Source organism: Asaia sp. Ae19-3 (assembly GCF_059801175.1).
On the sequence record NZ_JBCHWF010000001.1, the window covers coordinates 2935343 to 2982500 of the forward strand.

The 47158-nt window shown below is 60.6% G+C and carries 46 protein-coding genes and 1 other RNA gene (2 of these 47 cut by a window edge); 26 read left to right on the forward strand and 21 right to left on the reverse strand.

Annotated features, from left to right (window positions below):
* The 4 genes in view from AAID99_RS12910 to AAID99_RS12925 are tightly spaced (at most 33 nt apart) and all read left to right on the forward strand, a layout consistent with a single transcriptional unit that may run on beyond the window.
* On the forward strand, window positions 1-2072 hold the 3' portion of the coding sequence (locus AAID99_RS12910) for a glycosyltransferase family protein (protein ID WP_188427515.1). 916 nt of this gene lie to the left of the window's left edge; the window shows 2072 of its 2988 coding nt (coding positions 917-2988); its start codon lies beyond the left edge, outside the window; it ends in the stop codon at window positions 2070-2072.
* Window positions 2065-3456 carry a M20/M25/M40 family metallo-hydrolase gene (locus AAID99_RS12915; RefSeq protein WP_371869893.1) on the forward strand — a complete coding sequence of 464 codons (1392 nt, stop codon included), beginning with the start codon at window positions 2065-2067 and terminating at the stop codon, window positions 3454-3456. Before AAID99_RS12910 ends, AAID99_RS12915 begins: the two co-directional genes overlap by 8 nt.
* Before the next feature lie 33 nt (window positions 3457-3489).
* Window positions 3490-4473, forward strand: coding sequence for a 4-hydroxythreonine-4-phosphate dehydrogenase PdxA (pdxA, locus tag AAID99_RS12920; protein ID WP_498494302.1), 984 nt, complete (start codon window positions 3490-3492; stop codon window positions 4471-4473).
* Entirely contained in the window at window positions 4470-5201 is a 732-nt protein-coding gene (locus tag AAID99_RS12925; RefSeq protein ID WP_188427517.1) for a pyridoxine 5'-phosphate synthase, read from the forward strand. Before pdxA ends, AAID99_RS12925 begins: the two co-directional genes overlap by 4 nt.
* On the opposite strand, the gene AAID99_RS12930 is transcribed toward AAID99_RS12925, so the two are convergent.
* Together AAID99_RS12930 and AAID99_RS12935 are read right to left on the reverse strand one after the other, a co-directional pair.
* Entirely contained in the window at window positions 5182-5772 is a 591-nt protein-coding gene (locus AAID99_RS12930) for a hypothetical protein (protein WP_188427518.1), read from the reverse strand. The genes AAID99_RS12925 and AAID99_RS12930 overlap by 20 nt on opposite strands.
* Window positions 5773-5883: 111 nt before the next feature.
* Window positions 5884-6363, reverse strand: coding sequence for a hypothetical protein (locus tag AAID99_RS12935; RefSeq protein ID WP_188427519.1), 480 nt, complete (start codon window positions 6361-6363; stop codon window positions 5884-5886).
* Between the two features lie 162 nt (window positions 6364-6525).
* On the opposite strand from AAID99_RS12935, the gene AAID99_RS12940 reads away from it, so the two are divergent.
* Together AAID99_RS12940 and AAID99_RS12945 are read left to right on the forward strand one after the other, a co-directional pair.
* Entirely contained in the window at window positions 6526-6750 is a 225-nt protein-coding gene (locus AAID99_RS12940) for a DUF3126 family protein (RefSeq protein WP_188427520.1), read from the forward strand.
* 214 nt (window positions 6751-6964) lie between these two features.
* Entirely contained in the window at window positions 6965-8113 is a 1149-nt protein-coding gene (locus AAID99_RS12945) for a glycosyltransferase family 2 protein (RefSeq protein WP_188427521.1), read from the forward strand.
* Between the two features lie 28 nt (window positions 8114-8141).
* Here AAID99_RS12945 and AAID99_RS12950 read toward each other — a convergent pair whose 3' ends face one another.
* Complete coding sequence (locus tag AAID99_RS12950; RefSeq protein ID WP_498494078.1) at window positions 8142-8717, reverse strand: DUF2939 domain-containing protein; 576 nt, start codon at window positions 8715-8717, stop codon at window positions 8142-8144.
* A gap of 210 nt (window positions 8718-8927) precedes the next feature.
* Between AAID99_RS12950 and AAID99_RS12955 the strand changes: the two genes are divergently transcribed.
* The 4 genes from AAID99_RS12955 to pyk are packed head-to-tail and all read left to right on the forward strand — an operon-like array spanning window position 8928 to window position 12593.
* Window positions 8928-9704: a HesA/MoeB/ThiF family protein gene (locus AAID99_RS12955; RefSeq protein ID WP_188427523.1), complete on the forward strand. Its 777-nt coding sequence runs from the start codon at window positions 8928-8930 to the stop codon at window positions 9702-9704.
* Between the two features lie 2 nt (window positions 9705-9706).
* Complete coding sequence (locus tag AAID99_RS12960; protein WP_498494080.1) at window positions 9707-10081, forward strand: DsrE family protein; 375 nt, start codon at window positions 9707-9709, stop codon at window positions 10079-10081.
* Window positions 10082-10130: 49 nt separating this feature from the next.
* Window positions 10131-11078 carry an SH3 domain-containing protein gene (locus AAID99_RS12965; RefSeq protein WP_498494081.1) on the forward strand — a complete coding sequence of 316 codons (948 nt, stop codon included), beginning with the start codon at window positions 10131-10133 and terminating at the stop codon, window positions 11076-11078.
* 42 nt (window positions 11079-11120) lie between these two features.
* Window positions 11121-12593: a pyruvate kinase gene (gene pyk, locus AAID99_RS12970; protein ID WP_188427526.1), complete on the forward strand. Its 1473-nt coding sequence runs from the start codon at window positions 11121-11123 to the stop codon at window positions 12591-12593.
* A 167-nt stretch (window positions 12594-12760) separates the two neighbouring features.
* Here the strand turns inward: pyk and AAID99_RS12975 are convergent, their stop codons facing one another.
* Together AAID99_RS12975 and AAID99_RS12980 are read right to left on the reverse strand one after the other, a co-directional pair.
* Window positions 12761-13642 carry a prephenate dehydrogenase/arogenate dehydrogenase family protein gene (locus tag AAID99_RS12975; RefSeq protein WP_188427556.1) on the reverse strand — a complete coding sequence of 294 codons (882 nt, stop codon included), beginning with the start codon at window positions 13640-13642 and terminating at the stop codon, window positions 12761-12763.
* Window positions 13643-13644: 2 nt separating this feature from the next.
* Entirely contained in the window at window positions 13645-14703 is a 1059-nt protein-coding gene (locus tag AAID99_RS12980; protein ID WP_229719922.1) for a lysylphosphatidylglycerol synthase domain-containing protein, read from the reverse strand.
* A gap of 255 nt (window positions 14704-14958) precedes the next feature.
* Here AAID99_RS12980 and hpnA point away from each other — a divergent pair, with 255 nt between their 5' ends.
* The 3 genes from hpnA to hpnC are packed head-to-tail and all read left to right on the forward strand — an operon-like array spanning window position 14959 to window position 17986.
* Window positions 14959-15960, forward strand: coding sequence for a hopanoid-associated sugar epimerase (gene hpnA, locus AAID99_RS12985; protein WP_188427527.1), 1002 nt, complete (start codon window positions 14959-14961; stop codon window positions 15958-15960).
* A complete protein-coding gene (locus AAID99_RS12990) occupies window positions 15957-17111 on the forward strand; it encodes a glycosyltransferase (RefSeq protein ID WP_188427528.1) in 1155 nt (384 codons plus the stop codon). Before hpnA ends, AAID99_RS12990 begins: the two co-directional genes overlap by 4 nt.
* Window positions 17111-17986, forward strand: a complete 876-nt coding sequence (gene hpnC / locus AAID99_RS12995; protein ID WP_188427529.1) for a squalene synthase HpnC — start codon at window positions 17111-17113, stop codon at window positions 17984-17986. Before AAID99_RS12990 ends, hpnC begins: the two co-directional genes overlap by 1 nt.
* Window positions 17987-18123: 137 nt before the next feature.
* On the opposite strand, the gene AAID99_RS13000 is transcribed toward hpnC, so the two are convergent.
* Together AAID99_RS13000 and AAID99_RS13005 are read right to left on the reverse strand one after the other, a co-directional pair.
* On the reverse strand, window positions 18124-19305 hold the full coding sequence (locus AAID99_RS13000) for a pyridoxal phosphate-dependent aminotransferase (protein WP_498494082.1): 1182 nt from the start codon (window positions 19303-19305) through the stop codon (window positions 18124-18126).
* 92 nt (window positions 19306-19397) lie between these two features.
* Window positions 19398-19853 carry a cupin domain-containing protein gene (locus AAID99_RS13005; RefSeq protein WP_188427531.1) on the reverse strand — a complete coding sequence of 152 codons (456 nt, stop codon included), beginning with the start codon at window positions 19851-19853 and terminating at the stop codon, window positions 19398-19400.
* Window positions 19854-19990: 137 nt separating this feature from the next.
* On the opposite strand from AAID99_RS13005, the gene hpnD reads away from it, so the two are divergent.
* From hpnD to AAID99_RS13025, 4 genes are read left to right on the forward strand one after another with little or no spacing between them, the layout of a single operon-like run.
* A complete protein-coding gene (gene hpnD, locus AAID99_RS13010; RefSeq protein WP_229719923.1) occupies window positions 19991-20860 on the forward strand; it encodes a presqualene diphosphate synthase HpnD in 870 nt (289 codons plus the stop codon).
* Between the two features lie 3 nt (window positions 20861-20863).
* Window positions 20864-22150, forward strand: a complete 1287-nt coding sequence (hpnE, locus tag AAID99_RS13015; protein WP_498494083.1) for a hydroxysqualene dehydroxylase HpnE — start codon at window positions 20864-20866, stop codon at window positions 22148-22150.
* 37 nt (window positions 22151-22187) lie between these two features.
* Window positions 22188-24170, forward strand: coding sequence for a squalene--hopene cyclase (gene shc / locus AAID99_RS13020; RefSeq protein ID WP_188427533.1), 1983 nt, complete (start codon window positions 22188-22190; stop codon window positions 24168-24170).
* A 1-nt stretch (window position 24171) separates the two neighbouring features.
* Window positions 24172-24801, forward strand: a complete 630-nt coding sequence (locus AAID99_RS13025) for a phosphorylase family protein (RefSeq protein ID WP_498494085.1) — start codon at window positions 24172-24174, stop codon at window positions 24799-24801.
* Window positions 24802-25256: 455 nt separating this feature from the next.
* Here AAID99_RS13025 and AAID99_RS13030 read toward each other — a convergent pair whose 3' ends face one another.
* The 11 genes from AAID99_RS13030 to efp all read right to left on the reverse strand — a co-directional run bounded on the left by AAID99_RS13030 (window position 25257) and on the right by efp (window position 39721).
* Complete coding sequence (locus AAID99_RS13030) at window positions 25257-26435, reverse strand: M20 aminoacylase family protein (protein ID WP_498494087.1); 1179 nt, start codon at window positions 26433-26435, stop codon at window positions 25257-25259.
* A 135-nt stretch (window positions 26436-26570) separates the two neighbouring features.
* On the reverse strand, window positions 26571-27929 hold the full coding sequence (locus tag AAID99_RS13035; protein ID WP_188427536.1) for an NCS2 family permease: 1359 nt from the start codon (window positions 27927-27929) through the stop codon (window positions 26571-26573).
* 96 nt (window positions 27930-28025) lie between these two features.
* The gene (locus tag AAID99_RS13040) at window positions 28026-29267 is read right to left on the reverse strand and encodes an alkaline phosphatase family protein (RefSeq protein ID WP_498494088.1); all 1242 of its coding nucleotides are present in this window, start codon (window positions 29265-29267) and stop codon (window positions 28026-28028) included.
* 61 nt (window positions 29268-29328) lie between these two features.
* On the reverse strand, window positions 29329-31440 hold the full coding sequence (locus AAID99_RS13045; protein WP_498494089.1) for an AsmA family protein: 2112 nt from the start codon (window positions 31438-31440) through the stop codon (window positions 29329-29331).
* A 142-nt stretch (window positions 31441-31582) separates the two neighbouring features.
* On the reverse strand, window positions 31583-33088 hold the full coding sequence (locus AAID99_RS13050) for a glycosyltransferase family 2 protein (protein ID WP_188427538.1): 1506 nt from the start codon (window positions 33086-33088) through the stop codon (window positions 31583-31585).
* A 60-nt stretch (window positions 33089-33148) separates the two neighbouring features.
* Window positions 33149-34951 carry a translation elongation factor 4 gene (gene lepA, locus AAID99_RS13055; protein WP_188427560.1) on the reverse strand — a complete coding sequence of 601 codons (1803 nt, stop codon included), beginning with the start codon at window positions 34949-34951 and terminating at the stop codon, window positions 33149-33151.
* A 99-nt stretch (window positions 34952-35050) separates the two neighbouring features.
* Window positions 35051-36058: a peptidoglycan -binding protein gene (locus AAID99_RS13060; protein WP_498494090.1), complete on the reverse strand. Its 1008-nt coding sequence runs from the start codon at window positions 36056-36058 to the stop codon at window positions 35051-35053.
* A 15-nt stretch (window positions 36059-36073) separates the two neighbouring features.
* Complete coding sequence (locus AAID99_RS13065; RefSeq protein WP_188427540.1) at window positions 36074-37246, reverse strand: flagellar motor protein MotA; 1173 nt, start codon at window positions 37244-37246, stop codon at window positions 36074-36076.
* On the reverse strand, window positions 37243-38055 hold the full coding sequence (locus AAID99_RS13070; protein ID WP_498494091.1) for an OmpA family protein: 813 nt from the start codon (window positions 38053-38055) through the stop codon (window positions 37243-37245). Before AAID99_RS13070 ends, AAID99_RS13065 begins: the two co-directional genes overlap by 4 nt.
* A 152-nt stretch (window positions 38056-38207) precedes the next feature.
* Complete coding sequence (locus tag AAID99_RS13075; protein WP_498494092.1) at window positions 38208-39038, reverse strand: inositol monophosphatase family protein; 831 nt, start codon at window positions 39036-39038, stop codon at window positions 38208-38210.
* A gap of 119 nt (window positions 39039-39157) precedes the next feature.
* Window positions 39158-39721, reverse strand: coding sequence for an elongation factor P (gene efp / locus AAID99_RS13080; protein ID WP_188427543.1), 564 nt, complete (start codon window positions 39719-39721; stop codon window positions 39158-39160).
* A 248-nt stretch (window positions 39722-39969) separates the two neighbouring features.
* Between efp and AAID99_RS13085 the strand changes: the two genes are divergently transcribed.
* Window positions 39970-40821 (forward strand): DNA/RNA non-specific endonuclease, encoded by an 852-nt coding sequence (locus tag AAID99_RS13085; RefSeq protein WP_498494093.1) that lies wholly within the window; start codon window positions 39970-39972, stop codon window positions 40819-40821.
* Here the strand turns inward: AAID99_RS13085 and AAID99_RS13090 are convergent.
* Entirely contained in the window at window positions 40810-41880 is a 1071-nt protein-coding gene (locus tag AAID99_RS13090) for a lysine-2,3-aminomutase-like protein (RefSeq protein ID WP_498494303.1), read from the reverse strand. The genes AAID99_RS13085 and AAID99_RS13090 overlap by 12 nt on opposite strands.
* Window positions 41881-41932: 52 nt before the next feature.
* Here AAID99_RS13090 and epmA point away from each other — a divergent pair, with 52 nt between their 5' ends.
* From epmA to AAID99_RS13105, 3 genes are all read left to right on the forward strand, one after another.
* Window positions 41933-42916, forward strand: a complete 984-nt coding sequence (epmA, locus tag AAID99_RS13095) for an EF-P lysine aminoacylase EpmA (RefSeq protein ID WP_498494094.1) — start codon at window positions 41933-41935, stop codon at window positions 42914-42916.
* 113 nt (window positions 42917-43029) lie between these two features.
* Complete coding sequence (locus AAID99_RS13100) at window positions 43030-43443, forward strand: hypothetical protein (protein WP_188427547.1); 414 nt, start codon at window positions 43030-43032, stop codon at window positions 43441-43443.
* A 140-nt stretch (window positions 43444-43583) separates the two neighbouring features.
* Window positions 43584-44141, forward strand: coding sequence for a fasciclin domain-containing protein (locus AAID99_RS13105; RefSeq protein WP_498494095.1), 558 nt, complete (start codon window positions 43584-43586; stop codon window positions 44139-44141).
* Here the strand turns inward: AAID99_RS13105 and AAID99_RS13110 are convergent.
* Together AAID99_RS13110 and AAID99_RS13115 are read right to left on the reverse strand one after the other, a co-directional pair.
* The gene (locus tag AAID99_RS13110) at window positions 44110-44700 is read right to left on the reverse strand and encodes a thiamine phosphate synthase (protein ID WP_498494097.1); all 591 of its coding nucleotides are present in this window, start codon (window positions 44698-44700) and stop codon (window positions 44110-44112) included. The genes AAID99_RS13105 and AAID99_RS13110 overlap by 32 nt on opposite strands.
* A 25-nt stretch (window positions 44701-44725) precedes the next feature.
* On the reverse strand, window positions 44726-45007 hold the full coding sequence (locus AAID99_RS13115; protein WP_188427550.1) for a hypothetical protein: 282 nt from the start codon (window positions 45005-45007) through the stop codon (window positions 44726-44728).
* Between the two features lie 198 nt (window positions 45008-45205).
* Here AAID99_RS13115 and AAID99_RS13120 point away from each other — a divergent pair, with 198 nt between their 5' ends.
* The 5 genes from AAID99_RS13120 to AAID99_RS13140 all read left to right on the forward strand — a co-directional run.
* On the forward strand, window positions 45206-45415 hold the full coding sequence (locus AAID99_RS13120; protein ID WP_498494098.1) for a hypothetical protein: 210 nt from the start codon (window positions 45206-45208) through the stop codon (window positions 45413-45415).
* A 3-nt stretch (window positions 45416-45418) separates the two neighbouring features.
* Entirely contained in the window at window positions 45419-45760 is a 342-nt protein-coding gene (locus AAID99_RS13125) for a cell division protein ZapA (protein WP_188427551.1), read from the forward strand.
* 10 nt (window positions 45761-45770) lie between these two features.
* Window positions 45771-45927, forward strand: a non-coding RNA gene (gene ssrS / locus AAID99_RS13130) — 6S RNA.
* A gap of 1 nt (window position 45928) precedes the next feature.
* Entirely contained in the window at window positions 45929-46504 is a 576-nt protein-coding gene (locus tag AAID99_RS13135) for a 5-formyltetrahydrofolate cyclo-ligase (RefSeq protein ID WP_498494100.1), read from the forward strand.
* Window positions 46501-47158 carry the 5' portion of a TIGR00282 family metallophosphoesterase gene (locus AAID99_RS13140; protein WP_332350953.1) on the forward strand. It continues 158 nt past the right edge of the window, so 658 of the gene's 816 nt are visible here — the first part of the coding sequence; it begins with the start codon at window positions 46501-46503; its stop codon lies off the right edge, out of view. The genes AAID99_RS13135 and AAID99_RS13140 overlap by 4 nt, the downstream gene beginning before the upstream one ends.

Sequence of the window (47158 nt, forward strand, 5' to 3'; positions counted from 1 at the left end):
CCTTTATCGACCTCGTGAAAAACGGGATGGCGCCTGTTGAGGTGCCATCAGAGAGCGAGCCCGCGCTTCGACAGCTCGCCCATCTTCAGGCATTGCGCGCCGATACCCTCATCCCGCTTCTGTCACGCTCGCCGCTCGACTTCCGTTATGTCGGCACACCGGATCTGAGTGTCCTCATTTCGCCTGCGGCCAGCTTTCTCGCGGTGCTGCAGACTCTGGCGTCGCTGCATGAGGGTAATCGCGGAACGATGCAGGTCGTCCTGCTCGATCGGGGCGCGAGGGACGAAACCGCCGAGATCGGACGTTATGCCTATGGTGTCGAGCGCGTAACCTTTGCGTCTCACTCCCTGCAGGACGGATGGCAGCGTGCCGTGCCTCAGCTGGCTGCTGCGCGTGTGCTGCTGATCGAGGCCGGATGCCATCTTTTTTATGGCTCGCTGGATGCAGCATTGGCGCGCCTTGATCAGGACGGTGCAATTGCTGTTGCGCCGCAGGGCCTTGGTCTTGATCTGCGGGTTGCCGAGGCAGGGCTTTCTGTCGCGCGTGACGGCAGTTGTTCGGCCTATGGTGCCGGCAAGGATGCGTTTGCGCCTGAAGTCGATTTCGTTCGGCCCTGCGATACGGTCGGAGGGGGGGCGCTGCTCTGCTATACTGACGCGCTGCGCAACCTGCCGTCTCATCGCCCGGAATTGCAGACTCTGCGCCAGCGAGAGTCCATCTGGGCGGCACTCGGGTTGAGCCTGCGTCAGGCGGCACCGGCAGGGCGTCTCTATTACGACCCGTCTTTTGTCGTGCGCCTGCCTGATCGTGAAGGCGTCCTGTCTTCGGTCACGGCAAGAGAGGCTCTGGTTCTGCGCAGGTATTTTGCCGAGATTCTGCGCGGCAATCTGCCTCAGGCGCCGCAGAACGCCGAAATTCTGCATCGCTCGTCGCGTTGGGGCGATCGTATTCTGCTGCTGACCCGTGATGGTGCGCCAGAGAAGATGTCGCAAAGGCTACGGCTGAGGGCATTGAGCGAAAGCTTCGTTGACCTTGGTCTTCAGGTCACACTCTTTGTTCTGACGAAAGAGGGGGAGGCCCGGTCGTACCTGAGGCAGGAGATGCCGGAATCCGTCGAATTCCGCACAGGCTCGGTCGACGCTCTTGGAAGCCTGATCGAGCAGCGTGTCCGCGGGTTCGACCGGATCTGGATCTGTGGTGGCCATACCTTGAATACGGTCTTTCCGCTTCTGAGCGACAAGGCGGGATTGCTGCCGGAAGAGCGGGTGACGCTTGATCTGCGCGAGGTCGAGGCTTTCGAGCGCGAGAATGATCTGCACATTCCCGGCAGGAAGCTTGTTGTCGATGACCCCGCCTTGCAGGAGCAGCTTCTTGCCGAAGAGCTTGCCCATGCCTGGTTCTGCCAGGATATCGTGGTCCAGAATGACGGCCAGGCGGCTTTGCTGCGCGAGGCCGGGCTCGTCGGTCTGACCATTCTCGGCGATGAGGTTACCGTACAGCCTGAAGGCAGCCCGATTGGGCGCGACTTTGGGGACAGGCACGATCTTTTATTCGCGGCCCAGCCTGCTACGGCGCCGGGATATACGCAGAGTTTTCTCAAATGGTTCGTGCGTGAGGTGTTACTGCGCCTTGAAGGGCGGTTATCAGAGCCCGTAAGGCTCATTGTCGCCAATGGATCACTGCAATCGTTCGATCTGTCGATGATGACCCATTATCGGCAGATAGCACCGCTCGTGGCAGGGCAGCTGCCTTTTGCCGAACTGGCCTCGACCTGTCGTGTCCTGATCGCGCCTGATGAAGGCAGCGGTCAGATTGCGCTGCAACGCATCGAGGCGGCTTCCTGCGGATTGCCCTGCGTCGCAGAAGGAGGAAATCTGCAGGAGCCTCTGAACGTCGAACGCGATGCCGGACGGTTTGCAGATGCGATCGTCAGTCTCTATCAGAGTGAGGAGACGTGGCGTCAGGCGTCCGAGGCGGCAATGAGCCAGGCAGCCCGGATGAGGGCTGTCTATCGCCGGACCCTCGCCCGTCTCGTTGGGCAGAGTGTGGTAAAGGAGAGTGCGGGTGACTGAAAGCACGGAAACGGTACTGGCGCGGGTCGATCAGGATCTCGACAAGAGCCTCGAGCGGCTGTTTGCCTTGCTGCGCATTCCCAGCATTTCGGCTCAGCCCAGACATGCCGGTGACTGCCGCAAGGCAGCGGAATGGGTGCGTGACGAACTTACGGCGCTCGGTTTTGCAGCAAGTCTGCGCGAAACGCCTGGCCACCCGATGGTCGTCGGGCATGATGAAAGCCCGGCAGAGGGGCTCCATGTCCTGTTTTATGGCCATTATGATGTGCAGCCGACCGATCCGCTTTCGCTCTGGAAGAGCGATCCGTTCGAGCCGTCGATCACGACCGAGGCCGATGGTCGCAGAATTGTCGTGGCGCGCGGCGCCTCTGATGACAAGGGCCAGTTGCTGACCTTCATTGAGGCCTGCCGGGCCTGGAAGGCCGTGCACGGCACGTTGCCCGTCCGGGTCTCTATCCTGATCGAGGGGGAAGAAGAGAGCGGCGGCGCCAATCTCATGCCTTTCCTCAAGGCCAATGCAACGGAACTCAAGGCCGATGTGGCCCTGATCTGTGATACAGGCATGCCCGATCGCAAGACGCCCGCCATCACCACGAGCCTGCGCGGCCTTGTTGGGGAAGAGGTCGAGATCGTCTGTGCAACGCATGATCTGCATTCGGGCATGTTCGGCAATGCAGCACGCAACCCCATCGAGCTGCTTTGCAAGGCGCTGGGTAGCGTACGCGACGATTCCGGCCATGTGACCCTGCCTGGGTTCTACGACAATGTCGTTGTGCCATCCGACACGGTGCGGGCGCAGTGGCGCGCGATCTTTCCGGATGACTCCGCAACGCTGGCTCCTGTCGGGTTGTCGCAGCCTGCGGGCGAGGCCGGGTTTACAGCTATCGAGCAGATCTGGGCGCGCCCGAGCTACGAGATCAACGGTATATCAGGCGGCTATGAGGGCGACGGGTTCAAGACTGTTCTTCCCGCCAAAGCCATGGCCAAGGTGTCGTTCCGACTTGTGCCGGGGCAGGATCCCGAGGCCATTCGCGCCGCTTTTCGTGCCCATATCCGCGCTGTTCTGCCCGCTGATGCCAAGGTGAGCTTCACCGAGCATGGCGCATCGACCGGCTTTGCTGTGCCGGAAGATGGCCCTCTTCTGCGCACTGCGCTCGATGCGTTGGGTGAGGAATGGGGGGTGCCAGCCGTTTCCATTGGCTGCGGCGGTTCGATTCCGGTCGTGGCCGAGGTGAAGGAGGCGCTCGATATGGACTCGCTTCTGGTCGGTTTTGCGCAGGATGACGACCGTATTCACTCGCCCAACGAGCAATATGGAGTGGAATCCTTCCATAAGGGCATTCGTTCCTGGGTGAGAATTCTGGACGCGTTTTCCCGCCGGTAAGTTCCGGTTTCGACGTGTATGAGGGGCGTCATGCTGCCTGCACTCACCATGGGCGATCCCGCCGGGATCGGCCCTGAACTGACGGTTCTGGCTTGGAAAGCCCTGCGAGAGCAGGGTGAGGCCTTTCTTTGGGTCGGTGATCCTGCCCTGCTTGCGCCGCATGTGCCGGTACAGATCGTGCAGAATGCCCATGAGGCTTCGGCTGTGTTTGCAGAAGCGCTTCCCGTTCTGCCGATCACCCTTCCGGTTCCTGTCGTGCCAGGTCAGCCGGACGGGGCACTGGCAGGTGCGATTATCGCCTCGATTGAGACAGCCACGAAGCTTGCCCTTTCAGGGGTGGTATCGGCTGTCGTTACCAACCCCATCAGCAAGATCGTGCTCAAGGAAGCGGGCTTCGGCTTTCCCGGCCATACGGAGTTTCTGGCATCGCTATGCGGTGTGCCGGGCGAGGAAATCATGATGCTTGCCTCGCCACGTCTGCGCGTGGTGCCGGTTACGGTGCATGTGAGCCTGCGTGAGGCGCTGAACAGCCTTTCGAGCGAGCGGATCGTACAGGTAGGACGTGCACTGGCTGTTGCGCTGAAACGCGATTTCGGCATGGAGGCGCCGCGTATCGCCGTGGCCGGTCTCAACCCTCATGCGGGTGAGGGCGGCGTCATGGGGTTTGAAGAGCGCGACATGATCCAGCCTGCAATCGACGTACTGCGTGATGAGGGGATCGACGCGACCGGCCCTTATCCACCAGACACGCTTTTTACCGATCTGGCGCGGCCTCTCTATGATGCCGCCCTGTGCATGTATCATGATCAGGCCCTGATTCCATTGAAGACACTGGACATGGCGACCGGGGTGAATGTGACGCTCGGCCTGCCGATCATTCGCACATCGCCCGATCACGGCACGGCTTTTTCGATCGCGGGCAAGGGTGTTGCCGATCCGGCCAGCTTGCTCGCGGCGCTGCGTATGGCGCGCGAATTGGGCGCCCGGCGCGCCATGAACAAGGGAAAGACATCATGATCCGACTGGGTGTGAATATCGATCATGTCGCGACCGTGCGTAACGCGCGTGGTGGCACCCATCCCGACCCGGTAGCAGCAGCCCTTTTGGCGGCACGTCATGGCGCCGATGGCATTACGGCGCATCTACGTGAAGACAGACGGCATATTCGCGATGAGGATATGGCGCGGCTGCGCGAAGGGCTTTCAGTGCCCCTGAACTTCGAAATGGCGGCGACGGAGGAGATGGTGACGAAAGCCTGCGCGCTTCGCCCACATGCCTGCTGTCTGGTGCCTGAGCGCCGAGAGGAAGTGACGACGGAAGGCGGGCTGGATGTGGTCGGTCAGCAGGCCGATCTGCAGGTAAAAATTGCCCGTCTGAGAGAGGCTGGTATCCGCGTCTCCCTGTTCATCGACCCTGATCCTGCCCAGATCGAGGCGGCTGCGCGTATCGGGGGGCAGGTTGTCGAGCTACATACAGGGGCCTACGCGCACAACCCGGACGAGACGGAACTCGCGCGTCTCTATGATGGCGCTCAGGCTGCGCAGGCACGTGGGCTTGAGCTCCATGCCGGCCACGGGCTGACCTACGCCAATGTGGGGCGTGTCGCCGGACTGCCCGGGCTGCGCGAGCTCAATATCGGACATTTCCTGATCGGGGAGGCGCTGTTTGTGGGCCTGCCCGTGGCAATCTCGCGCATGAAGCAGGAGATTGCTACGGGCGCCCTTTTCAAGGCCTTGGGACGATAACCGGCTTGGTGTCGTCGGTATAATTGGGCACCGTCTCGGCGGATTGCTTGTTATAGGTGGCAGCGGTGCTCTGATTGGGGGCACGCGGTGAATGGAAGGCGGAAACCGGACCAAACGGCCCGCCGCTGACCTTGCGCATGCTGGCCTCGGGCTGGCGGGCGCAGCCACGGGTAATGATCGAGCAGATGCCGTCAGACCCGATTATCTCATCGTCATCGCCCGCATAATGCACCTCAGAGACGCGCTCATGATCGAGGCGAATGATGGCTGTGCAGGTCGTGCCAGCACCGCCCAGCGTAACCTGGGTCATGTTCAGGATCTGCTGAACCGGAATGATGGTTGAATCACTCGCGGTCGGCAGATTCATTTTCGACGTGTATTGATAGATCTGCGTCGTATCGTTGAGCACCTTGGTGGAACTCGGAATGCCGGCACAAGCCTGCAGATCGTTCGATGTCATGCCGATCATCGCGATCTGGGCCCGATGGGCTTCACGTGAGTCGAAATAGCCGCAGCCGGAGAGGCTCAAAAGCGCAATGGCGCCTGAAGCGATACGCAGGGTGGAAGGCAAAGAAATTCCTCAACGCGAAGAGTGTCACAGATTCGTGATTTCGAATTTATGACAAAAACAGCCCGAAACTGAAGAAGTTCTCTGTGCCTTTTCTAAAAGATCGTTTCAATCTCAGGAATGTAACCGTAACGCCCTGAGACAATCCTCGCGTTGCAGGGCATAGACGATGTCATGTGTCGCCAGCAGGGCGGGCTGAAGCTGGTGCTTCCAGCGGGCTTCGCCTGCGCCGCAGATAGCCCGGCCCGAATAGGGGCTGTGGGAAACGGGGGAGAGGGCTGCAAGCCCCGCAAGCGTGTCTTTCTGCAGACGCTCCCTCAGCGCCTGCTGCATGGAAGCTTTTTCATATTTGGGCGTGTAATCGAGCAGCGCACGCAGCGTCGCCGAACTCAGTGCCGGGTCATTGGTCGCAACATCGCTGACGACACGCGACCAGTTATGATCCAGCGTCAGTCGCCAAGCGACAGCACGCGGACCATCGCTCGAGATCTGACGCGACAGGGCGGCACTGAAATGCGACGGGGCCGCCCCCGCGAAGGCGATTTCCATCGGTGCCACTACGAGAGCAGCAAGGGCCAGCAGAAAGCGAAGCATGATTCTCCCACAGGCAATCTTTCTGAAGCTCGAAGGCTGCGAAGGAATCATGGCAGCAGAATGGCCGATTTTTTGCGAAAAGTGCAGGCATCCTAAAGGAGGTTTCGCAGGGAGGCAGGATGCTCTACAGATCGCTCCAGCTTTCAAAATCCAGGAGTGATCATGGCCACTATCCCTGCTTCAGAGCTGACCCGTCTGCAAACGACGCTGCGTCGCCTGCTCGGCTCACCCAAGCTGACCGTCAACCCGCCGGCACGCGCCGGTCACACGGTTGAACTGGCTGTCAATGACGAGGTCATTGGTACGGTTCATCGCGATGATGACGAGGGCGAGGTCTCCTACGCCATCCACATCACGGTGCTTGAAGAAGATCTTCCCCCGGCCTGATGACCGTTGCTGAAGGGGCGCTTTCTGTACCAGCCGTTGCAGGCCGATGCAGCAGATGCCCGTTTCGGCCTGTCTGAACTGCGAGCTTTCCCCGTCACCCCACGCCTGGATGGGGCTGGCAGGGAACAGCCTGAGGCGCCGTCATGGCAATCGTGACTTCCGGCGCTGTAAAAAGCGCCGGATTGCGGTCGGCGTGAACAGGGAGAACGCCTTAATGAGCAAGGCCCCAGACGCGAAAACCGGCACAAAGGCTGTTTCTGCCAGAAAATCGTCAGGCAGAGCGGCCCCGGCGAAGGCCCCGACCCGACCTGCAACAGCAGAAGATCGCAAAACCGTTGCGGTAATCATCCCGTTCTATAATGGCGCCCGCTACGTAGAGCGCGCCATACGCAGCGTTCTGGCCCAGACAGTGAAGGCCGACGAGTTTCTTATCGTCGATGACGGGTCTTCTGAAGAAGAATCTTCCCGCTTGCAGGCCATTGCTGCGCGCTATGATGTGAGCGTGCATCATAAGGAAAACGGCGGACAAGGGAGCGCCCGTAATCTTGGCGTGTCTCTGACGCAAGCAGCCTTTATCTGTTTTCTCGATCAGGATGACTTCTTTCTCAAGAACCATATCGAGCTGCTTCTGGGGCATATTCCCAAGAACGACCCGCATTTCGGCTGGGCTTATGGCGACTTGATGGAGGCGGACGGAGACGGCTATATCATCGCCACCTCGATTGTTACCCGACACAGCAAACACCCGAAATACTCGATCGAGGATCTGATCGAGCGCGATATGCATATCCTGCCTTCAGCGTCGATCATTGGCCGCGAGGCGTTTGAAGCGGTCGGAGGGTTCGATCAGCAATTCATGGGTTATGAGGATGACGATCTCTTCCTCAGGCTGTTTCGTGCCGGCTTCACGAGTTACTTTTTTCCGCAGGCCGTTACGGTCTGGTGCATCAACAAGAACAGCACGTCCTACAGCATTCGCATGAGTCGCAGCCGGATGTTGTACATCCACAAATTATGCAGACTTTTTGCCTCAGATCCCGAGCGGCGTGCGATCTATGTGCGCGACCTTCTTTTTCCCCGGTTCAGCAATCTGATTGCGGGAGAGGCCTTCAAGTCGATCTATTTTGCGCGTTACGAGCATGAGATCAGAATGGCGCAGCATCGCGATGAACTGATCGGCATGTTTGATGAGTTCGTGGGCGTCATGTTCAGCCATACGCGTCTGCGCATTGAGGATCGTGTACGTTTGCGCCTGCTCCAGCTTTGCCTGCACTCGAAGTCACGCAATGTGCTGGTACTGCCTTACACTATTGCCAGAGTGATGCACCGGTTTGGTCTGGGGTCCACGCGCCGCAAGCTCTGAGGAGGCAGCGCATTTGACCGCAGGGAAATCAGATGGCTTTCGGAATATCGAAGCCGGTGATTTTCCAGCGCCATTGTTCGAACTTCATGTGCACGATCGTCGGTCTCTGGCCGGGCGCGGTCACCAGACCGGCTTCAAAGCGCAAGGGCGAGACAAAATGGGCCGATAGGCGGGCGTAAAGCTGTCTCAGACTAGAAACAGGAGCCGCTCGGGGGGTGTCGACCATCTGCGACGCCATGGTCATCAGCAATTCCGGTGTCAGCCGCGTATCAATGGCGTGAGAGACGGCATTGCTGGCAAAGGACGAGCCGAAATCCGGGAGGTCGTCTGCTGCTGGCGGCGGCCCGATCAAAGCGCCAATCGCTTCGGCCTTTAGATTGGTGCTTAGCGCGCTCCAGTCGATATGCTGTGAGAGAGTGATTGTGTCGTGGCTGCGCAGCGCCGAGGAGAGAGACCAGAGCGCGAGATAGGGGGAAAGAGCGTAGATGCAGGCCAGCGCGACAAAAAGGGCCCCCATGATATGGGGCATACGCTTGAATGAGGGCCACGTCAGGCGCTCCGAGAACGCTGCAACTTCGTAGGGGACTCCGGCGGGGTCTCTCATGGCGTTTCTCTTAATACTGGCAAAAGGGACATGAACGCACGACCACCGTGCGTCTTAATCGATCAAGCCGGCAACAAGCGTCGTTCCGGATGGCAGAAGCCTCTGTTTTCTTCGATGAACGGTACTATGTTATGGGAGTGGACAGGCTTTTGTCATCTAAATCCCGAGAGCCAACGAAGTTTTCTCTGAGAGTCGGATTTCCTTTGCATCATGTCGCCCGATTTGCCTGATCTGACCTTCACCGATGATGCCCTGAGCCGTTATTCGCGGCATATTCTGCTGCCGGAAATAGGGGCGCTGGGGCAGGCACGTCTTCGCGACTCGTCTGTTCTGATCATTGGGGCTGGTGGGCTCGGCAGCCCGGTCGGGCTTTATCTCGCCGCTGCGGGTGTCGGGCGGATCGGTATTGTTGATGACGATCATGTCGAGCTGAGCAATCTGCAGCGTCAGATCCTGTTTGAAACCGGCGATGTCGGTCAGGGCAAGGCCGATCGCGCCGTCTCGCGTCTTTCTGCGCTCAACCCGGAAATCGAGATTGTACCCCACCCTGAGCGGGTGACTGAAGAGAACCTGCCGGATCTCGTCAGGGCCTATGACCTTGTCTGTGACGGCAGTGATAATTTCCCGACACGCTATGCTGTGGCCGATTGCTGCTGGGCATTGGGAAAGACACTCGTCTCCGGGGCTGTGCAGCGTTTCGACGGAACACTTTCGACCTTTGTGCCCGGTCGGGGTCGCCCCTGCTATCGCTGTTTGATGCCGGATGCAGAACAGAGTGAGGCTTTGAGCTGCGGCCAGGCAGGAATCTTCGGTGCCGTCACCGGGGTTATCGGCTCGCTGATGGCGATTGAGGCGCTGAAGGAGCTGCTTTCCCTCGGGCAGGGGCTGAGTGGCCGTGTCTTGGTCTGGAGCGCACTCAATGCGTCGTTTCGGAGCTTCGATCTGCCGCCGGACCCTGAATGCGCCTGTTGCGGAGGGGAGCGCTGACGATGCGCGTGATGGGAATCATTCTGGCCGATCGCTCTTTCGAACGGGCTCATCACGCGTTTGTGCTCGCTGCGGGAGCGCTGGCTCTCGGGCGCGATGTCGTCCTGTTTGCCGGGGGCTTGAGCGTCGAGGCGCTGCGCCAGGACTGGTCTGCACTGGAGGGTGTGGCGCTCGATACACGGTTCCAGGAGAAGGGGATCGCAGGGTTCGAAACCCTGCGATCCGCCGTTTTCGAGCTTGGCGGCGAGGTTCTGGCCTGCGAGGCCGGGATGAAGGCTGCCGGTCTGACTGTTGAGGATCTCTGTGCCGGGACGCGTATCTGTGGTGTGACAAGCTTTCTGGAGCGCACAGCTGACGCTCAGATTTTGAGCCTGTAGCGCGGTCGCCCTCTTGCCCGAAGCGCCACAACTTGGCACCCATGCACCCATGAAGACATTCCGCATCGTCTACGGCATCGGGCTGACGATTCTGCTGCCGTTCGGCGCGCTGGCAGAAGCGGCGCCACAGACGACAAAACACCCTGCACATCACCATAAACATGCAACCTCTTCTGCCGCTTCGGCCAAGGCTGCGGCGGCTGAGACAGGCGCCCATCACAAGAAGGCGGCCGGCAGGAAGCATAAATCTGCCCATGCCAGCGAAGGGACACGCGTCGCGAAGTCTCACGCCACTGGCAAGCATCATGCCCGTGCCGCTGTCGCAGCAGCAGGTGTTGCGGCTGGTGCGGCTGCGGTTGCAGCGCAGCCTGTGCCGCCTTCTGCCGATGATGCCGCCGCAGCGGCTGCCGCACCCGACGCGCCCCCGCAGGACAAGGGGACCAATACAGGCCTGCCGCTGCCCCGCTTTGCCGCGATGCGTGCAGACAAGGTCTTTATGCGCAAGGGGCCGGGACAGCGCTATCCGATCGAGTGGGTCTATCACCGCCGCGGGCTGCCTGTTGAGGTGGAGCGCGAGTTCGACGTCTGGCGTCTGATTGAAGACTCGGATGGCATGAAAGGCTGGGTGCATCAGGCAACGCTGGTCGGCCAGCGTACCTTCGTCATTCCCGGTCAGCCGCCTGAGGGTCATGCTGCGGCTGTGGGCGAGGCCTCGGCCAAATCGGGCGATGTGATCGGCAAGGCCGATGCGCGTGTGCTGGGCTATGTGCCTGGCGAAAGCGAGGCGCGCCAGCGTCAGGGCGATACGCTGCTTTACAGCCAGTCTGATGAAAACAGTGCCATCGTCGCCGTCCTGCAGCCGGGAGCCGTGGGGACGCTCAAGCTGTGCCCTCAGGGTTCGACATGGTGCAAGGTGGTGGTCAAGGGGTATACGGGATGGCTTCCCAGACGTGTGTTCTGGGGGCTGTTGCCAGGAGAGACGCTTCAGCCTAGCTGAGGCTATGATATGCAACGTGCAGCAATTGGATCGGAGATCAGTATGACATCCTCACCTCAGGCAGCTTCGGCTCAGGGCACGGGAGTGAAGAAAGAGGCCGAACAGCGCCGCACGAAGATCGTTGCGACCCTCGGCCCGGCCTCCTCCACGCATGAGATGATCCGCACACTGGCTCTGGCCGGCGCTGACGTGTTCCGTCTGAACTTCTCGCATGGTTCGCATGAAGACCATGCCAAGCGTCATGCCACCATTCGCGACGTCGAGGCCGAGCTTGGTCGCCCGCTCGCCATTCTGGCTGACATGCAGGGTCCGAAGCTGCGCGTTGGCACGTTTGCCGATGGCAAAGTGGAGCTGATTGAAGGCGCCCGTTTCCGCCTTGATCTGGACCGCACGCCCGGCGACGCCCGCCGCGCCTGTCTGCCGCATCCCGAAATCATGCGTGCTGCCGAGCCCGGCAGCCGCCTGCTGCTTGATGACGGCAAGATGCGTCTGCGTGTCGTGTCCTGCGACGAGACGCATATGGAAACCGAAGTCGAGGTCGGTGGCTGGCTGTCCGAGCGCAAGGGCGTGAACGTGCCTGACGTCGTGCTGCCCATTCCGGCCCTGACCGAGAAGGACCACAAGGATTTTGCCTTCGCTCTCGATCTCGGTGTCGAGTACGTGGCGCTTTCCTTCGTGCAGCGTCCTGAAGACGTGCAGGAAGCCAAGGACATCGCCAAGGGCCGCGCCTGGATCATGACCAAGCTCGAGAAGCCGCAGGCCATGGAGCGTCTGAGCGACATCATCGCGCTGTCTGACGCTGTGATGGTGGCTCGTGGCGATCTGGGTGTCGAGCTTCCGGCTGAGGAAGTGCCGATCGAGCAGAAGCGTGCGATCCGCGAAGCCCGCTTCCAGGGCAAGCCGGTGATCGTTGCCACGCAGATGCTGGAAAGCATGATCACCTCGCCGACACCGACGCGTGCAGAAGTGTCTGACGTCTCCAATGCCGTGTTTGATGGTACGGACGCTGTGATGCTCTCTGCCGAGAGCGCAGCAGGCAAGTACCCGCGCGAAGCTGTGGAAGTCATGGCTCGCGTGACGCGTCGCGTCGAGAACGATCTCGAATGGCGCATGCAGGAAGAGGCCCTTCGTCCTGATAGCGATGGCACGACCGGTGGCGCCATTGCAGAAGCTGCATGGCATGTTGCGCAGTCCGTCTCGGCAGCGGTCATCGTGGTCTATACGCAGAGCGGCCGTGGTGCGCTGCAGATTGCCCGTGAGCGTGCCGATTGCCCGGTTCTGGCCCTGACGCCGGATGATGAAACCGCGCGTCGCCTGAACATGGTCTGGGGCGTCCGCGCCATGTCGGTCGGTCAGGAAACGCCGGTCTATGGTGTTGAAGGCGTGGTCGATCAGGCTGTCGGTCTGGCCGTGTCGGAAGGCTATGCCGAAAAGGGCGACAAGCTGGTTCTGCTCGTTGGTCTGCCTTTCGGCCAGCAGGGTTCGACCAACACCCTGCGCGTCGTCACCATCTGAACGTGTTTCCGGCGGGGTACAGCCCCGCCAGTGAGCCCTCGGTAGAGGGTTTCCAAAGGGCGACGGCCCTTTGGCGGGGAATGGGGCAACGCCCCATGGCTGGGGCGGAGTAACTCTCCGCCTCTCGCAAAGGCGCGAACCCCTCCCTCTTCAGCCTTGCTGAGAAATCAGGCCTGCCGGTTTTCGATCAGGCTGCGACGGATGCGCCGGCCACGCGAGATCGTCTCGACAATGGTTTTCTCGTCGCCCTTGCGTATGGCCTCTGCCATGGCGGCGGCATCCTGACTGAAACGATCAAGCACGCTCAGCAGGGCATCGCTGTTGTTCAGGAAGATGTCGCGCCACATGGTCGGGTCAGAAGCCGCAATGCGGGTGAAATCCCGAAAACCCGAGGCGGCGAAATCAAGCACTTCGGCGCGCATGTCTTCCGCAAGCGTATCGGCGGTACCGCAGATGGTGAAGGCAATCAGATGCGGCAGATGGCTGACCATGGCGCAGATCGTGTCGTGATGATCTGTATCCATGATGCGAATGCGCGCCCCCATGGCGCGCCAGAAATCCGCGATGCGGTCTATGGCCTCCTGGGGGGCATCCCCTGACGGGGTGAGCAGGCACCAGCGATCTTCGAAAAGCGTCGCAAAGCCGGCATCTGGGCCTGAATGCTCCGTGCCCGCCATGGGGTGGGCCGGTACATAGGCGATATCATCGCGCAGATGAGGGGTGAGAGCCTCGACAACGCTGCGGCGCGTCGAGCCCACATCGGTCAGAATGGCGCCCGGCTTCATATGAGGTAGGATGCCGGCAGCCACAGAAGCAATAGCCCCTACGGGAACGCAAAGCATGACGCAGTCGGCGTTTTCGACCGCTTTTTGCATATCGTCGGTAACGATATCGCCCAGATCGAGCTCGCGTATCCGTTCGAGAACAGCGGGGTCGCGGTCAGCCACGACGAGCCTGTCGACCAGACCGAGGTGGGCGCGCAGGCGCCGCAGGACGGAAGAGCCGATCAACCCCGGCCCTATGACGCAGAGCGTACCGAAAAGAGGCATCGTCATGATGCTTCGCTCCCGGTGGCGTTGTCGCTGTAATCGAGGGTTTCGCTGGCCTTGGCTTCATGCTTGCTGGCACGCAGACGGCGCATTTCGGAAATCTGCCAAAGCGCCATGACAGGAATACCGATCGCGATATCCCGCCCGCGGCGCAGAAGGGAGAGGCCAAGAGAGATTTCGGCTTCGATACCGAAGAAATAGCCGAGAGCGACATAAGCCGCCTCCTGCACGCCGAGCGCGGCAGGCACGAGGAACGAGGCCGACATGATGCCGCACACGACACCTTCGATGGCGACTGCGCCGATATAGCCAATATGGGCGCCGAGCAGTTCCAGCGACAGCCAGGTAACGCCAGCGCCACCAAGCCAGCACAACAGATGCATCATGGCGCCGCTTGCGATGCGAGCCGGGCGGGCCCAGAGCAGGTCGAGCTGCCCCTGAAAACTGTCCATATTGTCGATCAGCGTCGTGCGCCAGCCTTCGGCAATATGACGCCCAAGGAAGCGTGCGGCATGATGAATGGCCACGCCGCCGCGCTGCTGGGTCCAGATGAAGCCTGCAATGCCGAGGGCCAGCAGGGCCATCCCTCCCAGAACGGGCCAGGTGAATTTATTGGCGCCGGTATGGGAGAAAAGGCATGCCAGAGCGATGACGACAAAGACGATCTGGCCCAGCACCTCGGTCGTGATGTCGACAATATTGGTCGCAACGGCAGCAGGCCATTGCAACGGGCCGAGCTTGCGGCTGAGGGTGGGCATGCTGCAGGTGGCGCGAATGCCGATCACCATGCCGCCGAGCTGGGAAAAGGGCAGGCAGTTTCCTGCGGCGTCACGCACAGCGCGTGAGGCGATGGTTCTGAAAAGTCCGACTTCTGGACAGGCGAGATACCAGGACGTTCCGAGCCCGACATCGACCAGCGCCTGACCGGCAACCATGGCCAAAAATCCGCCGACTCCGATACGCTGCATGGCGGTGAAAACATGACCGATGCCGAGCCAGGCCATGATCCCTGTCAGCAGAGCGAGGCCGAGCAGGGAGAGGATGAAGGTCAGGGTTTTCAAGGCCAGTCTTGTCCGAACGACGCAGGGTTGCGAGGGCCCTCATATGGCCAGGGAAAAGGGCAGATGAGGTTTCTGCGGCATTTTCTAGAATATGTCGCGCTGTCGAGTGTTCGCGGCTGTCTACACCAGACAGTCTGCTTTCGCTACTCCAAGGCGGAACATGACGAAAAAGCCATCACCCGCAGGTTGCTTGTCCTTCCGTGAACGGTATGGTGCGATATCAATTTGCAATAAACGTGAGCATCAAGGCCTATCATGAGCGAATACACGCTGATTACCGGGGCAACCGGTTTTGTTGGCTCGGCAGTCGCGCGTATTCTCAAGCAACGGGGTCACAGGATCAGGCTGCTGGTGCGCGCAGGGGCTGATCTGTCAAATCTCGAAGGACTGGACGCCGATCTGGTGATCGGTGATCTCACCGCGCCTGAGAGTTTCGGTCCGGCTCTCGCCGGGTGTCGCTATCTTTTTCATGTGGCCGCCGATTATCGCCTCTGGGTGCCGGACCCCGCTGTCATGATGAGGGCCAATGTCGAGGGCACGCGTCGGTTGATGATGGCTGCGCTCGATGCTGGTGTGGAGCGTATTGTCTATTGCTCGTCTGTTGCCGCCCTCGGCCTGACCAAGGATGCGACACCGGCGAATGAACTTACCCCTGTCACCGAACACGACGTGATCGGGGTCTATAAACTTTCGAAATACCGGGCCGAGCAGGAAGTGCTCAAGCTGGTGCGCGAGCGTGGCCTGCCTGCGGTGATCGTCAATCCGTCCACACCGGTAGGCCCGCGTGATATCAAGCCTACCCCGACAGGTCAGATGATTGTCGATGTCGCCTCTGGCAACATGCCTGCCTATGTCGATAGCGGGCTCAACATCGTGCATGTCGATGACGTGGCCGAGGGTCATGCCCTGGCACTGGAAAAAGGCGTGATTGGCGAGAAATACATTCTCGGTGGCGAAAACTACATGCTTGGCGATTTCTTCTCGCTGATCAGCGAGGTTGCCTGCGTCAAGCCGCCGCGTATCCGTCTCAGGCAGTCCTGGCTGCAGCCTGTTGCCATCGTTTCGGAATGGCTGGCGCGCGGTTTTGGCATCGAGCCGCGCGTGACGCGCGAGACACTCGCCATGTCGAAGAAAAAGATGTTCTTCACCTCTCTCAAGGCCCAGGAGCAACTCGGTTATGCGCCGCGTCCGGCGCGCGAGGCTGTGGCAGACGCGATAACCTGGTTTCGCGAACATGGGCGGATCTCTACGAAATGATCAGAAATCTGATGGCCGTCTCTGCGCTGGCGGCTTGGGGCAAGCTGCTTTTTGCCCATGGCCGTTTCTGGCGTACAGGCACCAGGCTGACCCCGGTTAATACGGTATCGGCCAGTGTGTGGCCGGATGTCGCTGTCGTCGTGCCCGCCAGAGATGAAGCCGAGTCGATTCAGCCATGTCTCGCGACGCTGCTGCAGCAGGATTACAAGGGCAGGCTGAGTGTCATTGTGGTCGATGATGGCAGCACGGATGGTACGGGCGATCTGGCCCGTCAGGTGCCCGACCCGCATGGTCGCCTGACCGTTGTGACCGGGCGCGAGCGACCGGAAGGCTGGAGCGGCAAGCTCTGGGCGGTGCATCAGGGTGAGATGGTCGCGCGCGAAAAGGTGGATGCAGACGGATTCATTCTGCTGACCGACGCCGATATCCTGCACTCGGCCCTGCATCTCGAAACGCTGGTCGAAAAGGCGCAGCGCGACGGGCTCGATATGGTCTCGGAAATGGTGGTGCTGAACTGTGAAAGCGCCGCCGAACGCCTTCTGGTGCCTGCTTTCGTCTATTTCTTCGCGATGCTCTATCCGTTCGAGAAGGTCAATGATCCGGCTTCCGAAGTGGCTGGTGCAGCAGGCGGTACGATTCTGGTGCGTCGTGCGATGCTCGAACGTATCGGCGGCGTCGAGACAGTACGCGGGGCGTTGATCGATGACTGCTCTCTGGCGTCTGACATCAAGCGGGCTGGGGGCAAGCTCTATCTTGGCCATAGCACGCTCGCCTGGTCGATCCGCCCCTATCGCGGTGCGGGCGATATCTGGCGCATGATCGCGCGCACGGCCTATGTGCAGCTGCGTTATTCGCCGGTCATCCTGCTCTGCACGATAATCGGCATGGGGCTGGTCTGGTTGGCACCTGTCTATTTTGCGCTGTTCGGTCGCGGGCGGGTGCGCGTCATGGGGGGCGCCTCGCTGTTTCTGGCTATCGTCTCCTTTTTGCCAACACTCTCACGGTTCAAGCTTTCGCCCTTGCGTGCGCTTGCCCTGCCGGTTGTGGCGGCGTTCTATATGGCGGCAACCATCGGGTCTGCGGTCGATCATCATCGCGGACGCGGCGTTCAGTGGAAAAGCCGCTTTTACACCGAGGAGACCCACGCCTGATGAACGCCATCAGCAAGACCATCGACCCGGTCTGGGGCGAGTCTGACGTCACCTCGCCCAAGGGCGCAGGCGACGAGAATTTCCCGGTCGGGTCTCTTCTGTTCGCGAGAGCGAACCGGGCGCATGTCACGGCCTATTACAATTTTGCCCGTGTCATCGACGATATGGTCGACAACGCCACGCTTTCTGCCGACGCCAAGATTGCAAGGCTGAAAGGCATGGAGGAGGTCATTCGCGGCGAGCGCGAGGCGCCCCATCGTGCCGATGCGCAGACAGCCGCGATCCTGCGCCGCCATTTGCTTCAGACTGGCGTGCCGCTCGAGACTGCGACCGATCTGATTACAGCGTTCGTCCAGGATGCGGTGAAGAACCGTTATGGCAACTGGGACGAGTTGCTGGGCTATTGCCGCTTTTCGGCCAATCCGGTCGGCCGTTTCCTGCTGTTACTGCATGGCGAAAAAGTCGAGACGCTTCCGCTTTCCGACGCGCTTTGCAGTGCGTTGCAAGTGCTCAACCACCTGCAGGATGTGACGGGCGATCTGAAGACTCTCAACCGTTCCTATCTGCCGCAGGATATGCTCGATGCTGAGGGCGCCAAGGTAGAAGACGTGCTTCTGGCGCGCAGCAAGCCCGGGCTACGGCGCGTGTTCGATCATCTGCTCGACGAGGTCGATCATCTGAACCGTGAGGCTTCTGCCCTGCCGGGTCTGGTGCGCGATCGGCGTATGCGTGCCTATTGTGCGGTCGTGGTGGCGCTTTCGCAGCGTCTTGCCACAAGGCTGCGTCGTGAAGATCCTGTGGCGGGCCGGGTCAAGCTCGGTCGTGCTGACGGAGTGCTTGCTTTTGCCAAAGGCGCACGGGCACTCATTGGTTGAAAAAAGGACCGATCCAGCCTCGCGAAAGGTGGTCGGTCCGTTTCTTCTTCCTCAAGGCCATGCTGGGCGTTGAGGGGAAAAACCGCGAAGGGAGCTGCCTCCCTTTGCGAATGCGGGGCCAGCGCCCCGCCTGATGTTCAGGCCAGAATCTGGTCGAGGGCGGCGCAGAAGCCTTCCATTTCCTTCATCGAGCCAACGCTCACGCGCGACATGGTCGGCCAGATATCCCAGTTGCGGCCGATTTCGACCTTTTTGGCGGCGAAGGCCGTCTTCATCTGGGCCGCAGGCTTTTTCCAGTCCACGAGGAACATATTGGCCTGACTGCCGGGCACGATGCGGATATTGCGCTTGGCAAGGTGATCGAAGGTCATGCTGCGTGCGGCGATCATCTCGTCGCGTCGTGCCTTGATGGCATCGGCCTGGGTCAGGCTGACAGCACCCGCGGCGAGCGCCACGATGTTGAGCATGGAGATCATGTTCGGGCCGTCATAGCGCATCATGCGCTTGTGCAGGTCCGGCCGGGCGAAGGAGAGGCCGAGACGCAGGCCAGCCATGGCGAACATCTTCGAGAACGTGCGCAGAACGATGACGTCCTTACCCTGCTTGACCAGCGAGATCGCGCTGGGTGCGCCCGAGAAGTGGATATAGGCTTCGTCAACGATGATGACCGAGCCGGCAGGCTTGTTGTCGGCCAGCCAGGCGATATCTTCCAGCGGTGTGACGGTGCCGGTCGGGTTGTTCGGGCTGCAGATGTAATAGGCGCCTGCATTCGGGTCGGCCTTGAGCATGGCGCGCACGTCGGTAGCATAGCCGTTATGGGCCGAGAGCGGCACGCGCGTCAGCTTGATCTTCATCCAGTCGGCCGTGCGCCAGGCGGCTTCATAGGTCGGGTTGGCCGTTACCAGACCGCGTTCGGGCGAACAAAAGGTCACGACCGAACGGCAGAGCGGGTCGCTGGAGCCGGGCCAGGGCAGGATGTGCTCTTCGGAAATGCCCTCGACTGACGAGGCGGTACGCAGCAGGGTCGAGCGCAGGTGGTCGGGCTCGTAGCGGTTGCCATAGGGCACCTGAGCCTGGCCTGCCGTGACGGCAGACGGGAAAGGGCCGGTCCAGCATTCGTTGCTGCCGATACGGATCATGTCGGGATGGCCCACAAACGGGTCATCACCGGGTGCCTTGATGACGGCAAAAGCCGAGGAGCTGAACTGGGTCAGGGCGGCGCTCATGCCGAGCAGGCTCGTCAGGCGGCCAAAATGGCGGCGTGAATATCCACGTTCCAGAAGATCTTCTTTGGCTTCCTGGGTGAGTGGCGCGGTCATGAGCTTATCTCCGATGGGTCAGATGACAGCAAGGAGACGGTCATTCGTTTCGAATGTCAAATCATTTTCCATACGAAATTTCGTGCTTTTTATCAGTATTCTTTCTTTTCACCCTTGAGCGGGATTGAAGTTGGAAGATTATTGCCGCCAGCATAGGTCAGAAGCAAGACTGTTGCCGTATCGCCTGAAACGCCACGATGGGCGTCATCCATGCTCTCGGCAAAGGCCTCGCCCTGATGGAAGGTGTGACTCGCCCCGCTGACCTTGTCTTCAATCGTCAGCTGGCCTTCCAGCACATAGCCGACATTGGGAATGGGATGCGTGTGCCAGGGCAGGGCCGTATGGGGCGGGATGGTCAGTTTGATCATCATGAGTGTGGGCTGACCTGAGGGATAATGCGTATAGGCCTTGCCGTTCCATGAATGGTCGGCCTTGAGCAGGTGATCGGCATGGGCGGTGGCCGTCTGCTGCGCATGAGCCTGGCCAGTGAGACCTGCACCCAGCCCCAGGGCGAGCGTGCCAAGAGCGAGAGAGTGTGAGAATCGCATGATGTGTTTTCCTTGTTGCGGAGGGGCCCCCTCAGGGGAGCGAACAGGGTCAAAACGCCCGTGGCGCGGGCCGGATTTTGCTGTTTGATTTTTTGCAGGTAAAAGGCGCAGCTCTTGGATGATACAGGGATGAAGCGGTGAGCGGGTTTCGACAGGAAGCGGTGCTGGGCTGTGCCTCGGCCGATCTTGAGCATGTTCATGCCATTGTAACCCGCGCTGGCACGTCGTTCGCCAAAGGAATGAAGATTCTCCCGCCGGAAAAACGCTACGGTATGTTTGCCGTCTATGCGTTCTGCCGCGAGGTGGATGACATTGCCGACGGGGATGTTCAGGTTCCGGATCGTCTCGAGGCGCTCAAGGACTGGCACAAGCGGATCGACCGCCTTTACGAGGGTGAGACCCAGGACGGGCTCGATCGGGTGCTGGTTGCCACCATCGTCCGTTTTGGTCTGCGCAAGGAAGATTTTGCCGCCGTGATCGACGGCATGGCGATGGATGCGGCAGGCCCGATTGTGGCCCCCGACGAAGCGACGCTCGACCTCTATTGCGACCGCGTGGCCTCGGCGGTGGGGCGACTTTCGGTACGCGTCTTCGGCGATTCCTCTCCTGAGGCCGATCGGGTGGCGCATCACCTCGGGCGTGCGCTGCAGCTTACCAATATCCTGCGTGATGTGCAGGAGGATGCTGACAGGGGGCGTCTCTACCTGCCGCGCGAATTGCTGGTGCGGTACGATGTGCCGCTCGACCCGCAGGAGGCGCTTTATGCGCTGGGGCTCGACCCGATGGCCCGTATCCTAGCAAAGCGCGCAGCCGATCATTTTCGTGAAGCACGTCGTGCCATGAAACGCTGCGACTCCGTGGCCATGCGTCCGGCGCGTATCATGGCGGCGTCGTATCATCCGATCCTGACGGCGCTGCTGCGTCGCGGCTGGCGTCACCCGGACGTGCCGGTGAAGATCAGCAAGGCCGCCCGCATCCTGCGTTCCCTTCTCGCCTATTATCGCTGATCCATGACCCATGTTCATATCATAGGCGGCGGTCTGGCCGGTCTTTCCGCTGCGGTCGATGTCATAGGGCGGGCGCGTGTCTCGGTTTATGAAGCAGGCCCTGCCTGTGGCGGGCGGGCGCGTTCCTATTACGACAAGGCGCTCGATGCGCGTATCGATAACGGCAACCATCTGCTGCTCTCGGCCAACAAGGCGAGCTTTCGCTATCTTGGCCTGATCGGTGCCGAAAAGACCCTGACAGGTCCGGGGGCGCCGCTATTCCCGTGGTTCGATCTTTCGACCAACACGGGCTGGACGCTTCAGCTGTCGAAAGGGCGCGTACCGTTCTGGGCGTTTTCCAGACGCCGCCGTGTGCCGGGTATGAAACTCGGAGAGCTGGCGATGCTGGGGCGCCTGTTGAAGGCGGGGCCGGATCAGACGGTCAGTGCGTTTCTGGGCGAGGGCATGCTGACCCGCAGATTGCTGGAGCCGTTTGCGATTTCGGCGCTCAATACGCCACTCGAGACGGCAAGTGCTGCGCTTCTGGCAGCCATCATGCGAGAGACCCTGGCTCTTGGCGGCACGGCCTGCTGCCCCTGGTATCCAGCTGAAGGCCTGTCGGAGAGCTTTGTCGATCCGGCGATTGCCCATCTCACGCGGCTTCAGGGCGAAGTGCATTGCGGCACCCGTATTGCCGGGCTCGATGTGCAGGATGGACGTGTTGTCGGACTGAAAAGCGGCAGCGAGACCATTGCGATCGGGCCGGAAGACAAGGTGGTGTTTGCAGCCCCTTCGCCTGTGGCGCGCACGCTGCTCGAACCGCATTTGCCCGATTTCACGGCGCCGGATGCCTATGAGAGCATCATCAATGTTCATTACCGCCTGCCGGGGCCTGTCACGGCGCGTGGCATGCTGGCCAAGGTCGGGTTCGTAGGGCTTGTCGGGGGTGTTGCGGAGTGGATCTATCTCAAAGGAGAGATTCTTTCCGTGACTGTAAGCGCGGCAAATCGTTATGCTGCGCGGGATAATGACGAGCTGATTGCGACAATCTGGTCGGAAATCCGCCAGGCTGTCGGGCCGGTTCTTGTCGAGACCTTGCCTGAGGCTGTGCCGCCTGTGCGTCTGGTGTGTGAAAAGCGGGCGACTTTTGCCGCCACGCCAGCGCAGGATCGGCTGCGGCCTCAGGCAAAAACGGGGCTGGCCAATCTGGCACTTGCCGGAGACTGGACCCAGACGGGTTTTCCCTCGACCATTGAGGGAGCAATACGCTCGGGCTCGGAGGCCATCAGGGCTCTGGGTCTGTCACATTGATATCGAGACTGTATTTTAGAAAGGACAAGGGCGGGCAATGTTGATCTATTCCGACGTTCTGGAGCGCCATGAGACCGGAATTCCGGCCGAGGCGGATATTGGCCAGGTGCGTCAGGCTATCGATTCCGCCCATGCCGCGCTTGCCAACAGGCAGAATGACGATGGCCACTGGGTGTTCGAGCTCGAAGCCGACGCCACCATTCCGGCCGAATATGTCCTGCTTGAGCACTACCTAGACCGGATTGATGAGGAAAAGCAGGCGCGTATCGGCGTCTATCTGCGTCGTATCCAGGGCGCGCATGGCGGCTGGCCGCTTTACCATGATGGCGGTTTCGATCTTTCCGCTTCGGTAAAGGCGTATTTCGCGCTCAAGGCGATCGGTGATGATATCGACGCGCCGCATATGAAGCGCGCACGTGAAGCCATTCTTGATCGTGGCGGTGCGGCACGGACAAATGTCTTTACGCGCATCCAGATGGCCCTGTTCGGCGAGGTGCCCTGGCGTGCCACGCCGGTCATGCCGGTCGAACTGATGCTCGTGCCCAAGGCAGCCGTGTTCTCCATGTGGAACATGTCCTACTGGTCGCGCTGTGTGGTGGCACCGATGCTGGTGCTGCGTACCCTCGAGCCACGTGCCATCAATCCGCGCAACATCCATATCCAGGAATTGTTCGTCACCCCGCCGGAAGAGGTGAAGGACTGGATTCGCGGGCCTTATCGCTCTGTCTGGGGGCGGGTGTTCAAGCAGGTCGATACGATGCTTCGGCCGATCGAGCATCGTTTCCCACCAGCCTTGCGCAAGAAGGCCATCAAGGCGGCAATCGACTTTATCGAGCCGCGTCTGGGCGAAGGCGGGCTCGGTGCCATTTATCCGGCCATGGCCAATGTCGTGATGATGTATCGCGAACTCGGCGTGCCCGATAACGACCCCCGCGTCGAACTGGCCTGGAAGGGTATTCAGGAACTGCTCGTCGAGAAGGAAGACGAGACCTATTGCCAGCCATGCGTCTCGCCTGTGTGGGATACGGGGCTTTCGGGTATCGCCATGGCGGAGGCCGCCTCCGGCCCGGATGCCACACGTCCGAAAGAGACGCGCGAGCGCCTGCAACGCAGCATGGAATGGCTGCGCCAGCGCCAGATCCTGAACGTCAAGGGCGACTGGGCCATCAACTGCCCCGATGTGCGGCCAGGTGGCTGGGCTTTCCAGTATGAAAACGACTATTACCCCGACGTGGATGACACGGCGGTGGTCGGCATGCTGCTCAATCGTGAAGATCCGGAGGGCAATCGCGAGGCAATCGCCCGCGCCCGCGAATGGATCGTCGGGATGCAGAGCACCAATGGCGGTTGGGGCGCCTTCGATATCGACAATGATCTCGATGCGCTGAATCATATTCCTTTCGCCGATCATGGGGCGCTGCTCGATCCGCCGACGGCGGATGTCTCGGCGCGCTGCGTCTCTTTCCTGTGCGAACTGGGCTTCCCTGAAGACCGTCCCGTCATCGAACGGGGTCTTGACTATCTTCGTCGCGAGCAGGAGGCAGAGGGCTGCTGGTTCGGGCGCTGGGGCACGAATTACATCTATGGCACCTGGTCGGCGCTTTGTGCCTTCAATATTGCAGGTGTACCGCACGACGATCCGGCTGTGCTGCGGGCAGTGGCCTGGTTGGAAAGCACGCAGCGTGAAGATGGCGGCTGGGGCGAGGATTGTGCCTCTTATGAAGGGGCAACGCCTGGCGAATACGATATGAGCCTGCCGACCCAGACGGCCTGGGCGGTTCTGGGTCTGATGGCTGTCGGGCATCGCGAGAGCAAGGCGGTCAAGCGTGGCATTTCCTATCTCGTCTCGCAGCAGGACGAGAAAGGCGAATGGCAGGAGAAGCCTTACAACGCCGTTGGTTTCCCGAAGGTCTTCTATCTGCGCTATCACGGTTACAAGCAGTTCTTCCCGCTCATGGCGTTGTCGCGCTTCCGCAATCTGGGACTGAGCAATTCTGGCCGGGTCGAGCACGGTTTCTGATATGCTTGGCGTTCTCGTCGGGCTGAAGGCCGAGGCGCGCCTGATACGGGCGCGTCGCCCCGATGCGATGGTGGCTATCAGCGGCGCCAGTGCTGCCGGGGCGCAAGCAGCCATTGCGCGTCTGCTGGAAGCCGGGGCAACCCGTCTTCTGTCTTTCGGCTGCGCCGCCGGGCTGGCGCCCGATCTGATGCCGGGTGCCCTCGTAATTCCACAATGGGTGCTGGTGAACGGCTCGCGCATCAAGACCGATGCGGCGCTCTCGCGTGAATTCGGCGTGGGGGAGCCGGGTGTCCTGCATGGCGGCATTCTGCATAGCGACGGGCTTGTCGCGACAGCTGCCGACAAGGCTGCCCTTCATGCCCAGACCGGCTGTCTGGCCGTCGATATGGAAAGCGGGTTTGTGGCCAATACTGGTCTGCCCTTTGCAGTCCTGCGTGTTGTCTGTGACGATTCAAAGCGCGATCTGCCCCCCGCAGCGCGCGATGTCCTAGCAGAGGGGCGGATCTCGCCCTTCAAGCTGATACGCAGCCTCGTGCGTCAGCCGGGTCAGATAGGCGATCTGATGGCGCTTGGCCGTGACGCCAAGACAGCACGCGACGAGATGGCCCGGTTTCTGGGTCGTTCAGCCTGAACCATATTTACCGGTAAGCACGTACTGAGGAAGCGGTCGGATCTGCTCGATGGCGTCTGAATCGGCTGTTTCGACGCATGGCATTCATTACCATTTGTCCAGGACAAGGGGTGGCATGTTACGCAAAGTGAAATTTTCGGAAAACTTCGTAATGAAGGTGTGATACCGGGGAAGTTTTGCATCACGCTCCCGGTATCACAGTTATTATGGACGATAATACTGTGTTTAAAAATAGGCAGAGACTGCCTGTTAAAAAATATAATATGTTTTTCCTTCTTTGATTTACTCGCAATCCCGACCGGTCAGGCTGCCTGAACATGGCAACGCAGGGGCGAAGCCCGACCGTGCGGCATGTGTCTGAAGCGCGGACCGCCTTCGCCTGTCTTCCGGTCATTCTGACGGCTACGCCAATACGGGGCTATAGCCGTCAGAGGCCCTGTGGGTGTCAGGCTGGCTCAGCGTGAAGGGGCGAGATATTTCTCTACCAGCCCGACGAAAAGCGCCGCACCGGGGATGATATTGGCGTCATTGAAGTCGAAGCCGCCATTATGCAGCGGCGTGCCATTGCACCCTTCCGTACCATTGCCGACAAACCAGTAGCAGCCATTGGGATGAGCCTGCAGCATGAAGGCGAAATCCTCGCTGCCCATGAAGGCAGGGCTGTCATGGCAATGATCGGCGCCGACGATTTCGGCGGCGGTCTCGCGGGCGAAATCGATCGCCTTGTTGCCATTGACCAGAACCGGGCTGCCATTCTCATGCTCGATCGTGGCCTGGCATTCGAAGGTGAGCGCCGTATTCGTGGCGATGTCGCTGATCCGGCTCAATACGAGTTTGCGCACCTCATCGGTCATGGTGCGGACGGTCAGAAGCAGTTCGCCCTCAGCCGGAATGACATTGGCCGCGCGCCCGACATTGAGGGCGCCGATTGTCACGACAGCCGGGGCGAAAGGGTCGACATTACGCGAGACGATGCTCTGCAGCGCCATGACGAGCTGGGCACAGGCCAGAACCGGGTCCCTGGCTTTCTGGGGCATGGCACCATGGCCGCCCTTGCCTTTGATTGTGATCTTGACCGTGTCAGAGGACGCCATGGCGGCGTCCTTGTGGAAATAGAAATTGCCGCTCGGGAAGCCGGGCATGTTGTGCTGCGCAAAAATGAGATCGCAGGGATATTTGTCGAACAGGCCGTCATCGATCATGCGGCTACCGCCACAGAGCAGTTCTTCTGCAGGCTGGAAAATGAGGTGGAGTGTCCCGTCGAAAGGGCGTTTTTCGGCAAGATATTTCGCTGCGCAGAGCAGCATCGTGGTGTGTCCGTCATGGCCACACATATGCGAAACGCCTTCCTGGGCGCTTTTCCAGGGGAGGCCGGTCGTTTCCACAATTGGCAGCGCGTCCATTTCGGCGCGCAGGCCGATGATTTTCTTGCTGCTGCCTTTGCTCAGCGTGGCGACAAGCCCCGTGCCGCCGATGCCGCGCTCGATGGTGTAGCCCCATTCTGTCAGCTTCGACGCAACGATATCGCTGGTGCGTTTTTCAGTGAAGCCGAGTTCGGGATGCGTATGCAGATCGTGGCGAAGCGCGATGAACTCGTCCTTGAGCGGGGCGAGTTCGTTCAGAAGGGATGACACGGGTGCAAGCCTCATTGCTGTTGATGAAGGGCTCCAGGCCGGGAGCCCTTACTTGCCTGTGTCAACGACCCTGCGTCGCTGTCGTTACCGCGACCGCTCTTCACAACATGACGAGCAGGTTCTCGCAGGGGAGGGTCAGCCCTGCCCGAGCCCGGTCTGGCTGATCAGGAAAAGATAGAACAGGAACACGGCGTCCAGCCCCAGCACCATCGGCGTGAGCCGGACGAACTGGCGCGTGACCAGCAGCATCAGCGAATAGAAGAGCAGACCGAGCGCGAGGCTGATCATGAAATTACCGGTCAGCACGGCGATCAGCAGCATGAATGCCGGGGTGAGAAGCGCCTCCTGCGAGCCATTGGCGGCCTGACCCAGAGCCGAGAGCATGGAAAGTCCGACGAGAATGAGCACGGGCGCCGTGGCTTCCGGGGGGATCATCACGATAAGCGGCCATAGAACGGAAGATGCGGCAAAGAGCAGGGCGACAATGAGCGCCGTAAGCCCCGTCCTACCCCCGGCTTCCACGCCGACAAGGCTTTCGACATAGGCCGAGACGGTGCTGGTGCCGAGCGCCGAGCCGATGATGCTGGCCGAGCCATCGGCAGCGAAGGCAGCGCGACCGAGAAGGGTGGTGCCGTCAGGCTTTGTGAGCCGTGCCCGGTTGGCGACACTGTACATCGTGCCGGTGGCGTCAAAGAAATCGCTGATCAGGAAATAGAGCGTGATCGGCAGCAGCAATTCGAGATGTGAGAAGAAATCGCCGAAATTGAACGGAAACAGCAGATGGGTCGGGTAGTGCGGCCATTCCACGACATGCTGCGGCAGGCTTGCCACGGCATGGCCGTCCTTGTGGACGAAGAGGCTGACCAGTGTGACGGCCAGAATGGCAATCAGCATCCCTGCCGGAACGCGCAGGACAATGAAAACTCCGGCAAGAAACAGACCGAACAGGGTGAGCAGGGCAGAAGGATCGCTCAGGCTGCCGAAATGGAAACCATCAGGCGCAGCCACGGCCAGATTGCCCGTCACCATGCCGAGGCGGGCGATGAAAATGCCGATGGCAATCTGAATGCCCAGCACAATGGGCTCGGGAAAGGCCTGGATGATCTTATGCCGCAATTTCGTGACAGAAAGGGCGGTAAACGCGATGCCGCCGATCAGAACGATGGTGAAGGCCGTACGCACATCGACATGCATCTGATTGACGACGATCTGGGCAAAGATCGCATTGCTGCTCATGGCCGGAGCCAGGGCAATAGGCATGTTGGCAAACAGCGCCATGAGCAACGTGCCACAGACAGCCGCTGCAATGGTCGTCATGATCATGTCATGCGACGCAAGCCCCGCCTTGCTCATGATGGCCGGGTTGACCGCCATGATGTAGGCCATCGCGCCGAAAGTCGTGAGACCTGCCAGAATTTCACGCTGAACGGTCGAGCCTCTCTGTCCGATCTTGAAACGGCGATCCAGCCAGGAGGAAAGAGGAGAAGAGGTCACGTTTGGCGGGCTCCGGGCAGGAAAGAGACGTGGCGTCGTTCTAGGTGGGGAGGGCCCGTGCCGACAAGGGTCTTGAGCCCCTGATCGCCGACTGACTCACTGTATGGCGCGATACGTGTCGCGCAGGCCACCCTGAAGCGGGGTGAGCGAGCCATCATTGTTTTCGGGCAGCAGACCGAGCAGCATCATGAGCAGCGGGTAGACATCGACGTTATCGATGGCTGGCAGGGTCTTGTGCGGCGAAAAGGCGGGGCCGGACGCGATGAATGTGGCCATCATGTCAGGGGCGGCCATGTCATAGCCGTGCCCTCCGGCAGAAACATGCTCGTGCGGCTCGCGCGTGAGGGTCCAGCCGGTTTCAGCGAGGCAGAGCCATGCCGGAACGCGCGGGTTACTGCCGTAATGCAGCCTTTCGGGAATATGTGCTTTTGGCCAGCAGGTGACGTGGTCATGAGGGATGGAGAGCGCATGGGCGAGTTCGCGCTCATGACCCGGCACGGGGTTGATTCCGGCATAGGGACCTGACGTCACGATCTCCATGGCATGGGCCGGGGCCAGACTGGTCAGGGGAATGACTCGTTGAGGGCTGAGGGCTGCCATGCCGTGATCGGAAACGATCAGGATATTGGCAGCCACATGGCGCTGGGCGAGGCCTCTGATCAGACCGGCCAGTGCTGTATCGACCTGCTTTGCCGCTGCGCGGGTTTCAGGCGCGAAGGGGCCGTATTTATGGCCTGCATGGTCCACCCCGTCGAAATAGAGCAGCGAGAGTGCAGGGCGCTTGTCGACCGGACGGTCGAACCAGGACAGCACGGTATCAACCCGCTGGGTCGGGGTGCGTGAGGCATCGAAATGATACCAGATATCAGGGCGCGTATTCAGGATGGGCACGTCCGAGCCGGGCCAGAACATCACGGCAGTCATGAGCCCATGAACCTGGGCTGTGACCCAGGCCGGTGTGCCATTATCCCACCAGCGCGGGTCGTCGAGCCCCGTCTTCTTGCCGACACTGAAGATTTCGCCCGGAATATCAGGATCGATCATGGTGTTGCCGATGACACCATGATGGTCGGGGCGCAATCCGGTGACCAGCGTATAGTGATTGGGAAAGGTGATGGACGGAAAGGATGGGCGCATCGGGGCGAAAACCCCCTGATCGGCCAGCGCATCGAGTGTAGGGGTGTCGCCCTGATGCAACGTGTCGGGCCTGAAGCCATCTATCGACACCATGATGACGGGGGGCAGGCCTGAAGCTGTTTCAGCTTTCGGGGCCACAGGGCCGGTTTCACAACCGGCCAGACACAGGGACAGGATCAGGATAAAAGGGAAGCGCGCCATCCTTTCAGACTGGCAGGATGGCGCTTGCGGATCAATCGTCTTGATGGGGCCTGATTGCCGGTCAGTTCTGCTTTTTCAGACGCTCCTGCCAGACCGAATGGACCTGCTTGCGGCTGAGGGGTTTCTGCGACACGGCCTTGCCGTGCGGCGTGGGCTGGACACTGGCTGCGCCACTACCCGTTGTGGCACCCGGCTTGACACCAGCAGCAGGTGCCGTGTTGGCCTGGGTCAGGGCATCTTCACAGGCGCTGCCCTGACCGACACCGAACTGGATGGTCGGTAGCAGCACAGCTGGCGGGAAGGCAACAGCGAGCCCGGCTGTCGCGGCGGCACGGCCAATAATTTCCGCACCCGGCATGATGGTAGGGCTCTTGAGGGGGCCGGTGATGTTCACACGACCTGGCAGTGAGAGCACGTTGAACGACGTCGAGCGTGTGGTGACGTGATAGTCGAGCGTCTCGTTTTTCAGATTGACCGTACCACCGCCAAGAGTGCGGGTATTGTTGGTCATGAGCAGAAGCGAATTGGTGCTCAGAATACCCTGACGCAAAGGCATGTCAGCAATGAAGCACTTCAGGTCGGAGCGGGTGGGAATGCCCAGCGCCGAGAGGATGGCACTGCCGATCTTGAGACCCATGAGGTCGGGCAGCAGCGCCGAGACATCGCCGCCATGATCGACGACCAGTGTCACGCCGCCATTGCCGTTACCCAGCAGGGTCGCGATGGAGTTGCCCGTTGCCGCCAGAGTGATATGGCCACCCAGTGTGCCCTGACCCTTGAAGGTGGCGGTGGCTTTCATCAGGCGCTGGATCGACAGGCGTGAGACATCGACCTTGAAATGCGTGTCGAACTGGCCGTTCTTTGCGGGGTCGAGTGCGCCGGACAGGCCAAGCGTGCCGTCGCCAACCGCAAAATTCAACTTGTTGATGGTAATGGCGCCATCCTGGACCGCAATATCCGCGAGAATGTTGTCGAGCGGCATGTCCTTGTTCTCGATGCGGTCGCCCTTATAGACGAGATGCGCATTGACGGCGTTCAGCTTGGGGACGTTGATCGGCTTGTCAGGCAGGATACGGTTGCTTGTCGCAGCCTGCTTGCTCTCTTCGTGACCTGGCTTCGCACCGATGAAGCCACCGAGATCCTTTAGATCGACATGATGCGAATACAGATTGGCGTCGACCGTGATCGGCTTGGTCTGAGGATCGACAGCGATTGTCCCGCCGATATCCGATGACCCCATCTTGCCCGAGAAATTGCTGAAGCGGATATGGGCGCTGGTATAATCGAGATTACCCGAAACGCTGTAGGAGGGCGTCTGGGGAATGGGGATGCCGGTCAGACCGTAAAGCAGGGACATGTCCGGCCCAGCAAAATGCAGGACGAGTTTCGTGCCCTTGAAATGCAGCGGGTCATCAACCGAGCCACGCAGCGTGACATAGGTGGGACCGTTTTCAAGACGGGCATCGATCGGATACGGGCGTGTTGAATTGGTAAGCGTCAACAGGGAGCCGCCGACGATATGCCCGGTGATCGGGGCCTGTGCGTAACGCCCCTTGAGGTCGATAACGATGCTGCCATCCTGATCACCCTTCGGCGAGGTCGTATGCAGCAGCACATGCATGTCGGTCTTGAGCTTGGCTATCGCGATGCGGATGTCGCCATTGGTGATGACTACATCGCCGATTTTCGGCAGGGTGCTGGGCTGGGTATTGCCCTGCGGTGCCGGCTCGGGCTTAGCATTGGGATCGGTGAAGCTGTAATTATTTTTGCCGTTGGCGAGGGCTACGATATCGCCTTTTGGTGTATCGAGCGCAATCAGCGGAATTTCCAGCCCTTTATGGGTGATATAGCGCCAGACATTGACCGAGACAGTCGCTTTTTTCGCACTCGCGAAAAGCTCTTTCTCTGAGTCGAAGCCTTCGGGCTGATGAATCTGGAGATCATCGACCGATACGGTTGTTGTCAGACCCAGACGGACATGAAGATGGGCGATCGTCACGGGGCGATGCAGCGCGGCACTGGCCCGTCGATTGACCAGAGGCACGAACCAGTCCCAGTTCCAGAGCAGGATCAGAAGCACCAGAAGAATAGCCATGCCGCCTGCCGTGGCGGTCAGCACACGGCGCACGGGACGTTTGGGCGGCGCTTTCGGTGAGGTTCCGTTTTGTGCCACGAGCGCTGCCTTTCTGCTGGGATCTGTCTGGTAGGGAGGTTAGCCGGACGCACCCTGTCCTGCCTCTGGCAGGAGCAAGGGCGCTGGTGCCTCCTCGGCTGTCATTCTTCCTTGAATACGAGAATGTAAGGGAGGAGTTCCGTCAGGCCGCGGCGAGCCAGAGGGGCACGAGCCCGGCATAGCGGATTTCAAGCATGCTTCTTGCGTCTGGCGTGAGGTGGGCGATGGCGCAGGCAAGAGCATCGGCGTGCGGCGTGCGCATCAGGTCCAGACCAGTCACAAAGTCCCGCAAGCTGTTGCCTCGGCTACGCAGGGCGAAATAGGGGCGCAACCTCTCGGTCAGGGCACGATCAGGCTGCACGAACTGGAGCACGAGGGGCATTGGCGCCGCCGCATTCAGGCCGAGAACGCCATCGAGATCCGGGCCGAGTCCGGAGCTGCCCTGAAGGGCAAGAAGGCGGCAGGACGTTCGTGCAGGATCAGCGGAGACATCATCATCTACCTGCACGGGCAGCCAACGTGTCAGCAGGGCGCCTGTCGCGATGAGTGGCGCCTCGCCCTGGGGCAGCATCAGAAACCCCTTTGAAGGGGTTTCGGGCTCGGCTTGCTGATCGATAACCAGCCAGACAGGCAGTGTTCCTTCCGGCGAAGCGTTGGACGATATGAAGACGAGGTTGTTCTTGTCCGTGTCGTAAGCGAGCCGTTCACCGGCACTGTTTTCGATCTGCGCGTAATTGAAGCGTGGCGCCGTCGCGATGCTCTCACGCTTTCGGATGGTGAAAACAGTTTCGGGCAGGAAGCTCGGGCTGAAGGCCTCGATATCCTGTCTTACACGCCAGAAAAATGCGTCCAGTCCGGCGCGGGCGATGCGCGCTGCATGATCGCGCGTCGCAGGCAGAAAACGGCTGGGCGCGAGATCTTCCTCATCGTTGCGGTTGAAGTGCGACCAGAGATCGGGCGGTGTCACACCGGCAGGAAGTCGGGCAATGCGACGCGTGTAATGCGTCATGTTGCGCGCGACATAGTGCAGAATGCGGGCGCCATCCCAGGTCGGTGCTGCGGCCGGGTCATAAGGCGCGCCGGAGGCGGTGACATGACGGCTCTCATCGAGGGCATAGTGGCAGCCATCGAGTGCGTGGTTCTGAACCGCCTCCGGTCGCACAAACCGCTTGCCGAGCGCATGATCGGCAAAATCCAGAGGCGCGCGACGCGTATAGGCGGCAACAGGTGCATGGGCTGTGCGGGCTATATGATTGTTGGAACCGAAGATCGACCAGTGCAGCATTATGGCGTCGGCATCTGCAAAGCGATCGAGATAGGCGCCGATCGTGTCTTCCCTTTCAGGATAGACATATTCATCGCTCTCGAGGCAGATCACCCAGTCAAAGCGCGAACGGCAGGAGGCAATGGCCTGACTGAACGCAGCAGAGCGGCGTTCAGCATAGTCGATACCGCTCCCCGCTGGCGCACGCTGGGCCTCGATCGGATAGAGGCCAGCCGCGCTCTGGACGATCTCCCATGTGCCGTCAGTCGACTGATCGTCGATGACGATCAGCGCATCGAAGCCCAGAGCCAGGTGATAGGCCATCCACCAGCCGATATCGTCAGCATCATTCTGGACGAAAAGGACGGCTGCGGTAGAGGCCATATCGGGAGGGTCCTTCTTGTTTTTGCTTTTTGCCCTGTCGGGTGGAGACGAGGCGTCAGGTCAGTCCATCTTCAGCGCGGCGAGGAAGGCACTCTGCGGAATTTCGACCTTGCCGAACTGGCGCATACGCTTTTTGCCTTCCTTCTGTTTTTCCAGAAGCTTGCGCTTGCGCGAGATGTCACCGCCATAGCATTTGGCCGTCACGTCTTTCGAGAGGGCACCCAGCGTCTCACGCGCAATGATGCGTGAGCCGATAGAGGCCTGGATCGCGATCTTGAAGAGCTGGCGGGGAATCAGATCCTTGAGCTTGCCGCAAATGGCGCGCCCGCGTGTTTCGGCAACCGTGCGATGCGCGACGAAGGCCAGTGCATCGACTGGTTCCTGGTTGACGAGGATCGAGATGCGCACGAGGTCGCTCTCTTCATAGCCATCGATCTGATAGTCGAAGCTGGCATAGCCGCGTGTCAGTGACTTGAGGCGGTCGTAGAAATCGAACACCACTTCGTTGAGTGGCAGGCGATAGACGGCCATGGCGCGGTTGCCGACATAGGTCAGATCCATCTGGATGCCGCGTCGCTCGCTGCAGAGCGTCAGCACGCTGCCCAGATATTCGTCCTGAACCAGAATGGTCGCCTTGATCCACGGCTCTTCGATCTTCTCGATCTTGCCGGGGTCGGGCATGTCGGCAGGGTTATGCAGATCTTCCTGCGTGCCGTTGGTCAGGTGCATCTTGTAAACGACGGACGGCGCGGTTGCGATCAGGTCGAGATTGAACTCGCGCGACAGACGCTCCTGGATGATTTCCAGATGCAGCAGGCCAAGGAAGCCGCAGCGGAAACCGAAGCCGAGAGCCGCCGAGGTCTCGGCCTCAAAGTGGAACGAGGCGTCGTTGAGACGCAGCTTGGCGAGAGAATCACGCAGCTTCTCGAAATCATCGGCATCGATGGGGAAGAGGCCGCACCACACCACAGGGATAGAGGGCTTGAACCCGGCCAGCGGCTTTTCGGCAGGCAGGCGATCCAGGGTCACGGTGTCACCCACGGCCACATCGGCCACGGTCTTGATGGCGGCGTTGATATAGCCCATCTCGCCCGGTCCGAGCGAATCGACCGCCGTCATCTTGGGCAGGAACACGCCAACCTGATCGACATGATAGGTGGAGCCGGCCTGCATCATGCGGATCTTGTCGCCGCGCTTGAGCGTGCCTTCCATGATACGGACCAGAATGATGACGCCGAGATACGGGTCGTACCAGCTATCGACCAGCAGGGCCTGAAGCGGCTTGGTGGCATCGCCCTTTGGCGGGGGCAGACGCGTGACGAGCGCTTCGAGAACGCCTTCGATGTTCAGGCCCGTCTTTGCCGAAACTTCGACGGCATCATCGGCGGGAATGCCGACGACTTCCTCGATCTGGGCACGCACGCGCTCGACATCGGCGGCAGGCAGATCGACCTTGTTAAGAACTGGGACGATCTCGTGATTGGCGTCGATGGCCTGATAGACATTGGCCAGCGTCTGGGCTTCTACACCCTGAGACGCATCGACCACCAGAATGGAGCCTTCGCAGGCGGCAAGGCTGCGGCTCACCTCATAGGCAAAGTCGACATGGCCTGGCGTGTCCATGAGGTTCAGGATGTAGGTCTTGCCGTCTTTGGCAGGATAGGTCAGGCGCACGGTCTGCGCCTTGATGGTGATGCCGCGCTCCTGCTCCAGCTCCATATTGTCCAGAACCTGCTCTTTCATCTCACGAGCCGTGAGCGCACCGCAGGCCTGGATCAACCGGTCAGCCAGCGTGGACTTTCCATGGTCGATATGCGCGATGATCGAGAAATTGCGGATCTGGGAGAGGGGCGTGCCGGTCATGGCGCGATACATAAGCGATTGCGCCGTTCTTGTCATTGGGGAGAAACCGGCACGATGCGATTTCTCCCCGATGTTTCAAAGGCGCTTCGGGGCGCCTGATCAGCGATCCGTCAGGCGAAATTCGATACGCCGGTTGCGGGCGAAAGCCGCTGCCGTATTGCCCTGGTCGAGGGGCTGGTAATCGGAGAATCCTGTTGCGGCGAGATGATGCGGATCGACGCCTTCCTTGACCAGCACCTTCACCACTGTGATGGCACGCGCGCTCGACAGCTCCCAGTTGCTCGGGAATGCGGTATGGATAGGCTGCTTGTCGGCATGGCCGTCGATACGCAGGATCCAGGGAATATCTTTCGGGATCTGGCTCGAAACCTGCTTGAAGGTATGGGCCAGGGCCGCAATTTCCTTCTCGCCTTCCGGTGTCAGCTCGGCGCTTCCCTGAGGGAAGAGAATGGAGCTCTGGAAAACGAATCGGTCACCGACGATTTCGACGCCCTTCTGGTTTTTCAGGATATCCTGAAGCCGGCCGAAGAACTCTGAACGATACCGCTTGAGCTGGTTCACCTTGTCGGCGAGGGCCACGTTGAGCTTGTTGCCCAGATCGGTGATCTGCTGGTCGCGTGCAGTCACATCCTTTTTCGCGATATCCAGGGCCTGACCGATGGCGAGAAGCTGCTGGTTGAGCTGCTCAAGCTGTGATTTGAGCTGGGCGATGGTCGCCTGATCGGATTGCGTGGCCTGACCGGCGGCGGCCAGTGCCTGCTCCTTTTCGGCGATTGTGCCATTCAGCGTGGCGAGCTGCTGGGTCAGGACGTCAGCCTGGCGTTTGGCGCTGTCGCGATCGGTCGTGAGGCTGGCCACTATGGCGTTGAGCTGGGTGTTCTTGTCCTCGCTCATCGACAGCGTGTGCTGAAGCGCCGCCAGCTGCTGGCGCAGCTCATCCAGCGAGTGGGTGCGCTTGCTGAGCGCCACGGACAGGAATTGCTGGCCGAGAACGAAGACCAGCAACACGAAGGTCACCACCATCAGCAGGGTGGAGAGCGCATCCACATAACCGGGCCAGGCATTGAGTTCCCCACCATGGGAACTGCGTCGGGAGCGTCGTGCCATGAAAGCCGCCTCGCCTTACTGTGCTGCCGGAGGAACGGCCGTGCCGCCATTGGGGCTCGTTGCCGCAATGGTGCGCGCCAGAACGCGCAGGTCGTTGCGGATTTCGCCAGCCATCTGGGCGCGGCCGCTATGCAGTTCGTCGATCAGGCGCACGATATGCCCCTCGATACGACCGAACTGCTCGCGGCTGTCTTTCGCGTCGTTGAAGGCCGCTGTGCCTGGTGTGGCAGCCTCACCGACATGTTTGAGGAACGGGCCGAGCAGGGCCTGACCTTCAGCCACACGATTCATCATTTTCTGGTTGGACTGAAGCAGATCGGTCATGGCCTTGAGGCGCTCCTGCAACCCGTCCATGACCTGAAGCTGCTGCATGCGGCTTTCCTCGCTGCGCGAGACGACATTCTGCAGCGTTTCGAGATTTTCAGCCGTCTGCTCAAGCAATGCCTGTACGTAGGCCGGGACAGAGGCATCGCCCCCTTCGATCAGCGCGCCACCCTGCTTGGTGATGCCGACCAGCCATTCCTCGACCTCGTTGAAAAAGCGGTTCTGGGCCTGACCGGCATTGAGGTCGAGAAATCCGAGGATCAGTGCCCCGGCGAGGCCAAACATCGACCCTGAGAAGGCGGTGGACATGCCCTTGAGCGGTTCGGCCAGGCCCGTCTTCAACTGGCCGAACATGGCATCGAGATTGCCGTCACCGACACTCATGCCGCCGATCACACCCGCAATGGAACTGACCGTCAGCAACAGGCCGTAGAATGTGCCAAGCAGACCGAGATAGATCAGCAGGCTGGTCATGTATCGTGAAATGTCACGCGATTCGTCCAGACGCCCTGAAAGGCTGTCGAGCGTGGCCTGAGCCGATTGATGCGACAGGCTCAGGCGCCCCGTCGTGGTGCGTGCGGCCAGATTGCGCGCCAGGGCACCGAGCAGGCGCGGCGGGGCGGGCTGGGCCAGACCTGCACGATTGACGCGCAGCTGATCGACCCATTTCACCTCTGGCAAGAGCCGAAGGACCGTGCGCAGATTCCACAGAATGCCGATGATCAACACACCCAGAATCAGGCCGTCCAGCGCCGGATTGGCGAAGAAGGCGGCATAGAGTGTCTTGCTCAGCAGGGCAGCAACAGCAGCAACAAGGATCAGGAAGATCCCCATGCGCAACAGATAAAGAGTGGGGCGGGTCATGGCGTGGCGGTCCTCGGGGCGGTTCCGAACTGGGCTTCTGAAATCGGAGCAGCGACGCTGCCTTCGGCGACGATGTCGAGACGGTCAGGTGGGTTGGAGCCTGCGGGGGCGAGCCCGGTGGCACGCGGGTATATGCGCGTCGTGGCCACACCTTCACGAATCAGGAGCGAGCGCACGGCCAGAGCACGAGCCAGGGCAATGCGCCTTGGTGTCGACAGGTCTTCCGTTGAGCCGCTGGCAGAGGCCCAGAGCGTCACGCGAAGCGTCGGCTGTCCAGCCAGCTTTCTGGCTTCTGCCTTTACCGCGTCGATCATGGGCTGGGTCATGCCGCTGCTATTGGCGGCAAAGAGCACACGCAGACCGTTCGGGCGTGCCTCGGTCTGACCTTTTGCCTCCGGGTCGGGCTTGATGTCCTCAGGCGGAACCGGCGGGTGAGTCGGCACTTTCACGCCGGGCGGCGGAATAACCACGGGATGGGGCGGCTCGGCGGGTACGTCGGGGGGCGCGCCGACGCGTTGGGCGGCGGGCAGGCGCGGTGCCGAAGCGGGAGAGGCACCGGGGGCGGATGCAGCCGGGGCCTTTTTCTCTGCTGGCTTCTTTGGCGCGGCTTCATGCGATTTGGCATGAGGCGCCTTTTCGGCGTGGGTCGTGCCAGCGGGCGCTTTTTTGGCGGATTGGGATTTGGCAGGCGCCGCAGCGGGCAGCGCGTCGTCGTTGGAGGTGACCTGCGCCGCTGCGGGCAGGGAGGTCAGCAGGACGGCCGGGAGACCGGCCGAGCACAGGAGGGAAAGAAGGATCGGCCGTTTCATGACCGGGCGATCCTAATCGCGCTGCCCCCGCTCGGGCAATGGGGAATGAAGCGTCAACGCTCCGGGTTCCCTTCGCTTGCGAAAAATTCTGGGCAATTGATTTTCGGCAGGCACCCGATGACAGGGCGCCTGCTTCCGTAGGCCTTTTGGCTTCAGGCCTTGCGGGTCAGGGCGTCGAGAACGATCTTGCGGATCGGTCCATGCAGATTGCCGTTACCGGCGACAAGCGTGACGTCATTGTCCAGATCGGTGATTTCCAGCCCTTCCGGGTCGGTTACATAGCCACCGGCCTCGCGCACGATAAGAAGACCGGCCGCGCAATCCCACGGCTTGAGACCGATTTCCCAGAAGGCTTCGTAGCGACCAGCGGCAACCCAGGCGAGGTCGAGGGCCGCGGCACCAAAGCGACGGAAGCCAGCCACATGGGGCATGAGGGTTGCGAGCGTACGACCGAAAGGCAGGCGACGATCGGCGGGAGTCTTGGCAAAGGGGATGCCAGTGGCAATCAGGGATTCTGAAAGCTCGCGACGGGCCGACACGCGGATGCGACGTTCATTGAGGAAGGCGCCGATGCCCTTCTCGGCCCAGAACATCTCGTTGGCGGCAGGGTTATAGACCATGGCAGCCGCGATTTCGGTCGATCCGTCAGGGTGACGACGCTGCAGGGCAATGGAGATGGCCCATTGCGGAATGCCGTGAAGGAAGTTCGAGGTGCCGTCGAGCGGGTCGACGATCCAGCGCCAAGTCCAGTTATCGCCACCGGAATTGCCGCTTTCTTCCATCAGGAAGGCATAACCTGGGCGTGCGCGGGCAAGTTCATCACGGATTGTCTGTTCGGCACGCAGATCGGCCTGGGAGACGAAATCGCCCGGTCCCTTGATGCTGACCTGAAGCTGCTCGACTTCAGCGAAGTCGCGCAGGAGGCGCTTGGCTGCCTTTTGCGCAGCATTCTGCATGACGGTCATATGCGGCGAGAGACGCATGGCGTTAATCCTGATGAGAGATTTTGAAAGAGCAGGGGTAGTCGGTCGAAACGGAACCGGGTTGCCCCGGTGCCGTGAGGGAAAGCCGAGGTAAACCTCATGCTCTCCCGGTGCAATGATTACTTGGCGCGCTCGACATAGGAGGCGTCATCGGTGCGGACAACAACGCGCTCACCGGCTTCGATGAAGGGCGGCACCATGGTCTTCACGCCATTGGACAGCATGGCGGGCTTGTAGGACGAGCTGGCCGTCTGGCCCTTGACCACCGGATCGGCCTCGGTGATTTCGAGCGTGACATGCGGCGGCAGGGACACGCCAACCGGGTCGCCTTCGACCAGCTTCACGTTCAGTTCCATGTTGTCCTGCAGGAAGGGCAGCTGGTCGCCGAAGATATCCTTGTGCAGCATGACCTGCTCGAAGGTTTCCGGGTCCATCAGGACGATATTGTCGCCATCCGTATAGGAATAGCTGTAGTCCTTGTCTTCCGTCATCAGGCGCTCGACGGTGTCAGCCGTACGCCAGCGTTCGTTGGTCTTGTTGCCCGTGTTGAGGTCGCGCATTTCAACCTGAATGAACGCACCGCCCTTGCCCGGCGTGATGATCTGCTGCTTGAGAACCGTCCAGCGACGACCGTCATGCTCAATAACCTGTCCGGCGCGAATCAGGTTTGCCTGCTGCTTCATGGAAGAAAGATCCCGGGAATCGTGATGTGAATACGACGGGTCTGTGCCGCCGTGAAAGGCGGGTTTCTAACGAAGCGGGCGCGCAAGAGCAAGCGAGATGGAGTCGTGACATCCGTTGAGGCACCGGGTTAGGCCAGCATGGCTGCCGTCCCTGAAGGGAGTAGCGGTTCATCTGCCCTGCGCTAGTGTGACGACAGAAGGACGCGCGATCCGGTTGTTTGTTTTTTGCTGAGGAGATACGACGCGGCATGATCCTGCGCGTTCTTCCGGCTGTCTGTCTGCTTCTGTTCTGCCGTCCTGGTTTTGCGGCAGAGTGCTCCGGGCTCTTTCTTGATGGAGTGGCGCCCGCTCTGTCGGCTCCGGCGCCGATGCAGCGTGACACGTTCCTGTGCAATACCGATTTTGCCGTCATGGCGTCGGGTGTGACGCATGAGCCCGTCTGGGCTGCCGAGCATCTGACACGCGACGCGATACGCTCGGCGCAACATGAGTTGCGCCAGGGGGTCTTTCATGAGGAGACAAGACAGAACGAAGCGGATCGGGCCCGGCTGGATGATTACCGCCGCTCGGGTTTCGATCGCGGGCATATGGCGCCGAGCGGTGATGCGCCAAGCCGTGTCTCGCAGCAGGAAAGCTTTTCTCTTGCCAATATGGTGCCGCAGTCTCCCGACCTGAATCGCGGGCTATGGGCGGGGATCGAGAAACAGGTGCGTGCCCTCGTTCTGTCAGAAGGCGAGGCCTATGTGGTGACGGGGCCAGCCTATCACCTCGCCTCGCCAGCCGTGATTGGCGATAACGCGCTCCCTGTGCCGAGTTCTGTCTGGAAGGCAGTCTATCTGCCGGGGCGCAGGGCGCTTTCGGTCTATGTCTGCAAGAATACGGTCACACCGAGTTGCACCCAGGTGCCCGTTGCCTCGCTGACACGGGTGGCAGGTGTCGATCCTTTCCCCACGCTGCCGCAGGCGATGCGTGAGACCATCACCAGACTGCCTGATCCGCAGGCTGAGCCCTATCACGTCTCTCCCAAGCTGCGTCGTTTGACCATGCAAGTCATGAAACGCTTCCTGCGTGGGATGATGAGCGGCGACTCACCCCTCTGACAGAGAGGGTTCCTGTTGCGGCTCATCAAGGCGATGGGCGGTGCCATAGGGGTCTCGTACCTCGCCCGGATGCGTGTCGGGGCGGTAGTAATCGGGGCCCAGCGGCACCTTGCCCGCGCCACCGGGGATATCGAGCACATAGGTCGGCCATGCCAGACCCGTCACTCTGCCGCGCAGTTTTGCCAGAAGGGCGCGCCCTTCATCGATAGGCACGTGGAAATGCGCCGTGCCCGGGGCAGGGTCGAGCTGATGCAGATAATAGGGCTTGATCCGTGACGTGACGAAAGCACGCAGCAGGGCTTCGAGCGCTTCCTCTGTGTCGTTGACGCCGCGCAGCAGGACTGACTGGCTTAGAACGGGAATGGCCCGGCTCTGGATCTGTCGCACGGCCTGACGCGCCTTGGGCGTCAGCTCGCTGGCGTGATTGGCGTGAAGCACCACCCACATGGCGCGGTCTGTCTCGAGTGCATCAAGAAGGGCCGGTGTGATGCGCGCCGGATCGGCGACCGGTACCCGACTATGAATACGTATCGTCTGGATATGCGCCATGGCCGAAAGCGCGCTGACGATATGCTTGAGCCGCCTTGGGCTCAGCATGAGCGGGTCGCCGCCGGTCAGAATGATTTCGCTGACAGAAGGGTGATCGGCAATCCATGCGAGCGCTGTAGCCAGGGCGTCGTCCGAGAGCAGGCCGCCATCTGGACCAACATGCTCGCGCCTGAAGCAGAAACGGCAATAAAGCGGGCAGACCAGAAGCGGCTTGAGCAGCGCCCGGTCCTGATAGCGATGCACGATGCCCGGAACGGGTGAAAGCGCATCATCCCCGATGGGGTCCTGCATTTCCCATGGCGCTGTTTTGAGTTCGGCAGGGCTCGGGACCACCTGACGTCCGATCGGGTCGTCTGGATGGGAGATGAGAGAAAGGAACTCGGCGGGAATGGCTGTGGAAAATGCCTTTGCCACCTCTTCGAGCGCCTCGCGCTGCTCGGGGGGGACGAGCCCATGCGCAACGAGTTGCGCGACGCTGCGCAGGGTGGGGGGATTGACCTTTTCTGCCATGAGGCGGCTGTACTGCAATCCCCTCAGTTTTCGCAACCGGAGAGCGTATTTCATGGTCCGACGCACGGCTATTTCCGACAGGGTGCCTTTGCTGCAACGTCGTGCGCTGCTGCAAAGGAGCGTCAGAGCGTTTTTCGACTCACGGGGTTATCTTGAGGTCGAGACGCCTTATGCTGTTCCGACACCCGGCGAAGAGGTGCATCTGCGCTGCTTCCGCACCGAGCTCGAGCGGCCCGATGGCACATGCGAGACGCGGTTTCTGCATACGAGCCCGGAATTTGCCATGAAGCGCATCGTGGCGGCGTCTGGTCTGCCGGTCTATCAGCTTGCCCGCGTCTGGCGGAATGGCGAGCAGAGCGCTTTACATGCCCCTGAATTCACCATGCTCGAATGGTATCGACCGGGCGCCGGGCTGGCGTCTCTTATGGATGAGACAGAAGCACTTGTGCGCGCGCTTCTGCCGCCGAGCCTGACTTATGGCGAGACAACGCTCGATTTTGCAGCACCTTTCGAGCGTCTGACCATGGCAGAGGCTTTCACCCGCTATGTCGGCGTGGATCTTCTGGCGATAGGTGACGATGCCGAACGTCTGGCGCGAGAAGCCGGAACCGCCTTGCGCCCCGGAGAGGAATGGGAGGATCTGTTCTTTCGTCTTCTGCTGGAGCGGGTCGAACCCGAGATTGGCCGGGCGCGACCGACATATCTTACGCATTGGCCCGCAGCGCAGGCAGCCCTGTCGCGGCGTGATCCGGAAGACCCGAGGGTGGCGCTGCGCTTCGAACTTTATGCGGCCGGGATAGAACTCGCCAATGCATTCGAGGAGCTGACAGACCCGCAGGAGCAGCGCGTGCGCTTCGAGGCAGATCGGGCGAGGCGTCTGGCGCTTGCGCCCGACCAGAACTGGCCGCTCGATGAGGCCTTTCTGGCCGATCTGCAGTCGCTGCCGCCCTGCAGCGGGATAGCCTTGGGCTTTGACCGGCTCGTCATGCTGGCAGTCGGCGCACCACGACTGTGTGACATTATGTGGTTTTCTTAAACCTTCGGATAGCCATGAACCTTTTCTGGGGGCAAAGTCGTTTCTATTGCCTAGAGTGGCGCCAGCTTCGAACTGATCCGGCAGGCGGCTTCAGCTTCGGAAAGGGTAACAGGATGATGAAGAAGACGATTTTCCTCTCATGTGCCGCTTTGCTGACCCTGTCAGCGTGCGACGTACCGACGGTTCAGCAGCGCAAGGTGCTGGATTCGATGATCGGCAAGACGGACGTGGATGTGCTGCGCACCTTCGGTGTGCCGACCCGCACCTATCAGGCCAGCGGTCATGACTTCCTGGCGTATATCGACAACGAGACCAACTACTCCCCCGGCACAGGTGGCTGGGGTTGGGGCTGGGGTGGCGGTCCGTGGGGTGGCTATGGCGGTTACGGCGGCTGGGGTGGCTATGGTGGCTGGGGCGGCGGCTTCGGCGGTTTTCCTCCCAGCTATTACAACACGACCTGCCAGACGACGTTTGAGTTGAACAACAGCCGTGTCGTTGGCTGGACCATGCGCGGAGACGGGTGCTGAGCCTTATGACACTGGTTGCAAGAAGAAAAAGAAGAACGACAGTTCTCGGTTGTTTCTGTGCGGCTCTCGCGCTTGCGGGGTGTGAGAGCCGGGCGCGACAGGATCCGTTTCCCCGTCCGAGTTCGCTGGCAGCGGTGCAGATGCCTGCCGTCAGCAGCGCGCATATGTATCATGCCTCGACCAAGACGGAGACTTCCAGCCCGGTAGCCTATGCCGAGCCGCCGACCTTTTCGTATGCGGATCGTCCGCTGATCGAAAATATCTCGGGATCGCTCGAACTGGCCGATTATCGTCAGGCTATGCGCCAGACAGGCATCTTCCCACGGCTGGGGCGTAACGGGCCTTATACCGTCTTCGCCCTGCCCAATGAGCCGTTTGAGCGTTATGCCGCCCGGGTGCCGGGCGGATTGATGGCATCGCAGAACGCAGCGTTTCTCAAGCAGCTTCTGAGCTTTACCATCGTGCGTGGCAACTGGTCGCCCAAGGCGCTGAACAAGGCGATGACCAGGCTTAAATCCAACAGGATCGGGTTGAAGACGTTGTCAGGCGATATGCTGACCGTGCAGCGGGATGGGTCGAACGGCCAGTTCGTGCTGATGAATGCGACGGGCCGTGTTGTGAAACTTTGGCTGAACGGGGCACCGCAGTCCAACGGGACCCTCTATATTACCCAGGAAATTCTTCCGCCGCGCGGCTGACGATGGCGGCCAGTCGTGCGCCGGCTTCGTCGGCATCGACGAAGCTCAGGGGCACGGCAATAAAATCGGCATTGGCCTTGATCATGGCCAATGCCTGCTCTTCCGTCTCGATATCCTCGGCAATGATGGGCAGTTCCATCATTTGTGACCACCAGGCGACCAGATCGGGCGCGTTGGGCGCGATCGAGATATAATCGGCGCCAAGTTCGCCGGCATTCATGGCATCGTCGCGACTCGTCCCGCAGAACACGCCCAGTTGCAGATCGCGCCCGAGTTCTTCTCTGGCGGTCAGGCATTGGGCAGGGCTGCCGGTGAGGTGAACGCCGTCGCAGCCGAGTTCCTGCGCAAGCGCGGGCAGATCGGTGAGAATCAGGGCCGTGCCATGAGCATGAACCGTTTCACGTATGGCATGGACGCAGCTTCGGGCACGTGTTTCGTCGGTGGTGCTGAGACGCAACGCGGCGGGTGTCCAGCGTTCGAGAACCTTCGCCAGATCAGCCAATTCACGTGAGGGATCGAAATCCGGCATCGTGACCAGGTAGAGTTCGCAGGGCAGCATGGGCAAGGTCCGTTGGAAGGGGCGCTTAGTTTTCGCGCGCCAGATACTGTGAAAGCTGCCCAATGCGGTAAGCGTTATAGGGCGGTCTGCCAAGAGTGAGGGTGCAGGGGCGGCTTGTCAAAACATGACCGTTACAGATTTCGGCAAGGGCAATCAGCGTTTCCAATGTAGGGCCTGACTGTGTGCAGACAACCCATTGTGCCCCTCCTCTCAATGCCGAGGCGGCAAGGGCTGGTGCGTCATCAGCATCGAAAACAGCGGGCACACCCAGCGGGGCAGTCAGAGCCTGCCACCAGGGAAATCCCATGATTCGCCCGATCCCTTGTGCCGGAATAACCGCGTAAGGAGTGCCGGAGCCAGGGTGAGGCAGGTGAGCGAGAAGCGAGTCATCGTATAAAGCGATGATCTTATGGGGGAGAGTCTCCTCCGGCTTCATGCTTGACCTCACGGCGCGTTACGGGCTTCCATAGACCAGCGGAAACCGCATGTGGATGATGAGGGTGTTTTGACGGATCAGATCGAGAGTGCAAGCAGTTCTGCAAGACCCGAAGATCGGATCGAAGAGGCGTTGGATCGCATTGCTTACGCCCTGCATCATTCGCGTGAGCCCGCCTCCAATAATGTAGACTGGCAGCCTGTTGCCGCCAATATCGAGGCGCTGCGCCTGCGTGTACGCGACCTCATCGATCGTCTCGATATCGAGGAAGAGGCATAAACCATGGCCCAGATCACGGTACGTCTCAACGGATACTCTTATACGATTGGCTGTCAGGATGGCGAGGAGCGCTATCTTCAGGATCTGGCCAGGCAGGTCGAGCGCCGCATCGAGCGGGTGCGCAGTCTTGGCACGCAGGGTGGTGAGGCCTGGACCTTGGTCATGGCGTCGCTGTTGATGGCTGACGAACTGCATGATCTGGCCAAGGAAATCCTCCCCAGCACGACCAGCGAGCGTGTTCAGCGTGCGGATCGTCTGATCGCCGAGAACGAGGCGCGCGAGCAGAAGCTTAATTTGTTGGCCGAGCGGGCAGAAGGCATTGCAGCCGAGCTGGAGAGTGCCTAGGTAGTGTCCTGTGGGACTGCCCGGTACGTCAGGCAACTCAACCCCTGGGCCGATAAGCACTTCCTTAGGGAACTGGCGCTGTCGTGATCGTGGTCATGATATCTGGTGCCCACCTGCGTGAGCAGGTCCGGGAGGGCTGAAAGACCGACGGCCAGGGTGGTTCCACACATGAATAGCGATCAAGAAAAACAGGCTCTGCGTCAGGCGATGCGCACGCGCAGGGCGAGCAACCCGGCATCGCCGAAAGCTCAGGCAGAACTGATCGGGTCCCTTGCCTCGATTGTTCTGTGCAACCCCCATATGAAGAAAATCGGCTGTGTCTGGCCCCTGCCGGGGGAGGCCGATCTGCGACCACTCTGTGCCCTTCTGGCCGAGACGGGACGTACCGTGCTGTTGCCGGAAACGACGCCCAAGGGGCAGCCCCTCATTTTCAGGCACTGGCGACCCGATGGCACGATGCTTGAGGGGCGGTTCGGTACCATGCATCCGGATGGTGAGGTTGATCGACCCGATACGCTGCTGGTGCCGCTTCTGGCGTTTGATCGCTCAGGCAATCGTCTGGGATATGGCGGTGGCTATTATGATCGCACGCTTGCAGGGCTGCGCTGTCGATCGATCGGCTTTGCGTTTGCCTGGCAGGAAGTGGCGCAGGTGCCTCTCGGCGCCTATGACCAGCCTCTCGACTGGATTGTGACTGAAAAAGAAATCCTGGCAGGACAGGCCGGGAAAGGCGGAGCAGAGTGAGACTACTTTTTCTTGGAGATATCGTCGGTCGCGCGGGCCGTGAAGCGGTCATGGCGCGTTTGCCCGAATGGCGCGAAACGCTGAAGCTCGATGTGGTGGTGGTGAACGGTGAGAATGCCTCTCACGGCTTTGGTCTTTCGACCGCCATTGCAACCGATCTGTTCAAGGCCGGGGTGGATGTCATCACGCTGGGAAATCATGCCTGGGACAAGAAAGAGCTGCTCCGCGATATCAACTCCGAGCCGCGCATCATACGCCCCCTGAACTTCCCGCCGGGCACACCAGGGCAGGGCGCGTATGTCATCGTGCTTCCCAATGGGCGCAAGGTGCTGGTGATCAACGTCATGGGGCGTCTGTTCATGGACCCGCTTGATGATCCGTTCCGGGCAGTGAGCGAATTTCTGTCACGTCACAAGCTGGGCATGACGGCCCATGCGATCATTGTCGATCTCCACGCCGAGACAGGCAGTGAGAAAATGGCGTTCGGGCATTTTCTCGATGGAAAGGTCTCTCTGGTCGTGGGGACGCACACCCATGTGCCGACGGCCGATTATCGCATTCTCTCCAAAGGGACGGCCTATCAGACCGATGCGGGCATGTGCGGCGACTACGACAGTGTGATCGGTATGGGGAAGGAAGCCTCGCTTTATCGCT

Excerpts from the sequence above, each read along its gene's own strand:
- AAID99_RS12990 (WP_188427528.1), top strand. The coding sequence starts at position 15,957 with ATGATCAGAAATCTGATGGCCGTCTCTGCGCTGGCGGCTTGGGGCAAG.
- lepA (WP_188427560.1), bottom strand. The coding sequence starts at position 34,951 with ATGACCGGCACGCCCCTCTCCCAGATCCGCAATTTCTCGATCATCGCG.
- AAID99_RS13110 (WP_498494097.1), bottom strand. The coding sequence starts at position 44,700 with ATGCTGCCCTGCGAACTCTACCTGGTCACGATGCCGGATTTCGATCCC.
- hpnC (WP_188427529.1), top strand. The coding sequence starts at position 17,111 with ATGAACGCCATCAGCAAGACCATCGACCCGGTCTGGGGCGAGTCTGAC.
- AAID99_RS13105 (WP_498494095.1), top strand. The coding sequence starts at position 43,584 with ATGCCTGCCGTCAGCAGCGCGCATATGTATCATGCCTCGACCAAGACG.
- AAID99_RS13050 (WP_188427538.1), bottom strand. The coding sequence starts at position 33,088 with ATGGCCTCTACCGCAGCCGTCCTTTTCGTCCAGAATGATGCTGACGAT.
- AAID99_RS13115 (WP_188427550.1), bottom strand. The coding sequence starts at position 45,007 with ATGGGATTTCCCTGGTGGCAGGCTCTGACTGCCCCGCTGGGTGTGCCC.
- shc (WP_188427533.1), top strand. The coding sequence starts at position 22,188 with ATGTTGATCTATTCCGACGTTCTGGAGCGCCATGAGACCGGAATTCCG.
- AAID99_RS12945 (WP_188427521.1), top strand. The coding sequence starts at position 6,965 with ATGAGCAAGGCCCCAGACGCGAAAACCGGCACAAAGGCTGTTTCTGCC.
- epmA (WP_498494094.1), top strand. The coding sequence starts at position 41,933 with ATGGTCCGACGCACGGCTATTTCCGACAGGGTGCCTTTGCTGCAACGT.
- hpnA (WP_188427527.1), top strand. The coding sequence starts at position 14,959 with ATGAGCGAATACACGCTGATTACCGGGGCAACCGGTTTTGTTGGCTCG.
- AAID99_RS12950 (WP_498494078.1), bottom strand. The coding sequence starts at position 8,717 with ATGAGAGACCCCGCCGGAGTCCCCTACGAAGTTGCAGCGTTCTCGGAG.
- AAID99_RS13125 (WP_188427551.1), top strand. The coding sequence starts at position 45,419 with ATGGCCCAGATCACGGTACGTCTCAACGGATACTCTTATACGATTGGC.
- AAID99_RS12965 (WP_498494081.1), top strand. The coding sequence starts at position 10,131 with ATGAAGACATTCCGCATCGTCTACGGCATCGGGCTGACGATTCTGCTG.
- AAID99_RS13040 (WP_498494088.1), bottom strand. The coding sequence starts at position 29,267 with ATGGCGCGCTTCCCTTTTATCCTGATCCTGTCCCTGTGTCTGGCCGGT.
- AAID99_RS12940 (WP_188427520.1), top strand. The coding sequence starts at position 6,526 with ATGGCCACTATCCCTGCTTCAGAGCTGACCCGTCTGCAAACGACGCTG.
- AAID99_RS12975 (WP_188427556.1), bottom strand. The coding sequence starts at position 13,642 with ATGCCTCTTTTCGGTACGCTCTGCGTCATAGGGCCGGGGTTGATCGGC.
- hpnE (WP_498494083.1), top strand. The coding sequence starts at position 20,864 with ATGACCCATGTTCATATCATAGGCGGCGGTCTGGCCGGTCTTTCCGCT.
- AAID99_RS13005 (WP_188427531.1), bottom strand. The coding sequence starts at position 19,853 with ATGCGATTCTCACACTCTCTCGCTCTTGGCACGCTCGCCCTGGGGCTG.
- AAID99_RS13135 (WP_498494100.1), top strand. The coding sequence starts at position 45,929 with ATGAATAGCGATCAAGAAAAACAGGCTCTGCGTCAGGCGATGCGCACG.
- efp (WP_188427543.1), bottom strand. The coding sequence starts at position 39,721 with ATGAAGCAGCAGGCAAACCTGATTCGCGCCGGACAGGTTATTGAGCAT.
- AAID99_RS13075 (WP_498494092.1), bottom strand. The coding sequence starts at position 39,038 with ATGCGTCTCTCGCCGCATATGACCGTCATGCAGAATGCTGCGCAAAAG.
- AAID99_RS13100 (WP_188427547.1), top strand. The coding sequence starts at position 43,030 with ATGATGAAGAAGACGATTTTCCTCTCATGTGCCGCTTTGCTGACCCTG.
- AAID99_RS13070 (WP_498494091.1), bottom strand. The coding sequence starts at position 38,055 with ATGAAACGGCCGATCCTTCTTTCCCTCCTGTGCTCGGCCGGTCTCCCG.
- AAID99_RS12960 (WP_498494080.1), top strand. The coding sequence starts at position 9,707 with ATGCGCGTGATGGGAATCATTCTGGCCGATCGCTCTTTCGAACGGGCT.
- AAID99_RS13085 (WP_498494093.1), top strand. The coding sequence starts at position 39,970 with ATGATCCTGCGCGTTCTTCCGGCTGTCTGTCTGCTTCTGTTCTGCCGT.
- AAID99_RS12955 (WP_188427523.1), top strand. The coding sequence starts at position 8,928 with ATGTCGCCCGATTTGCCTGATCTGACCTTCACCGATGATGCCCTGAGC.
- AAID99_RS13025 (WP_498494085.1), top strand. The coding sequence starts at position 24,172 with ATGCTTGGCGTTCTCGTCGGGCTGAAGGCCGAGGCGCGCCTGATACGG.
- AAID99_RS13090 (WP_498494303.1), bottom strand. The coding sequence starts at position 41,880 with ATGGCAGAAAAGGTCAATCCCCCCACCCTGCGCAGCGTCGCGCAACTC.
- AAID99_RS12925 (WP_188427517.1), top strand. The coding sequence starts at position 4,470 with ATGATCCGACTGGGTGTGAATATCGATCATGTCGCGACCGTGCGTAAC.
- AAID99_RS12935 (WP_188427519.1), bottom strand. The coding sequence starts at position 6,363 with ATGCTTCGCTTTCTGCTGGCCCTTGCTGCTCTCGTAGTGGCACCGATG.
- AAID99_RS13000 (WP_498494082.1), bottom strand. The coding sequence starts at position 19,305 with ATGACCGCGCCACTCACCCAGGAAGCCAAAGAAGATCTTCTGGAACGT.
- AAID99_RS13065 (WP_188427540.1), bottom strand. The coding sequence starts at position 37,246 with ATGACCCGCCCCACTCTTTATCTGTTGCGCATGGGGATCTTCCTGATC.
- pyk (WP_188427526.1), top strand. The coding sequence starts at position 11,121 with ATGACATCCTCACCTCAGGCAGCTTCGGCTCAGGGCACGGGAGTGAAG.
- AAID99_RS13060 (WP_498494090.1), bottom strand. The coding sequence starts at position 36,058 with ATGGCACGACGCTCCCGACGCAGTTCCCATGGTGGGGAACTCAATGCC.